Genomic DNA, 54561 nt, shown 5'->3' on the forward strand with positions numbered 1-54561 from the left:
CACCTATCTGTTGTCCGCGGCGTTCGATTTCTGATCGAACGCGCGCAGCGCCCGCAACGAACTTCATGCCCGGCCTTCGTGCCGGGCATCCACGTGTCGGAGGTCGATCGTCCGCCACGCGATCTTCAAACCAACAAGGAGCACGACATGAACAAGCTCTCTCTCTCGATCGTTGCGCTGCTCGGCGCCGTCGTGCCAGCGCAGGCGCATCAGATCTGGATCGAGCAGGCGGATGGCCAGGCTTTGGTGCGGTTCGGCGAGTTCGGCGAAAACCTGCGCGAAGCCTCACCCGGGCTGCTCGACAAATTCGGCAAGGTGACCGGCACGCTGCTGTCGGCCAAGGGTGAGCAGAAGGCGGAGGCGAGCAAGACCGCGAGCGGGTTCAAGCTGCCGTTCACCGCGGCGGCCGGTGACAGCCTCGTGGCCGAGGACGCGAGCTATCCGCTGTACACCTGGAAGCAGCAGGATAAGGACGTGCGGAATTGGTTCTATCCGGCGGCGCGGCTGATCACCGGTTTTGCCGAGCAGCAGCCGAAGCTGGTGCTCGACCTGGTGCCGACCGGGCAGCCCGGCCAGTTCAAGCTGGTGTTCAAGGATCAGCCGAAGCCGAAGACCAAGGTCACGCTGACGACGCAGTCGGGCTGGGCCAAGGAAGCGCACACCGACGCGCAGGGGCTGGTCAGCTTCGACATGCCGTGGAAGGGCGTCTACGTCGCCGAAGTCAGCCTCAACGACAAGACCGCTGGCGAGCGCAGCGGCCCCAAGGGGGCGGAGCCCTATGATGCGGTGAGCTACGCCACCACCGTCACTTACGAGAAGGCCGACGGCCTGCCGCCGCTTCCGCCCGCTCCGCGGGCGACGCCAGCCGCACCGAGCAAATGATCACGCGGGCGCACCGCGCACAGACGATCGGCCCGCTGATCGCGCGCATCGCGGCGGCGGCGGCCGGCGGCTACGGAATCGCGGCGCTGCTCAGCGTTGCGGTGCTGGCGCTGCCGATCAGCAAAGCCCAGGCGGTGCTCACCGGTCAACTGGCCAGCTTCGCTGTGTGTGCGGCCGTGGTGATCTGGGTGTTCGCGGCGCGGAGTGCGCTGAGAGCATGGATCGGCTTGGCCGTCGTCGCCGCGGTGTTGGCGCCGCTGGCATGGTTTGCTTCCTGATGGGGCGCATCGCGTGACCAAGCACGATCGACAATCCGCGAGCCGCGGCATCCGGCAGAGCATGTCGGACCTCCACACCTGGACCGGGCTGCTGCTCGGCTGGGTGCTGTATGCGATGTTCCTCACCGGCACGGTGTCGTTCTTCAAGGAGGAGCTGTCGCAGTGGATGCGGCCCGAGTTGCCGCGCGTGACGCAGGCGCTGGACCCGGCCGTGGTGGCGGAGCGCGTCGCCGATGAGATCGGCCGGATCGCGCCCAACGCGACGCAGTGGAGCATCAAGCTCCCCGAGGGGCGCAGCAACAGCGTCTATGCGTTCTGGCGGCTTCCGATCGCGCAGGATCCGCGCGGCTTCGGAGAAGGGCACTTCGACGCGGTGACCGGCCGTCAGGTCGAGGCTCGGGGAACACTCGGCGGCGATTTCTTCTACCGCTTCCATTTCCAGTTCTACTACATGTCGCCGTTCTGGGGGCGGCTGCTTGCCGGTCTGGCGGCGATGTTCATGCTGATCGCGATCGTCGCCGGCGTGATCACCCACAAGAAGATCTTCACCGACTTCTTCACCTTCCGCTGGAGCAAGGGCCAGCGTTCGTGGCTCGACGCGCACAACGCATTGTCGGTGTTCGGACTGCCGTTCCACGTGATGATCACCTACACCGGGCTGGTGACACTGATGGCGCTGTATGTGCCGTGGGGGGAGCGCGCCGCCATCAAGACGCCCGCCGAGCGCCAGCAACTGATGGCGGAGCTCAGTGCTTTCATTCAGCCCGGCAAGCCCGCCGCCGAAGCGGCGCCGCTCGGGTCGATCGAAACCATGGTGCGGCAGGCTCAGGTTCGGTGGGGTACGCCCGATGTCGGGCGCGTCAACGCGGCCAATCCGGGCAACGCGGCTGCCCGTATCGCGGTGACCCGCGGCGATGCCGGACGCGTATCAATGAGTCCGGACTACCTGGAGTTCGACGGCGTCACCGGAAAATTGCTCACCGTGCATGATCATGTCGGTGCTGCGGCCGAAACCCGCGGCGTGCTCTACGCGCTGCACATCGGGCGGTTCAGCGACCTCGAAACCCGATGGCTTTACTTCATCGTCAGCTTCATGGGCACCGCGATGGTCGGTACCGGTCTGGTGATGTGGACAGTGAAGCGACGGCAGAAGCTGCCTGATCCAGAGCGGCCGTATTTCGGATTCCGTCTGGTCGAGCGGCTCAACATTGCCAGCATCGCCGGGCTGTCGATCGCCATGACGGCGTTCCTGTGGGCCAACCGTCTGTTGCCGACCGCGATGGCGGAGCGGGCGTTCTGGGAAATCCATGTGTTCTTCATCGTCTGGGGGCTGACCTTGCTCCACGCACTGTTGCGGCCGGCGCGAGCGGCCTGGGTCGAGCAGCTATGGACGGCCGCTGCGTTGTTGGCGTTGATCCCGGTGCTCAACGCGATGACGACGCTGCGTCCGCTGTGGCACAGCTTCGCTGTCGGGGATTGGGTGTTCGTCGGCACGGATCTGATGTGCTGGACGCTGGCGCTGCTGCATGCCGTGCTGGCGATCCGCACCGCGCGTCACGGCGCGCGGGTTCGCCCGCCGCGCGGCTCGGCGACACGCCACGCGCTCCCAACGATGTCGAGCGAGGCGGCAACATGAGCCACGCGCTCGCTCAAGCCCTTTGTCTGGTGGGCTTCACTGCGCTCGCATTCGCTATGCGCCGCCCGCAGCACGAGATCCTGCGTCGCTCGCTGCGGCGGCCCGTCGTGCTCGTCCTGCGCGCGATCGGCGCTTGCTTGCTGGCGATCGCGCTTGCCGTGCTGGTTGCCGTATCCGGCTGGGGCTTCGGTCTGGTCAAATTCAGCGGCCATACCACGCTGGCGGCTGCGCTGGTGTACTGCGCGCTGATCGGTTACGGCCGCCGGGCCGGATTGCGTCAATGAGCCTGCCACGCCGCGCCGTCCGCTCAGGGCAACCGCGCTCAGGCCGAACGCACCGAGCCGAGGAAATTGGCGACTTCCCGCCGCAGCACGTTGCTGTCGTTCGCCAGCGACTGCGCCGCAGCGAACACGTCGCGCGAGGCGCTTTCGACATGTTCGGCGCCGCGCTGCACCCGCTCGATGCTGGTCCCGACATGGACCGTCTCGCTCGCGGCCTTCGCCACGTGGTCCGACATGGTCCGCGTCTCGAGGCCCTGCTTCTCGATCGCGGCCGAAATTGTCGCAATTGTTTCGGAGACGCGTTCGATCAGGCCGACGATCTCGTCGATCGAGCTTGCCGACGAACGGGTCGCCTGCTGGATATCCGCGACCTGCCTCTGAATGTCGTGCGTCGCTTTGGCGGTCTGCTCGGCAAGGGCTTTGACTTCGAAGGCGACCACGGCGAAACCGCGCCCCGCGTCGCCGGCCCGTGCGGCTTCGATGGTGGCGTTCAGGGCGAGCAGGTTGGTCTGCCGGGCGATGGTCTGGATCATCCCGACGATGTCGCCGATGCGATCGCCAGCGCGTGCGAGCTGCAGCACGTGCTCGCTGGTCTGCCGGGTCTGCTGCACGGCTGCGGCCGTCATCGTTGTCGACTCCTCGATCCGCCGGCCGATGTCGTCGACCGAAGCGAGTAGTTGCTCGGCCGACGCCGCAACCGTGCCCACACAGGCGCTCACCTCGGACGAGACCGAAGCGGTGGCGATCGTGAGCTGGCGCGACGTCTCGGCGGTGTGGGTCAGCGAGCCCGCCGACGACTCAAGCGAGCTCGACGCCAGAAACACCGTTTCAATCACCTTGCCGATCGCGACCTCGAAGCCGTCGGCCAGCTTGTGCATGTCGGCCCTGCGGTGCTCGGCCTCGATCTGCTGCTGCGCGATCTTGGCTTCGGCCTCTTCGCGCGCCGCGCGCTGCGACGCTGCCTTAAAGGCTTCGACAGCGCGCGCCATCTCGCCAATCTCGTCGGCCGCTCCAGCCCGGGCAGTACCGTCTCGAAATCCCCAGCGGCGAGCCGCTGCATTGCCGCGGTGGTCCGCGTCACCGAGCCGGCGATGCGTTGTCCGACCAGGAGAGCGAGTGCTGCCACGCCCAAGGTGACGCCGCCGATGATCCAGTTGAGCAGATTTCGGACCTGAGCCGCGCTTGCCTGCGAGGCCCGATAGCGCGCCTCGGCACTCGTTATCAGCGCGTCCAGCGTCGGCCGGTTGCGGGCAAACACCGAACCGAAGTCTTCAATCTCTTCGTTCAGACTCTGTTGGCTGACCATGAAGGCAAGGAAGCTCGACTTGTAGCCGCCGATGAGAGCCGTCAGCTCCTTCTCCTGGTCGGCGGCAAGATCGCTCTTGGCCAACGCGCCGGCGAAATCGGAGGCGCGTTCGATCAGATCGTCGCCATCCTTCTCGCGGCCCTTCAGGATGAAATCCTTCTCCAGGCGCCGCATCGTCAGCATCAGCACCGACAGGCGGGGATCTTCGATCTCGGCCAGCTTTGCTTCGAGCCGCCTGGTCGCGTCGCGCAGTTTGCCCTGCAATCCGTCGTGCTCGGTGAGGCCGATCACGCGTTTGGCTGACAGCAGGTTCTGGAAACGTGTGAGATACAGATTTAAGCCGGTCAGCAGTGCGGTCGATTGCTTCGCCGCCTTGTCGCTTTCCGGTTGGCCGAGGCGCAGCTCGATGTCCTGAAGCCGGCGCTTAGCTGCGGTCGCGACGGCCTCGTGCTTTGCGATCAGCTTGTCGTTCGACGTGCGCAGGAATTCGTTGGCGATCAATCCCGCCTGCAGATAGTCGGCCGATAGCTGCACGACATCGAAGCGCAGTGCGACGCTGGCTTCCGATCTTCGGTCGGCATCGGCTGCCTCTCGCAGCCCGAGCAGGCAGGCGGAGCCGACCAGGGCAACGCCGATCAAACCCAGCATTGCGATTTTCAAGCGGAGGCCGATCTTGATGCGGTTGAAGGAAGATCGCAGGGCATGTTTCGAAGCGGAGTACAACTGACGCATCGGGAGACCGAGGTTGGTGACGGTTTTGCGAAGGTTATTTGTTCGCGAGTCGCCACCGATTAGTTGGCGGCGGCGCACCCATGGACCTCAGAGACCAACATTCGGTAAATCTACGAGGTGGAATTGTCGGAAGCAGAGATATCTTTCGTGGAGCGATTACTTGCGCGCGCGTCGCGGCCTTCATGAACGCGATAGTGGTGATGAAAAGTGCGGCATAATAATTACGTCACAAATCGATGTCGGGGCCGACGGCTGTGTGCCCACGCAAAAACGCCGCCCGGAATTGGGCGGCGTTTGAATTCCAATAGCGTAGAGGGTGATGCGAAGAAGATAGCATGACGGAGGCCGATTTCAACCTCCGCCGATCACAGCGTCATTGCGATGAGCGAAGCCGACGAAGCAATCCACTTGGTGTGCTAGTGTCTGCATTGCTTCGCTGCGCTCGCAATGACGGCTTCAGCTCCGATAGCTCGGATCGATGCGGTCGAGTTTGCGCAGCAGCGGCGGCCACACCAGCTTGGTGGAGCGCAGCTCCATCGCGTCGCGATTGGCGATCAGGTCGTGGTTCTTGTCGATCACCATCTGCTCGAGCGCGTACGCCGTCGGGCCGAGCATCTTGGTGCGGACCTGCATCGTGCAGGCGCGCTCGAGATGATACATCCGTTCGAAAGCCGACGCGACGGTGCGGCCGACCGTCAGCGTCCCGTGATTGCGGAGCAGCATGTGGTTCTTGTCGCCGAGATCGCGCTGCAGCCGCGGCCGCTCGTCATGATCGAGCGCGACGCCTTCATAGTCGTGATAGGCGAGGTCGCCGGTGACGAAATGCGCGGTCTGGTTGATCGGCAGCAGGCCGTCCATGCAGCTCGCCACCGCGGTACCGTCCGGCGTGTGTAGATGGATGACGCAGCCGGCGTCCTCACGGACCTCATGGATCGCCGAATGGATGGTGAATCCGGCCGGGTTGATCTTGTACGGGCTCTCGGTGAGCTGGTTGCCGTCGAGATCGACCTTCACCAGGCTCGAGGCGGTGATCTCGTCGAACATCAGCCCGTAGGGATTGATCAGGAAGTGATGCTCGGGGCCGGGCACCCGGGCCGAAATGTGGGTGTCGACCAGATCGTCCCAGCCGTACAGCGCGACCAGGCGATAGCAGGCAGCGAGATTGACCCGCTGCTCCCATTCGGCCTCGGTCATGTCGGAGGGGACTTCTCTCAGGCGTGCGGCTTCGGCTGGGGACATGCGTTTCCTCTTCGTGTGAGCGCCGTTGCCCGGCGCGTTGACTTGGCGGAAGCCTAGTGCTGCGAATGCCTTGCAGCAAGCGGCGACCTGAGCGCAGCAGGCATGTGGCGGGGCGGTGCCCCAATCCCGCCGGGAAGGCGGCGGGCTCCGCAACCGCGGCGCCAACAAGTTGTTCGCAAAGGCCTGAGGTGATTGCCGATCTGGGACGGATGACGCTATCGTAACGAGGGCTACCGAGGCGCTCCGCCCCGGTGTGGAGTACAGCATGATATTGCTTCTGGTCGCCGGCATCGTCTTCCTGCTGGCCGGAGCGGCGTCGATCATCGTCGGCGTCCCGGTCAAGGAATTCAGTTTCGGCAACACGTTGATCCTGTCCGGCGTGATCGGCTTCTGCACCGGTGCGCTGCTGCTCGGCCTGTCGGCGGTGATCCGTGAGCTGCGGTCGATCGGCTCCGGCCTCGGCACCGAGGACATTGAGACGGACGTCACGAGGGCTCCGGGGCGGACCGCGTTTCCCCAGCCGACTGCTGCGGGCGCCGACAGTGATGCCCTGTTCCCCGGCGACCGGTCGGAGCCGTCCGCGCCGCCTCAGCCGCTCTCGCCCGCCGCCGAGCCCGCAGGTGTGATGCCCTGGCAGGACGAAGCTGCAGCGCGCGACCGGCTGCGCCAGCGCGCGGCAGCGCCGCTCGAGATCAAGCCGCCCCCACCGCCGGTGTCTGCGCCGCGCGACACGTTGTCGTCCGAGCCTGAGGACGAGCAGACGCCGCCGAAGCGGCGCAATCTGTTGTTCGCCTCGTCCCGCCGCGAGCGGGAGCGCGCGGCCCTGGCCGGCAGCGAGGCGCCGGCCGGCGATCTGCTGGGGGGAGGAGCAGGACGCGACTTCGAGGACGCTTGGCCGCGCAAGCGGTCCGCAGCCGGGGGCGACGAGACGCCGGCTGCGCCGGAGCGGTCCGGCCTGCTGGAGCCGACGCCGGCACCGCGCAGCGAGGAGATGCAGCAGGTCACCGTGCTGAAATCCGGCGTGGTCGATGGCATGGCGTATTCGCTGTATTCCGACGGCTCGATCGAGGCGCAGATGCCGGAAGGCATGATGCGGTTCGAGTCGATCGACGAACTGCGCGAGCATCTCGAACAGCGCAGCTGAGGCGCGGGTTCGTCTGTTGGTCTACCTTGCTGGACTGCACCACCCTAAATAGACTTCGGTATTGGCAAGGTTAGATTCGTCGCACAGCGGCGATCTGCAAAATACCACCGAGTATCCCGGACAATTTGACGAACGCGCCCGCGGCCTGCCGCGCGGCGCGTTTCGAACCGACGACGAAGGACGGCCGATGAGTGACACCCCAGGCAAGAGCTACATCGAGCTGACCGCATCGATCGTCTCGGCTTATGTCAGCAACAATGCGACCCAGGCCAGCGAGATCCCGGCGCTGATCGGCCAGGTTCACGCCGCGCTACAGCGGCTGTCGGCCGGCCGCCCCGAGGTGGCGCCGCAGGAGCCGGCCAAGCCTGCCGTTCCGGTAAAGAAGTCGGTGACGCCGGAATATCTGATCTGTCTGGAAGACGGCAAACGCTTCAAGTCGCTGAAGCGTCATTTGCGTACGCAGTACAAGATGACGCCGGAGCAGTACCGCGAAAAGTGGGGACTTCCCGCGGACTACCCGATGGTCGCGCCGAACTACGCGGTGGAGCGTTCGCAACTGGCTAAGAAGATGGGGCTCGGCCAGCAGCGTCGCCGGCGGAAATAATCCGGGATCAGGCCGAGAAGCCGGCGTCTGCAGTGATCATCGCGCCTGTGATGAGGCCGGCGGCCGGACTGGCCAGGAACGCGACCACGGCGGCGATCTCCTCGGGTTTGCCGTAGCGCCCGAGCGCGGTCAGGGCGCGGAGCTGGTCGGCCTGCTCGCCACTCGCCGGGTTCATGTCGGTGTCGATCGATCCAGGCTGCACCAGATTGACGGTGACGCCCTGCGGCCCCAGCTCGCGTGAGAGGCCGCGCGTGAAGGCGTGCAGCGCCGACTTGGTCATCGCGTAAACGGTCGAACCTGCGAACGGCACTCGCTCGGCAAGCGTCGAACCAATCGAAATGATCCGTCCGCCCTGTCCGAGGTGAGGGATCGCGGCCTGCGAGGCGAGCACCACTGCGCGCACGTTGATGTTCAGCAGCGCGTCGATATCGGCGAGACTGAGTTCGGTGATCGGGCCGACGCGGCCGATACCGGCATTGTTGACCAGGATGTCGAGGCCGCCGAGCTTGGCCGCAGCCTCGTCCACTGCGGACTTCAAGGCTACTGGATGGGCGCTGTCGGCCTGAATCGCGATGCCGCGTCGGCCCTTTGCCTCGATCGCCCGCACCACCTCGGCGGCTCGATCGGCCGATCGTTCATAGGTGATCGCGACGTCCGCGCCCTTGGCCGCCAGGTCCATCGCGATTGCTGCGCCAATGCCGCGCGAGGCTCCGGTCACCAATGCCCGCTTGCCCGTCAGCTCAACCATGTGATCCTCTTTTTTGTAGTAATCGATATATAATTCGTAGGCGAATTGCCGACGGTGGGCAAGCGATTTATATAGCGAATGATGCAGAAATCAGATCCTACCTTGGACCATCGCGCCGCGCGGCCGCGTGGAAGGCCGCGGGCATTCGATCGGGCGCGCGCGCTGGCGCAGGCGACCCGGCTGTTTTGGATCAAGGGCTATGAGGCGACTTCGATCGCCGATCTGACCGAGGCGATGGGAATCGGCGCCCCGAGTCTCTACGCGGCGTTCGGCTCGAAGGAAGCGCTCTACGGCGAAGCGGTGCGGCATTACGAGGCCAATTACGAGCAGCTGGTCTGGGGCCGGTTCCGCACGGCTACCACCGCGCGCGAGGCACTGGAAGCTTTTCTGCTCGACTCCGCCTCCGCCCTGACCGGGGCGCCTGATGATCATCCGCTCGGCTGCATGGTGACGTTGTCGGCCGTCGGTAGCGAAGGACACGCCGAGCTGGGGGAATTGGTGCGCAGCGCCCGTGCGGTCACGCTGCAGCGCCTGGAGGCGCGCCTGAGCGAGGCCATTGCGGTGAGCGAACTCCCCCCATCGACCGACATTCATGCCGTTGCCCGGTTTTATCAGGCCGTCCAGGCCGGCATGTCGATCCTGGCCCGCGACGGCGCCAGCCGTGCCGAGCTGGAGGCGGTGGCTCGCCTTGCCCTGGCGCGCGGGGACGTATGAAGGCCGCGCGGGTTGCGGGTTGAGGAAAAAAATCCGATCCTGACACTCGGGGCTCTTGCGGTTTCGATTCCGATATGTGAATATTTTCCTAGATCGAAGATCTGGGAAAGGTCGAACCGAAATGCAAGCCAAACGTCGCGGACGGAAGTCCGCTGCAGCACGCGATCAGGGCAGGGCCGAAGTCGACGGCTTTCGTGCCAGTCACCTGGATCTCTCCGAGCGCAACATCATGACGGCCGAGGGGCTGGCGCGCGTTACCATCGACGCCAGTGAAAGTCCGCTGGCGTGGTTGGCCCGCCGCAAGGGCCGCGATGGGCGGGCGCTGATCAGCGCCGAGCAGTTCGTTGCCGGCGAGCGGCTCCGCGCCGACTTCACACGCGGCAACCTGACACCTCGCATCACATCGAACTGGGGGGCGCCCACGGGACGCGCAGGCGGCGGTGGGGCGGGGGAGATGACCGATCTGGTGGTGGCGGCGCGGCAGCGCGTGCAACTCGCGCTGGAAGCCTGCGGGCCGGAGTTCTCCGGTCTCCTGCTCGACGTCTGCTGCTTCCTGCGCGGGCTGGAGGATGTCGAGCGCGAGCGCGGCTGGCCGTTGCGCTCCGCCAAGGTGGTACTGCAGCTCGCACTCGATCGGCTCGCCCGGCACTACGGCCTTGCGCCGCGGGCCGACCAAGCTAGGCCGCGCCTGCGGAGCTGGCTGGCGGACGATGCGGCGTTCGTGGTGCCGTAAAGCGGCGGAGCAGCCGGAGCCGATCGCGATCAGGTCGACGCGGCGAGGGTGTCGCGGGCGTCGGCCTTGATCCGCTCGATCATCGAGCGCAAGCCGTTGGAGCGCTGCGGGGTGAGGTGCTCGCGGAACCCGAGTTCGTCGAACACCGCGATCGGCTCGGCCGACAGGATCTCCTTCGGCGTACGGCCCGACACCAGCGTCAGCAGGATCGCGATCAGGCCGCGGACGATGTGCGCATCGCTGTCGCCGAGATAGCTCAGGATCGGGTCGCCGTTGGCGTTGCGCGTCAGCTTGCGCGACAGCCACACCTGGCTGGCGCAGCCCTGCACTTTGTTCGCAGCGGAGTGTTCTTCCTCGGGCATCGGCTCGAGCGTGCGGCCGAGTTCGATCACGTACCGATAGCGGTCATCCCACTCGTCGAGCAGCGCGAAATTGTCCCTGATCTCGTCAATCGTCATCGTGACCCGTATCTGTCGGTAGCGGTTCGCTCGCGATGGAACCTGTCCCGACAGATATATGGGTTCGCAGGCGGTCGAAAGCGAGAATCGCCTGCTCCGATGGTCGTGGGGTGCTCTAATTGGTGGCAGTGGGCTTCGCGACCGTATCGGTCGATGCGGTTTCGGCGCCGGGCAGCTTCCACTCGATCTTGAGGTCTTCAGCCGTCAGCGTGTCGCGCGGCGCGAGCGACGGATCGGGCGCATCGGCGGCGCCGATCGCACCGGTCGGCTCGCCGCGCTTCTCGGTGATGATCTGATACAGCTTGCGCGCGCCTTCCTGCGCGCGATGACCGATCACCGTCGCGGCCTGTTCGCCGACTTCGCAAGCCGCCGGCTGGCGCTTGCAGAACTGACTGAAGTCCGACACCGCGGCGCTTGCTGCAGAGACCGCCTCCGAGGCGCCGATCTGCGGCAGCTTCTCCGAATCCGGTGTCGACTCGCGCGGCAGAAACACCAGGACCACTCCGATCCAAAATGCCAAGCGAAGCAGAAAGAACATCTCGCGACCCCGTCGTCCAAATCCCCGTTGCGATTGGTCTCGCAATCGAGCTCCGTCGTAGCGAAGGCCGATGAATTCCGAGTGGATCGGTTACTTACAATTCGAGTGAAATCGGCTGAAAAAACCGCCGAGCCGATTCGGCGTAAATATTCGATTGACGTTGCACGCTTTCTCGCGGCGCGCGCTGTTCGCGTCCACCAATTCGAAACCATATCGCGGCGGTCGCTGAAACCATGCGTTCACCATTCGGGTTGAATGCGGTGCGCCGACGCGCGGAGAAGCGGCCGAACGCCGTCGTATGCGGTCGCCTTAGTGTTCGTTTAATGTCGCTCTGACAGGTTCGGCCAACCACACGCGAGGCGCCACAACGCCTCCCGTTACGAGGCGACCAGCGAGCGCGAGAAGCGTGGCAGTATCCAGGATCATCGGTGAATGTCTCGATGCATTGCTGCATCCGTCGGCGCGCTATGACGCGCTGACGACTGCGCGGCATCGTGCGTTCCTTGCGCCCCGTCTGCTCGGAAGTCTCGCCGCTTTCGCGGCATTTCCATTGTATTTGGTTTTGCGTGGCGCTCCGACGGCGCTGGAAGCGGCTGCATTCTCGTGGCTGATCGCGCCTATTCTGGTGGCTTGGTTCCTGTCGCGCACCGGGCGCTACGAACAGGCACACTTCCTGTCGTCGCTGGCGCTGACTGCGCTCGTGGTCGGCGTTGCCGCGCTGACGGGTGGCATTCAATCTTTCGCAGCTGTGTGGCTGGTGGTGATCCCGATCGAAGCAGCGCTGTCGGCCTCGCGGCGCGCCGTTACTTTCGCGGCATCGCTCGCGCTCGGCGGCGCGGCGCTGCTGATCGGGCTCGGCCTGTTCGGTGTTCTGCCGACGCCGACCGCCGGTGCCGCGTCCAGCGCGACGCTCGCAGCATTCGGTATCTCCTCGGCGGCGCTGTACGCCTCCGGCCTCGCTTACGGTGCGGTGTGGCTGGCGCGGACCAATGGCGCGCTGCTCAATGTCGAGGAGGAGCGCTACCGGCTGCTCGCCCGCAACATGAGCGATGTGATCTCGCGCCACAATCGCAACGGTGCGGTGCGCTTCATTTCCTCGGCAGCCGAGAACCTGCTCGGAACGCCGGTGGCCCGGCTCGCCGAGCACGGCCTGTTCGATCGAGTCCACGTCGCCGATCGTCCGGCTTACTTGAAGGCGATGTCGGATGCGGCGCGCGGCCGCGAAACCGGCAGCGTCGAATTTCGCATCCGCCGCGATGTGGCGCGCGACGAGCGCGGCCGGCCGTCGGCCGCTGAATTCGTCTGGGTCGAGATGCGCTGCCGGCCGCTCGAGTCGAACCTTACTACCACCGCTGCCTCCAATGCGGGCGAGACCGAAGTCGTTGCGGTGATGCGCGACATCACCGAGCGCAAGATTCACGAGCAGGCGCTCGACCAAGCGCGTGCCGAAGCCGATCGCGCCGACGCCGCCAAGAGCCGCTTCCTCGCCACCATGAGCCACGAGCTGCGCACGCCGCTGAACGCGATCATCGGTTTCTCCGATATGATCCTGCAGGACGACGTGCTGATGCTCGGCCCGGAGCGGCGCAAGGAATACGCGCAGCTCATCAACGATTCCGGTCAGCATCTGCTGTCGGTGGTCAACGGCATCCTCGACATGTCGAAGATGGAGTCCGGTTCGTTCGAGATCGTGCCGGAGCCGTTCGCACCGCGCCCGGCGCTGCTCAACTGCTGCAATCTGCTGGCGCTGAAGGCGCGCGACAGCGGCATCGACCTCGTCACCCGCGCGCCCGAGAACCTGCCGGAAGTCGTCGGCGATCCGCGTGCGTTCAAGCAGATCCTGCTCAACCTGGTGTCGAATGCGATCAAGTTCACCGAGCGCGGCGGCACGGTCACTGTCTCGGCAGCGGTCGAAGGCGCGCGGCTGGTTCTGCGCGTCACCGACACAGGGGTCGGTATTGCCGAAGAGGATCTGAAGCGCCTCGGCGATCCGTTCTTCCAGGCCGGCAAGACCTATCAGCGCCGCCACGAGGGCACCGGCCTCGGGCTGTCGATCGTTAAGAGCCTGGTGCGGATGCACGGCGGCGAGATCGAGGTGCAGAGCCAGATCGATTGCGGCACCACCGTCACGGTGTCGCTGCCGTTGGCGTTGCCGGCAGGGAGCAACGTCACGACGTTGAACCCGGCGATGCCGGCGGACGCGCCGGCGCCAGACTACCAGGTGAAGAAGAGTGCCTAAGACGCGAAAGGACGATGCACCGCGGCGTCGCGGTGCGGCGGCAGCCGTTGCGGAGAGCGAGGAGCGTGGATTTGCGATGCGGCTGATGATGTCGAGCCCGAAGGATTTTGTCGCGGCGATGTTCGCCTCGGCCGCGGTGGTTGCGATCGTCACCAATGCGATCTTCATGCAGGCCGGCCAGCATCCGTCGCCGATGTTCGGCAAGGCGGTGCCTTCGGCGTCGGTCTCGATCGTTACACTGCCGCGGCCGCGCCCGGTCGATGCCGAGCAACGCGCCGATACCAAGGCGCTCGACCAGAAGCTGCTCGAGCCGACCGTGACCGAGCTGAAGCCGGCCGAAACCAAGGCTGAGCCGAAGTCGGTCGAAGCAGTCAAACCCGTCGAGGTGCGTCCCGCCGAGGCCAAGACCGCAGACACCCGCCGGCCGGATCCGCGTCCGGTGCGCGGCCGGGCCGCCGAGGCCGAAGATCCGCTCGGCAATCTGGTGCGCGCCACCGCGCCGCACAGCGCCGCATCGTCTGTCAACGCTCCGCGGCCGCCGGCGGCGATCCCGAGCGGCGGCAGTGAGGTTGCCCCGTCGTCGCGGCGGATTGCCTCCGTACAGCGCGCGCTGACCCAATACGGCTACGGCCAGCTCAAGCCGACCGGCACCGCCGGCTCCGACACGCAGGCCGCGGTCGCCCGCTTCGAACGCTCCCGCAATCTGCCGGTCACCGGCCAGATCTCCGACCGCGTGGTGCGCGAACTCGGACTGATGATCGGGCATCCGATCGACTAGGCGATGAGATCGACAGCGGTTGCTTGAAGAAAATTGCTGTCGCTTTCCTTCCTTAGGTATTGCAGTTCCGACGAAAAATAGCCCGCGACGACTTTGTCGGGCTGACGCCGCTTCCGATTTGCTCCGCACCGGAAATCCTCTACAAGCTGCCCCATGAGACTGAAGAGTGCAATTTGGGTGTCTGCCTATCTGCGGCGCTGCCAGACTGAGGGCGTGTTTGGGGCCGTGAGCAGGCGTGGGGCCGAGGATGCGGGGGCGGTGTTTGTCAAGGTCGTGACCTTGAACGGTCAGGCGATGTTGTACGTGCCTGCTCCGCAGACCGCTTACGAAGACGAGCGCCCGTTCGATCGGGTGTTCGTGCCGGCGTCGCCGACGCCGCAGCCTGAAACCGACGTCGATGCGCGTCTCGCCAAGGAAATCCGGTTCGATCCCGACGTCTGGATCGTCGAAACCGAAGACCGCGCCGGGCGGCATTTTCTCGATCTGGCGAAGTAATCAGAGCAGTTCTGGTTCTGACAGAGGAGCATCGCGTAGCGATGCGTCTCGAGCCGTGCGATGCGATCCCGTGGCGTCATCCGTAGAGACGCCCGGTTTTGCCGGGCGCGTTACAGGATGAAGAGTTCGTGCATCTATCTGGTCAGAGTGCGGTGCTCTAGGTGATCCAGGAGGCGCTTTAGCCGCGCGTCGTATTGGTGCGCGGCGTCCAGGCGGCACCGGGCTGCACTGCGGGGCGGGCCTGCGGCGTCGCGCTGCGCGCGCGCTGACGCTCATCGTCGTAGAGCGCTGCGCGATATTTGGCGCGGGTGGAAGCAACGGTGGCACCGCGCCACGCCGCCAGCATGATCAACGCGGCGCGTTCGCTCAAGCGATCGTACAGCCGCGACAGTCGGTACACCCAATCGACCGACGAGCCCTTGGCGGGATCGAGGAACATCAGCACCTGTTCGAACACCTGGCTCTTGATGCCGAGGGCCTTCAGCGCACAGGCGAGCGCTTCGCCGCCTTCATCGAAAACGACGCGCTCGGCCGTTGTCGCGGTGAGTAGCAGCGCGTCACCCAGCTCGGCGGTGAAGTTCTCGACGTCCGACACATAGGCTGCCATGTGCAGAACTTCGATCGCGCGCATCGCCCGCGGCGGATGAATCCGTGCCGCCGGGCGCAGCGGCGTCTCGGCGAGATTGTACAGGATCTGCGTCCGCTCCTGTGAGGTTGCGGAGAAGAACATCTCGGACAGCTGCGCAGCGTCTTCCGGCTGCATCGACAGGCTGGCGGCGCGCTGTTCGGCTTCGGTCGGAATACGCGATGCCGGCCGCGCCGGGGTGGTGGTATCAGCCGGCGGAATCGGTGCCGCCAGCGGGACCCGCTGATCAGTCGATGACGACAGTGACAGCCGCAGCGCGATCGCGCGAGGGGTGTGCGGATAGATCGACAGCCGGGCGCGTACCACCGCGCGGGTGGCGTCGTCGACCTCGTCGATCAGCCGCGACGTCAGCTCGACGAACTGCCGCTCTTCCTCGTCGGTATGCGACGGGCTCTGCACATACAGATCGGTCAGCACCCTGAGCAGCGTCGGGCGAATGTCGACGCCTTCGCGGCGCGACAGCGACATCAGCCCGTCGTATCCGGGAAAGGGTGTGAGCGTGGTCATGGCTGCGCAAGATGGTACGAGTTACCGGTAGCTTAGCCCGGTCGCTTTAACAGCACGTTAAGCTCAACGGTTTGTTAAGCAGACCAGAGACGCAAGAACGGGCGCTTGGCGCGCCCGTCCGTCGAAGTCACTATTTTGGTATCAGCCGCTGCTAATCGACGGTGCGGATCACGTTGGCGATCGGCTTTGCGGTCGAGGCGGTGGGCTGCGCCGGCGCGACCTGGGCGTCGTATTCCGGCAGCGTGGTAACCCGATCCTTGGCGGTGATGAAAACGATCTTGTAGCCGCCGGCCTTGAGCTGCGCGAGCAGCTCGGGCAGCGCCTGCGCGGTCGACTTCTGGAAGTCGTGCATCAGCAGGATGCCTTTGCCGGCCTTCTTCAGCTTGGCCATCACGCCGTTGATGAGCTGATCAGGCTTGTGAATCCGGAAGTCTTCGGAGTCGACGTCGATCGAGAACGTCGCGATGTTGCGCTCGCCGAGATACGCCTTCAGCTCAGGCGTTTGGCGCAGCTGCGGGAAGCGGAAGAACGGCGCGGTCGGCTGCCCCGCCGACTGCACCACGCCGCTGATGCCCTTCTCGATTTCGTTCTTGGCCTCGGCGAACGGCTTGCTGGCGAGATTGACGTGCGACCAAGTGTGCGAACCGACAGTGTGGCCGGCTGCGATCACCTGTTTGAGGATCGCCGGGTGCCAGCTCGCGTGCTTGCCGATCGGGAAGAACACCGCCTTGACGCATTGGGCCTCCAGCGCCGCCAGAACCGCCGGAGTATTCACCGGCCAAGGGCCGTCGTCGAAGGTCAGTGCGACTTCGCCGGGCTGCAGGAAGTCGTAGTCGCGATATTGCGACATGCCGAGGCCAGGGCCGCCCGATGTGTCGATCTCGACGGTACGCGAAATGCCGAGCGCGTTCGGATTGCTGCAGGTCTGCCGCACCGGCGCCGGGGCCGGCAGCGCAGCAGGCTTGGCGTTGAGCGCGGGGTCGGCTGTGGCGCGGGCCGGCTGGATGTTCGGAGCGGGGCTCTGCGCGGCGCGCGGAGGCGCACCGCCGGGCGTCGGCCAGCGCGCAGCGATCGTGCCGGTGGTGATTTCTTCCGAAGCGGACGGAGTGCGGGCGGCGTCGATCTTGGAGGGGGTGAGCGTGAACCACGCGCGGCCGGCGCCGAGCCCGACCAGAACAGCCAGCGTGCTACAGCCGGCTGCCAGCACCGCAAATTTACGCATCGTCAACTCCCACACATACTAGCCGCTTGCCCCAGCGAACTTGGTCGCAAATTGGTTAAGCAGCGGTATGCAATTTGAGCTATCCGCGTGGTTTGATGCGTTTGCGTTGCGATTTGGCGGCGCGCGGTTTCTTGGCCTTGGCGCGCGAGGCGTTGGCGATCGGCTTCGATCGTGCCGCGGGCCGCTCAGCGGTGTCCGCCGGCTGCGCCTGGGCGAAGGACTGCCGCAGGCTGTCGAGATTGGTGCCGATCTCGCCGATCTGTTCGGACAGCTTCTTGGTTTCGCTGCGCTGGGCGGCAACCAGCCTCTCGATCTGCGCAAGCTGATCCTGCAGCGCCTGCAACTGGTCGATCGATTGCTGCTGGGTCAGCTCCAGGCCCTTGGTGCGCTCTACCAACTGTTCGGAGGTCTGGGCGACGCGGGCCTGCACCTGGCGGCCGGCGGCGACTCGTTCCTGTTCAGGGCTGGCACCGGTGGCGATGCGCCAAAGAAAAATGGTGCCGATCCCGGCGATGATCAGCAGAAGAGCAGCGGCCGCGATCGCAATCGGCTGGGTGCCGAGGGCGGGGAGGCGGCTGCCGCGCAGATCGGATGGCGGAATCTCGATCATGGAGGTCACAAGCCTCACGTCGACGTCAAGTTCCCGTCCCCAGGAGGCCGAAAGCTACCACCCCACCCGTGGCGGTTGCAACCGCCGGCGGCTCCGCCATTAACAGTGCATTAACCATAACGGCCCCTTAATGCGACGCACGGTGATCGGGTCGCAGGAAAGGACGCGGAGAGACCTCTATGGGCACCATCATTGAATTTCCGGCGGATGCGGCATCGCGGCGGCCGGGCTCGCCCATGGTCGCGTCGTCCGATCGCACCGCCACCGTGACCATCCTCCCGGTGATCCGTATCGAGCGACACGCCGAAGCCGGCAGCGATGGCGGGCCCAAGCAGGGCGATGCGCCCGGCCGGCGTCGCCGCCGCCGCGCCCGCTCCTGAACCGAAGAAGTTCATCGATGTCCGCGGTCGGCCGTCCGGTCCTGATCCGGGGTAGGGCCGCCCGAACGGGTCTGCTCCTGCCCACCCTGGCCGCACTCGTGCTCGGCGGCTGCGCCGGCGGTGATTTCGGCCGCACAAGGCGCGACTTCGTAACCGACGACATGCATCGCTGGATCGGCGCCGAAGCTACCGGCAGCATCGGCCTGAAGGCGTCGGCGTTTCAGCTCACCGACCAAGAGCGCAACATGCGCGACATGGCTTATCCGCTGATCGAGGCGCCGCATGCACGGCCCGCGTGGAAAAGCGTGTTCGGTGATTATCAGCCGATCGCCGCGCCGTGGCGGCAGCAGCCGCCGTTCGATCGCACCGCCTACGGCAAGCTGTTGATCGACGAGCCGCATCGCTCGCACTCATCGCGCTACAACGAGCTGATCCAGGACGTGCGCAACGACCTGACGATGTTCGAGCCGTTTCAGTTCACCGCGGCGCGGGTGCTCGAACTCGACCAGAAGCGCAACGCCAGCCTGAAATACATCGCCGATCTGTCGCCGGGCGAGCGCGACGACGCGGTGGCGCGGATGGAAGAGAACGCTCTGATCGTGCAGTGGGTGCAGCAGTGCCTGCGCCGACGCGCCTCGTCGTATCGCTGGGCGCTGGAGCGGCTGGTGATCATGGCGCCCGACGGCATCGCTGCCGACGCCGATCGCCTGATCGGCGAACTCGAATTGCAGGCCGCCAATCTCGGCCAATCGGCCAAGCCCGCTGCGCCGCAAAGCGGGGCAGTGGTGCGGAAGGGATAAGGCGTCTCAGCTCGATTTCGCTGCGGCGTCACTCTGCGACTTGCAAGTGGCGGCCTTCAGCGCGGCGCGGGCCTGCGGCATTAGGCCGGGCTCCGAAGCGAGCGCCTTCATCAAGATCAGGCCGGTGGCAGTGGGCGAGTCGATGATCAGGCGGTCAGCCGAGGTGACGTCTTCGTCTTCGGGCAGCTCGGCGTGCTGCTCGGCGGTCATCAGATCGAGCTCGATCACCTTGCGGCCGGCGGAGCGATCGTTGATCGCGTAGTAGGCGACTTCGTTGCGGGTGTAGAATGACACCGCGGTGTAGGCTTGGCTCACAGGTACCGCCAGCTTGATCGGGCCCTTCGACAGATCGTAGCGGCATACCGCCATCGCGAACGCCGGATCGAGCAGCGGCAACGGTGCGTTGTCGGGCGTGATCTCAGGCAACTGCGTCACCGCGTTGACCTGGGTCAGCGGCGCTAGCCGGGCGTAGGCGTCCTGGCCGGCGATCCGCGGCAGCACCAGGACGGTGACGAGATGCACGATGCCGCCGAGGACCAGTCCGGCAATGATGGCGATGGCGAAGCGGATCATGGGCAGCCGATGGTGGCGACCGCCGGCATCGGCGCGTCGCGTTGGGTCCGGGTGGCGATCCCGACCGGGGTGTCGTACAGCCGGAGCATCAGCCAATAGCGGTCGACGCCGCCGGTCGGCAGCCAATTGCCACCGCGGGCACGCGCCGCGATCCGAATGCTGAACTTGCCCTCGGCGTCACGAATGATCTCCTGGCTGGTGAAGCCGTAGCGCTCCAGCGTGTTGGCGACCAGGTTGCCGCGCGGATCGTACAGCGTCAGCGTCCAGAACCGCGCCGCCGGGGTGATGCCGCTGACTTCGACGTCGCAGCGGCCGTCGAGCGGACGCTTGCTATCGTCGGTGGTGGCGAGGAACGAGATGCCGTCACCGGCGCCGACCGGCAGCGCGCCGCTGCGCACGATCGCGGCGCGGGCGTAAGGATCGACCTCGGAGGTGCCGACCCGCGGCCGCGCCGTCCAGGCGCCGATCGTCAGTGTGCCGAAATCGGTACCGCGCGTCGCGGTGATCCAGGTGGCACCGATGCCGACGCCGGCGGCGATCAGCAGGGCCAGCAGAGTGAGGACGATCAGGCGCACGTCGCAACTATCCCCGATGTCATCGCAAGTCGCATCGCCGCGCTCAATTCTTCTGGGCCGCCGCAGCCGGGGCGGAGCCGGGCGCCGCCGCGGCCATGCTGTCGGTCAAGCCGACTGTCCCGGTCGACACCTTGCGACCAGTCACCGGTGCAGGGGCGGAATCGAGTGCACGGCTGGTCTCGTCGAGCATCTTCTCCACCCGTACCAGGATCTCGGCGCCGCGCCGCGTCAGCACCGGCGGCGGGGCCGCTTTCATTTCGGCGCTCTCGGCGCCCGCCGCGCGTTCGCCCGGTGTCGCCGGCAGCTTCTCGCCCATGCCGACGCCGGCGAGCTCCTTGACCTCGACGCCCTGATGCGCCGCCACCATGATGTCGTGCCAGGTTTGCGCAGGCAGCGAGCCGCCGGTCATCCGGTTGGTCGGCGAGTAGTCGTCGTTGCCGTACCACACCGCGCAAGCGAAGTTGCCGGTGTAGCCGACGAACCAGGCGTCGCGATACGCGTTGGTGGTACCGGTCTTGCCAGCCGCCGGAATGCCGTCGAGCCGCGCGCGCCGCGCGGTGCCCTCGGTGACGACGTGGCTCATCATCCCGGCCATATCCGAGGCGATGTTGGCTGGGATCGCGCGCCGTGGCTGCGGGCCGTCGCGGTCCCAGCGCCACACCAAGTCGCCGGCGCCGGTGCGGATCTCCAGCACCGCATGCGGCTTCACCGCCATGCCTTTGTTGGGGAAGGTCACATAGGCGACCGCGTGTTCGACGACGGTGACTTCGGTCGAACCGATCGGTAGCGACGGAGTATCGAGCAGCGGTGCGGTGAGGCCGAACCGGCGCGCGACCTCGACGATCTTGGCGCGGCCCTTCTTGGCCGAGTCCCACTGGTTCTTCGGATTGCCGCCGATCGCGATCGACAGCTTGACCGGCACCACGTTGATCGAGCGGGTGATCGCCTGGGTCAGCGTCACCGAGCCGGAATAAGAGTGACCGTAGTTTTGCGGGCACCAATTGCCGAGGCAGACCGGGCCATCGACCACGATCGAGGTCGGCTTGAAGCCGTTCAGCAGCGCCGTGGTGTAGACGTAAGGCTTGAACGACGAACCCGGCTGGCGATAGGCGTCGACCGCGCGGTTAAACTGGCTGGAGCCGTAGTCGCGGCCGCCGACCATGGCGCGGACGCCGCCATCGAGATCGGACACCACGGTGGCGGCCTGGGTCGCGTGATAGTCGCGGCCGAACTGCCGGAGCTGGTTCTCGATCGCGCTCTCGGCGGCGCGCTGCACGTTCATGTCGATCGCGGTGCGCACCACGAACACGCGTTCGGTGTACGACTTCGGGAAGGTGTCGACGATCTTGCGGACTTCGTCGAACGCCCAATCGAGATAGTAGTTCGGCGAGTTCTCGTCGCGGCGGTCGACCACCGAGGCCGGGTTACGACGGGCGCCGAACACCTGGCCCTCGGTCATGAAGCCGGCGTCGACCAGATTGTCGAGCACCTGGTTGGCGCGGGCGCGGGCAGCGGGCAGGTTGATGTGTGGGGCGTATTTGGTCGGGGCCTTGAACAGGCCGGCGAGCATCGCCGCCTCGGCGAGGTTCACGTCGCGCACCGACTTGTTGAAATAGAAGTGGGCTGCGCCGTCGGCGCCGAAGGTGCCGCCGCCCATATAGGCGCGGTCGAGATACAGCTTCAGGATCTCGTTTTTGGTCAGCCGGGTTTCCAGCCAGATCGCCAGGAACGCTTCGTTGATCTTGCGCTCGAGCGTGCGCTCGTTGGACAGGAACAGGTTCTTGGCGAGCTGCTGGCTGATCGAGGAGCCGCCCTGGCGCACGCCGCCCGCCTGAGCGTTGGTGACCAGCGCGCGCAGCGTGCCCGCGACGTCGATGCCGAAATGATCGTAGAACCGACGGTCTTCGGTCGCGAGGGTTGCCTTGATCAGGTTGTCCGGGAAGTCCTCGAGCGGGATCGCGTCGTTGTGCTTGATACCGCGGCTGCCGATCGGATTACCGTAGCGGTCGAGGAAGGTGACGGCGAGGTCGGACTTCTTCAGCCAGTCCTCGTCGGAGGTCTCGCGGAATGCCGGTTGCGCCAACGCCAGCAGCGCGACGAGGCCGAGCAGTCCGATCGAAGCGGCTTCCGACAGCGGCTCGATGAACACCCAGCGCTTCCAGCCGCCGACATAGAAGCGGTCCATATAGGTCGAGAACCGCTCCCACAGCTCTCGGATACCAACCGCCGATGAGAACAGCGTCGAGTCGAGCCGGGCGTCCAGGTCCAGAAACCAATTCCGGATCCGCTGCTTCCAATTGTCTGGCAGAATCTTCGGCACCGGGTTCGACCAATCACATCAGCACGCCGCACAGGCGCTGTTCGTCTTGCGCAATGTTGCGGCGATCGCAAGGCGAGGGCGACGAGCTTTGGGAATCTGATTCCTTCTACCCGAGCATGCCCGATAAACCAATGGTCGTGCAGGATTTTTCGGTGTAGCCGAACTGAAGGCGGGTGTTCCGGACCCTGCCATGCCGGCTAAGCGCTTGCGCCGCCGGGCAAACTCCCCCTAGAACGGCGGCCTCACCACCGCAAAGCAGCATCCAAGGCATGACCGCGCGCCCCAAGAAGCCGTCCGCGCAAGACGGTTTCTTCTGGAAGACCAAGACGTTGGAACAGCTCTCCCCGACCGAATGGGAGAGCCTGTGCGACGGCTGCGCGCGCTGCTGCCTGGAAAAGCTCGAGGACGAAGACACCGGGCGGATCTATTTCACCGAGGTCGGCTGCCGGCTGCTCGATGCGGGCGCCTGCGCCTGCCGGGACTATCCGAACCGGTCGGACCGGGTGCCGGACTGCGTGCGGCTCACCCCGAAAGAGGTTCGCGAACTGACTTGGCTGCCGCCGAGCTGCGCCTACAAGCTCGTGGCCGAGGGGCGCGACCTGTATTGGTGGCATCCGCTGATCTCCGGCGATCCGAACACCGTCCACGAGGCCGGGGTCTCGGTGCGAGGGCGGGTCGAGCGCACCGAGACCGAAATCCCGGTCGAGGAGCTCGAAGATCACATCGTGTCGTGGCCGGCGCTGCTGCCGAAGCGCGCCAAGCTCAAGCAACGGCCGAGGTAGCCCCCTTATCTTGCTGCCGGCGGCGCCCGCCGCCGCTCTATTGAAGGACTTGCATGACCGCGCTGATCATCATCGCCGTCGCCGGCCTGTGGGCCGGCGTTCAGAACACGCTCGCGGGTGGCGGGTCGTTCGTGACGTTGCCGGCGCTGCTGTTCGCCGGGATGACGCCGCTGTCGGCGAACATCACCTCAACGGTCGCGCTGTTTCCCGGCCAGCTCGCTTCCGGCTACGCCGGCCGCGGCATGGTGCGCGGCGTGGGCGAGGTCAGCTTCCGGGCGCTGGTGTTCACCAGCCTTGCCGGCGGTGCGGCCGGTGCACTCCTTCTGCTGATCACGCCGCCGACGGTGTTCGCCAAGATGATCCCGTGGCTGGTGCTGTTCGCCACCGCGATGTTCGCGTGGGGCAGCTTCGGCCGCAAGCCGACCGCGCAAGCTGGGCAGGTCGGCGCGCCGGTGCTGATCGGGATTCAGTTTCTGATCTCGGTCTATGGTGGTTACTTCGGCGGCGGCATCGGATTCCTGATGATGGCGGCACTGTCGATCGCCGGCATGACCGCGCGCAACGCCGGCGCCACCAAGAATGCGCTGGCGGCGGCGATGAACGCCTCGGCGGTGGCGATGTTCGCGTTCTCGCCCGAGGTGAAGTGGCTGGAGGCGCTGGTGCTCGCGGTGTCGTCGACGGTCGGTTACTTGCTCGGCGTCTGGGTGCTGCGCCGGGTCAACGAAACCATGCTCAGAATCGGCGTTGTCGTGCTCGGCATCGCGCTGACGATTGGGCTGTTCTGGCGGCAGATGTAGCCGGCCAATCCCGGTTACTGATCCAGTACCGGCATCACAAACTTCATTGGTAACTCATCGGTGATGCACGGAGCTTGTTCGCGCTTGCGAACGAGCCCGTCGCGCGCGCCGAAACACGCGCCAACTTATTCGTTGCCAAGGCAACTGATCTGTGAGAATTGTTCTGAACAAGAGCGACACAGTCGCCGGTTCGGGGAGGAGCCATGCTCGGCAGCACAGCGGCCGGCTGTCGCGGAGACGTGTCCGCGATTAGGCGCAAGCAGGATGCACGGCGTGTAGCGCCGCGCGGCGGTTCAGGTGGTTTCGCCGGTGACCGCGCCGAGATTGTTGTGCAGCCGGCGCAACAGGTCGATCAACACTTCCTGCTCGTCCGCACTCAGGCACGACATCAGCTTCCGTTCGCGCTCCAGCGCGGCGACGATCACCTTGTCATGGGTGGCGCGGCCTTTGCCGGTGAGCGAGATCGAATGCGTGCGGGCGTCGTTCGGATCGACGCGGATGGTGATCAGACCGCGCGACTGCATGTCGGACAGCGTGCGGCTGACCGGTCCCTTGTTGAAGCCGATCACCTGACAGATCCGTGCCGCCGAAATGCCGGGCTCGATCGCCAGCAGCGACATGATCCGCCATTCCGTGACGTTGACCCCGAAATTGCCCTGGTAGAACGCCGTGGCGCTGTTCGACAGTTTGTTGGCGATGAAGGTGATGAACGCCGGAACGTAGCGCTCCAGATCGAGCGTGAGGCCTTCCGGGCTCGGCGCGGCCGCGGCAGATCGTCGGGATTTTGGCGGGCGGGATGCACCAGTCATGGGGATGTCGGCGGCGAATGCATGCGCCGACATAAGGACATGCCACGGCATTTCACAAGTGGCGATTGAGGAGGACAACATGACCACGGCTCCCTCATCGGTGCCGGTTACCACGCCGTTCCAACACGGCGCCGGTGTTCCGCATCTCGGTATCGATCCGTTCGCGCTGGACTACTTCGCCGATCCCTATCCGGAGCAGGAGACGCTGCGCGAGGCGGGTCCGGTGGTGTATCTCGATAAGTGGAACGTCTATGGCGTCGCGCGTTACGCCGAGGTCTATGCGGTGCTCAACGATCCGCTCACCTTCTGCTCCAGCCGCGGCGTTGGCCTGAGCGATTTCAAGAAGGAGAAGCCGTGGCGGCCGCCGAGCCTGATCCTCGAGGCCGACCCGCCGGCGCATACCCGCACCCGCGCGGTACTCAGCAAGGTGCTGTCGCCGGCGACGATGAAGCGGCTGCGTGACGGCTTCGCGGCGGCGGCGGACGCCAAGATCGATGAACTGCTGGCCCGCGGCGGCAGTATCGATGCGATCGCCGATCTTGCCGAGGCCTATCCCTTGTCGGTGTTCCCCGATGCGATGGGCTTGAAGCAGGAGGGGCGCGAGAATCTGCTGCCCTATGCGGGTCTCGTGTTCAACGCGTTCGGGCCGCCGAACGAACTGCGGCAGAGCGCGATCGAACGCTCGGCGCCGCATCAGGCCTATGTGGCCGAGCAGTGCCAGCGGCCGAACCTTGCCCCCGGCGGGTTCGGTGCCTGTATTCACGCATTCAGCGACACCGGCGAGATCACGCCCGAGGAGGCCCCGCTGCTGGTGCGGTCGCTGCTCTCGGCGGGCCTCGACACCACCGTCAACGGCATTGCTGCGGCGGTGTACTGCCTGGCGCGTTTTCCGGACGAGTTCGCGCGGCTGCGCGCCGATCCGTCGCTGGCCCGCAACGCCTTCGAAGAAGCTGTGCGGTTCGAGAGCCCGGTGCAGACCTTCTTCCGCACCACCACGCGCGACGTCGAACTTGCGGGCGCCACGATCGGCGAGGGCGAGAAGGTGCTGATGTTCCTCGGCTCCGCCAACCGCGATCCGCGGCGCTGGGACGATCCAGACCGCTACGACATCACACGCAAAACCTCGGGCCATGTCGGCTTCGGCTCGGGCGTGCACATGTGCGTCGGTCAGCTCGTTGCCCGGCTGGAGGGGGAGGTGGTGCTCGCCGCGCTGGCTCGGAAGGTGGCGGCGATCGAGATCGCCGGGCCTTTGAAGCGCCGCTTCAACAACACGCTGCGCGGGCTGGAAAACCTGCCGATCCAACTGACGCCTGCCTGAGAGAGCACCATGCCGAGTATCACGTTCATTCTTCCCGATGGCGAACGCCGCACCGCCGAGGCCGCGGTCGGCGACACCGCGATGTATGCCGCGCTGAGCCTGGGGCTCGACGGCATCGTTGCCGAATGCGGCGGCAACGCCGTCTGCGCGACCTGCCACGTCTATGTCGACGAGGGGCTGAGCAAGCTGCCGCCGGTCGACGGCAACGAGGACGATCTGCTCGACGGCACGGCCGCCGAGCGGCTGCCGAACAGCCGGCTGTCATGCCAGATCAAGCTGTCTTCCGATCTCGATGGCCTGATCTTGCGAATTCCGGATCGTCAGGTCTGAGCAGCGCTACCGTAGGGGGCAACGACCCGCTGCGGCCCACTCAACAAACAATCAAAACACCGAGGGAGAAACCAAATGACACCAACCAAGGGCCTGCTGGGCCTTGCGGCCGCGTGCCTGTTGTGCGGCACCGCCAACGCCGAGATCTCCGGAAACGTCGTGCGCGTCGGCGTGCTCAACGATATTTCCGGCATTTTTCAGGATACCAACGGCATGGGCTCGGTCGAGGCGGCTCGCATGGCGGCCGAAGACTTCGCCGGCGGCGGCAAGAACATCAAGGTCGAGATCGTCTACGCCGATCACCAGAACAAGGCCGATGTCGGCAACGCCATCGCGCGCCGCTGGCTCGACAACGAGGGCGTCGACACCATCGTTGACGTGCCGAATTCGGCGGTCGGGCTGTCGATCAACACGCTGCTGCGCGGCACAAAGATGACGTTCCTGGCGTCGTCGACGGCGAGCTCCGATCTCACCGGCAAGGCCTGCTCGCCCAACACCATCCAGTGGGTCAACGACACCTGGGCGACCGGCAACACCACCGCCGCGGCGATGATGCAGCGTGGCGGCAAGGACTGGTACTTCATCACGGTGGACTACGCGCTCGGCAAGGGCATCGAAGCCGAAGCCGCCAAGTACATCGAGGCGCATGGCGGCAAGGTGCTCGGCTCCGCCAAGCATCCGCTCGGCACGTCGGACTTCGCCTCGTTCCTGCTGCAGGCGCAATCTTCGAAGGCCGGCGTGATCGGCCTCGCCAATGCCGGCGGCGACACCATCAACAGCGTCAAGCAGGCGGCGGAATTCGGCATTCAGCAGAGCGGGCAGAAGCTGGTTGCGTTCCTGTTGTTCATCAACGACATCCACGGCATGGGCCTGAAGGTGGCGCAGGGCCTGCAACTGATGGAGGCGTTCTATTGGGACATGAACGACGACACCCGCGCCTTCGCCAAGCGGTTCGCGCAGCGGCCCGGCATGAACGGCAAGATGCCGAGCGGCAACCAGGCCGGCGTCTATGCCTCGACCTTGGCCTATCTCAACGCCGTCGCGGCCACCGGAAGCGACGATGCCAAGGACGTCGTCCCGCAGATGAAAAAGTTCAGCGGCAAGGACAGACTGTTCGGCGACGTCACCATCCGCCAGGACGGACGCGTCGTGCACCCGATGTATCTGTTCGAGGTGAAGAAGCCGGAGGAGTCGAAGTATCCTTACGACTACTATCGCCTGGTTTCGACCATCGCCGCCGACAAGGCGTTCCGCTCGATCGCGGAAGGTGGGTGCGAGTTGGCGAAGTAGTATGCTCCTAGGCTGAATTCGAGGCGCGCGGCATGCCGGCGGCCGTGCCCCACGCAAAACCGTCATCCCCGCGAAGGCGGGGATCCAGTATCGCAGGGCGGCTGCTTTTAGCCCCGCGCTAACTGAGTGCGGATGACAGCAGAGCTCTGGGATACTGGGTCGCCCGGACGAGCCGGGCGATGACGCTTGGGGACGGGGATGAGTTGAGGCTCTAACGAGGTTCGGCTCGCTTCACGCCGATCTGCCAATAAACGACTGCCACCGCAACGGGCAGTGCGAGCGCGATCCAGGAGATCCAGTCCCACAGCCCGTCGCCGAGCAACGCTGTCGTGAGCCCGAGGGCGGTGATGACGCCGATCGCGAGCGGCGCGGCGAAGATTTGCGCGGTGGTGTGCGAGGCTCTGCGGGGCTTGCTCATGCCGGCCTCGCATCGGTCGATTGGACTTCCGCCGGCTGCGTTGCGGTCCGGCTGCGGGCATGGCCGCCGAAGCGCTGCTTTGCGACCCAGAGATAAAGTCCGGTGATCAGCACGACGATGCAGACGAGGTCGAGCAGACCCCAGACGATCTTGAGTGGCAGGCCACCATAGTCGCCGAAATGCAGCGGCCGCGACATCTGCAGCAGCGTCAAGTACCAAGGCATCTGCGGCACCAGCACCGGCACGGTTTGATCGACATCGACCAGCGTCGGGGTGGCGATCAGAGCCGTGAGCGCGGAGTTGCCCTTCATCCAGACCACGAGATGGCGGGGGCTCCCAAAATTCTCCGCGGTCGGCATCGTGATCGAGGAAAGACGCCCCTCCGGCATGGCGGCGCGAACCCGCGCGACCGCCTGATCCAGTGAGGACGGCTGGGCCACCGGCGCACCGCGATACGGTGCCAACAGAGGCGGCAGCACCTGGCCGCGCCAGTAGTCGTACATCGGCATCGCCAGCGTGTTGATCGCGCCTGTGATCCCGACCACGAACAGCCAGACTGTGGTGACGATGCCGAACAGATTGTGCAGGTCGAGCCATTTCAGCCGCCGCGAGCGCTGACGGACGGTGCCGAAGTCGAGCCGGCGCATGAACGGCGCGTAGACGACGACGCCGGAGACGATCGACACAACCAGCAAGAGGCCCATCGCGCCGAGGAACAATTCGCCCGGCAGCTCGAGCAGCATGTTCTTGTGCAGCAGCAGGATGATGTCCATCACGCCCTGCTGCGGCCGCTCTTCGCCGAGCACCGCCTTGGTGCGGCCGTCCATCACCAGGCGATAGAACTTGCCGCGCATCGGCTTTGGCGTCGGCGACATCGAGACCACGACCGTATCCGGTTGCTCGTCCCGCCAGGTGACGAACAGAACGTGGTCGCCGGGGCGGGCCTGCTGAGCAGCGCGCACAACGTCGTCGACCGGCGCGGCCGGCACGTTGCCCGGCAGGTTCGGCGCGGCGAATTGTTGCTGCGTCAGTTCCTCGATCTCCTCATGGAAGATCAACGGCAGGCCGGTGAGGCACAGCATCAGCATGAACAGCATGCTGATCAGCGAGGTCCAGGTGTGGACCTTGCTCCAGATCCTGAGTGCGCGTGTCCCGGTCACCAGCGATAGCTCGCGGTCGCGGTGACCACCCGCGGGGTGATGTACTGGCAGCCGCCGCTCACCGTACACTGCGCGTGGTCGTTATTGGCGATGTTCTTGACGTTGAGGGCCAGATTGATGCCCTTCGGCTGGCGATAATGCAGCCCGGCGTCAAACACCGTATAGGCGTCGTTGGTCAGCGTGTTGAGGATGTCCATGTAGGATTCACCAACGTAGCGCACGCCGGCTCCGAAGCCCCAACCGGCAAGCGGTCCGCTCTGCAGCGTGTAATCGACGAAGCCCGACGCCATGTTGCGCGGGATCTGCACCGGCACCTTGCCGATATCGCCGTTGTTGCTCTGGGTGTTCTTGACGTTCTGCAGCGTGTAAGTCGCCAGCAGATTCAGCCCCGGCATCGGTTTGGCGAGCAATTCGAGCTCGAGGCCGCGCGAATTCACCTGGCCGGTTTGGATGCTGTAGTTCAGATGCAGCGGGTCGGCCGTCAGCACGTTGTCCTGGGTCAGGTCGAAGACAGCCGCCGTGAACAAGAGATCTCGGTTCGGCTGGAACTTGATGCCGCCTTCGTACTGCTTGCCCTTGGTTGGCTTGAAGGCATTCGAGCTGAAATCGATGCCCGCCGTGGGCAGGAACGATTCGGAATAGCTGACATAGGGAGCAACGCCGCTGTCGAAGACGTAGGTGAGGCCGGCGCGCTTGGTGAAGGCGGTGTCGTCGTTCGGCTGCGGCACGCCGTTCAGGCGGTTGAGGGTGGTCTGCTGGGCGGCATCGTAGCGGCCGCCGAGCGTCAGGATCCAGTTCTGCAGCTTGATCTGGTCTTGCAGATAGATGCCGGCCTGGTTCAGGTTCTGCTTGTAGCTCTGCAGCAGCGTCGTCGGGATCACGATCTGCTGGCCGTAAACCGGGTTGATTCGGCTGAGCGATGGCGCGGTGCCACCGAACTGATCGCCGCTGAGTTGGAACGTCTGATAATCGGTGCCGATCAGCACGGTGTGCTGCAGCGGACCGGTCCAGGTCTTGGCGATGACGTGGTTGTCGATGTTGAAGGTGTCGCTGGTCTCCAGCACCTTGCGCGAGACCCGCGGAAATACGGTCTGGGTGTCGAGCGGGGTGCCGGCGAAAGTGATGTAGCGATATTCCAGGTCGACATGGCCGTAACGGGCGCGCGAGCGCACGATCAGATCGTCGCTGAAGCGGTGCTCGAACTGATAGCCGATCCGATATTGGCTCTGGTCGAAAGTGTTGTACGACGGATCGCCAAGAAACAGCGGCAGCGCCTTGACGTCGACAATCTTGCCGCCTCGCACGACACCGACCGATACCGGAAACGCGTTGCCGAATACATCGTGCTGATAATCGCTGAGAATCGTCAGCGAAGTGTCGTTGGTGGGGCGCCAGGTCACCGCCGGCGCGATATAGGCCCGGTCGTCCTTCACCTTGTCGGAGAATTTGGCGATCTGCGCGTCGGAATCCCGCAGCACGCCGGTCAGGCGATAGAGCAGGGTCTTGTCCTTGTCGATCGGGCCGCCGACGTCGAACGCGCCCTGCACCCGGTCGGCGGTGCCGACGAGGCCGACCACTTCGCCGAACGCCTGATCGGTCGGGCGCTTGCTGATCAGATCGATCAGGCCGCCGGGCGGGCTCTGGCCGTACATCACCGAGCTCGGTCCCTTGACGACGTCGACGCGCTGGACGCCGTAGGGCTCATTGCGGAACACCGAGAAATAGGCCGAGCCGTTGGCGGTGTCGCGCAATCCATCGCGGAAATTGGAGAAGCCGTTGGTTTCGAAGCCGCGGATGCGGGCCTGATCGTAGCGCGGATCGGCGCCGCCGGTCTGCACCGCGACACCGGCGGTGTATTGCAGCGCCTGCGCGACGGTGTCGACGCCGCGCGCGTCGAGATTGTCGCGGCTGATCACCGAAATCGATTGCGGCGTTTCGATCAGCTTGGTGTCGGTCTTGGTGCCGCTGGCACTGACGCTGGGGACGAAGCCCGGCACCGGATCTGTGCCGCGTTCGAACACCGCGCGCTGCGTGGGCTGCACTGGCTGCGGCGCTTGCGTGGCACGCTGCGCGGAGCGGCGCGACGGGCCCGCGGCGGCGCGATTCCGGTCGCGCGCAGGCTGCGCCTGGCGCCGGCTCGCCTCCGGGGCGGCGACTTCGACGGCGGGCAGCTGGGTCGCCTGCGGTTTGGCATCCTGCGCGGCGGCTTGCGCCGAGGGCCACACCACCGGTGAGATCAGCGCGCTGGTCAGCAGCAGCGCGTTGACCACAGAACTGCGACCGGCATTCACGCCGGCATGACCCAATTTCATCGCTTACCCCCAAATCGAGGCAGCGAAGTAATCGGATACGGCAACGTGTATCAACGCTGCTGCGAAGCTTTTGCGCGAAGCCAGTTTGGAATCTATCAAACGATATCAGGCGCTCGCGTGCGAACGATCCTGATGGGGCGAGTATCGCCTTGATTCAGTTGAACTGTGCGCGGCGGGACAGAGATGCGCGTTGCCGCACCATTCTTTTTGAATCGTTCAAATCACATGAGGTGAGTGGGGATGACTCGGCGATCGGTCCGAGCGGGACAGGTCGCCTCGATGACTTGCCGGCCTTTGCTGCCGCGCAAACCGGTTTTGCCGGGTGGTGAAATTCGGATAGTCTGTGGTCCGACGCGAGGGTGGGCGGGCGGATCTGGCATGGTACGGATTGCCATCGACACCGCCGATCTGCTGCCGGTCGACGTGGTGCTGGTCAGTCACATCGATGACGACCACCTCCATGGCATCCTTGATCTGACCGGCGAGCAGGGCAGTCCGGCGCCTGGGATCAGGCTGGCGGTCACGAGCCTATGGCACAACGGCTTCGACGACCTTCTGTCAACCAAGCCGGATGAACTGGCGAGCGGCTTCGGCACCGCCTCGATCCTCGCCGGGGCTGACATCAACATGTTCGCGGGCGGCGCATTGGCGAGACAGAGGAGGAGCTGCGGCGCACGCCGTGCTCGCCAACGTGCCGCAGGGCCGCACCCTGCGCGACGACGCTGCCGATCTCGGCTGGAAGCCGAACCACAAGTTCAAGGGCAAGCTGATCCTGACCGCTGCCGACGCCGCGCCGGTCGACCTCAACGGTGTGACTATCACCGTCGCGGGCCCGCTGCAGGACGAACTGCAGGCGCTGCAGGACATGCACGATCAGTGGCTGCGGCAACGCAAGGCCGACGGCACCCGTCCCACCGCGTCGGCGATGCTCGCAGCTTTCGTCGACAAATCAGTGCCGAACCTGTCGAGCATCGTGCTGCTCGCCGAATGCGGCGGCAAGACCATGCTGCTGACCGGCGATGCGAGGGGCGACAAGATCATCGAGGGGTTGGAGACGACCGGCAAGCTGGCCAAGGACGAGACGCTGCACGTCGATGTTCTCAAGGTGCCGCATCATGGCAGCGACAATAATATGGAGACCTCGTTCTTCGAACGCGTCACGGCCGGTCACTGCGTGTTTTCGGGGAATGGGGACCACGGCAATCCAGAGCGGGCTACGCTGCAGATGCTTCTGGATGCGAGGGGCGTGGCCGAGGACTACACGACCCATCAGACCTATCCGATCGAAGAGATCGATGCCGGCAGCGAGGCCGATTGGGTCAAGCAGCAGGCAAAGGAAGCCAATCGGGCGAAGCCGCCGAAGGGGGGGGCGTGCGGCCGGATTGGTCGGCCGACGAGCAGGGGCTGGTGGCATTTTTCGCCGACAACCCGCAGTTGGCCGCTAAAGTGAAGATCGTCGCCGACGGCAAACCGCACCTGATCGACCTGCTCGACAAGGCTGTCGTCTGACAGGACGGTCGGCGCGGCCAATGCCAGATCGTCGCCGTGCTGGCGTGCTTAGTCGCCTCCGTAAAACTACGATAGGGACATTCCCGGACTCGGGATTTGCCTAAATAGAACGCACACTAGAAGTGTGTCACATACTGAACATCCGCGATGCGGTTCGTCGCGGTCCCCTTCCTTGGGGCGTTTCCTCCCTAGACTTGGGCCCGGGCGCCGAATGGCGACCGGGCCTCTTTATTTGTTCTTCAATTATATCAGTCGCACCTGTTCGGGTGTCACGAATCCCACGCGCGCCTGGTAATGTCACGAGGCGAGGCAGCGGCAAAACTCCGGCAGTGCGCGATGCGTCACCGCCCAGGCCGCATTGTCGACCGCTGCGCCCTGCGACGATAGTTTGGCGATCACCAGCCGGTTCTTCGGATCGATGAACAGATTCTGTCCGTGAATTCCCATAGCGAACATCGTCTTCGGCTCATCGTGAATCACATACCAGCCGCCGCGATAGCTGAAATTCCGGTACGGGAACAATTTCTGCCACTCGCCCTGTCGCCACGCATCCTGGTCACCGCCGGTCCACAGATCGTCGATCCATGACGGCGGAACGATGATGCGGCCGTCACGGCAGCCGTCGTCGAGCATCATCTGGCCGATACGCGCGAAATCGCGTGCTACCATGCTGAAGCCGCCAGTGGCGCGAGCCTGGCCCTTCCGATCGGTGGTGATCGAGGCGGGCTGCTCGGCGCCGAGTGGCCGCCACAACAGGTCGGACACCAGCGTCGTAAAGCGGGTGCCGGTGGCGCGTTCGATCGCCCAGCCGAGCAGATCGGTGTTGGCAGAGACATAGCGGAATGCCCCGCCATGCGGCTGCGGCTTGATCGTGAAACTGCGATAGAACGTCTTCAGATCGGTCGGCGGTAAGTTCTCAGGGACTGGATCCCAGCCAGCGGCGGCCGCATAAGCGCGCTGGGCGTCGAGGTCGATCTGGATGCCGGTCCGCATGTCGAGCATCTGCCGCAGTGTCGCGCCTTGATAGGCGGTGTCTGCCACTTCCGGGATCAGCTTCGTCACCTCGGCGTCGAGCTGCAGATGGCCCCGCTCGCTGAGAATGCCGGCGATCAGCCCGGTGATCGACTTCGATGCCGACATGATAATATGCGGCGTCGCTGCAGTGGTGCCATTGGCGTAGGCCTCGATCGCGATCCTGCCGTCCTTGAGCACGACCAGCGCGTCGGTGTCGGTGGCAGCGAGAAAGCCTTCCAGGTCGAGTATTCCGCCGCCCTGGGCACGGACGCGAAACTCATTAAGCGCGCGCGGTGCAGCCGGCAGTGACCAAATATCGTCGGGCGCGTTGGCGATCGCCTCGGTGGGAATCAGGGCATCGATGTTGCGGAACGACCAGCGGCTGAACGGCAGCTCGCGCCAGTTCGCGAGCGTGGCGCCGGATGCGTCCTCCGGCGCGGCGAGATCGGAAGGGGACATGCGAACTCCAGGTGGGTACCCGGACGATGTAGGCGCTAGGCCGCCGATGGTCGATGTTGGTGGCCCATTCTCGGAAAGCGCAACTTGATTGTGTTGCTGCGCTTTCAGCGCAGCCTCACAGTCCCTGAAACTTGAACGGCTCCGCCGGCTTGAAGCGATCGTGCACCTCGCCCGAGAAGACGTTGCTTTGGCCGGGGCCGAGATCGAGCTTTTTCACCACGCCCTTGTCGGCCGCGAACTCGATCTTGGTGAGATCGACCCAGAACACGTTGGGCGTCAACGCGGATTCGAAGAAGTACAGTTTGCGTTTGTGGTCGGCGACGCTGCGCCAGCGGGTCGAGGAGATGTTCGGCTGGTCGGGCGTCGAGATGCCGAACGGCACCGACGCATTGCGGATCACGCTGAAAGCGGCGGCGATCGATTCCACCGGGTCGGGCGTCTTCGGAATGGCGCTGACATAGAACGAGGCCCGCGCGAAGCGATCGGCCGCGCGGTTGGTGCCTGGGAGCATCACCGTGCCACCGATCTGCTGCCAATACGAATTCAGCGCGAGCTGCTGATCGAAGGTCGGCGAATTGGTCATCACTTGGTATTGCCGGCCGTGATGGATCACCTGCTTGCCGTCGATGTATTCGATGATGGCGCTGTCGCCGGACGCATCCGACAACGACAGGTGCACGGTGGCGAGGCGTTGCTCGCCGGGCATCTTGTCGGTGACGACCGTGAACGGTTCCTTGGCCAGCGCTTCGACGGCTTCGGCCACAGTCGCAAAATTATCGAGTGCGTATTGAGGCCACAGCGACAGCGCCAGTCCCGGCTTGGAGCCATCGAACGGCGGATATTGCGATTCCGCCAGCCACAGCACGTCGGCGACGAGCCCCGCCTCGTTGATGCCGTCCGATGTCGCGACGTCGTAGGCCGACGCGATGACGCTGCCATAGCGTGCGGTCCATTGTGCCGAATTGGGGCCGGCCTCGCCGGAGCGCTTGATGCCGCGGGGGAAGATCCAGAGATTGGTGCCGATGTCGCGGGCCCAATCCATCGACCGCGCCGTGATCACCTGATTGTCAGCGCCGAGATAAACTAGACGGGTGCAGGCGTCGGCGACCGGCGGCAGTAACGATCCCGCGATGGCAGCTGCGCCGGCGCAGGTGGCGAGGAGACGTCGCTTGAAACCGATCATGCCTGACTCCAATCCCCACTAAGCGGGGGCGTATTTTGCCATGCGGAACATTCCGCCGATCGCTGATTATATCCCGAGTCCACGGACCAGCAGCGGTACGCGGTGCACCCATGCGCTGACGTTGCTGTCGTTCCAGCAGTGGATGCATTAGTAGGATACATCAGCGATTTCCCCCGCATCGTGTCAGCCTGACGAGATTCCGCGCCCGCATGAGCATGTCCGAACGCCAGAGCCGTAAACCTGCGGGCCCGCCCCACCATCTGCTGTCCGACGAAGCCGCCGCCGAACTCTCCAGCATTCCGACCGAAGTGATCAATCTCGGCGACGCCCCGCCGCCGGCGCCGGCCGGTGCGCTGACCCAGGGGGAAGTGCGCGCGATCTTGTTGAGCCTGCTGCTGGCGATGTTTCTCGCGGCGCTCGACCAGACGATCGTCGCCACTGCGCTGCCGACGATCGGGCGTCAGTTCGGCGATGTCGAAAACCTGTCCTGGGTGATCACAGCCTATCTGCTGTCGTCGACGGCGGTGGCGCCGGTGTTCGGCAGCCTCGCCGACATCTATGGCCGTCGCGTGATGATCATCGTCTCGCTCAGCCTGTTCGTCGCCGGCTCGGTGATGTGCGCGCTGGCGCCGAGTCTGCTCGTCCTGATCCTCGGCCGTGCTCTGCAAGGCCTGGGGGGCGGCGGCATTATGCCGATCGTGCAGACAGTGATCTCCGATGTCGTCAGTCCGCGCGAGCGCGGCCAGTATCAGGCTTATTTCTCGGGCGTGTGGGTGTCGGCCGGGATCGGCGGCCCGATCCTCGGTGGCTTCTTCGCCGAGCATCTGCACTGGTCGATGATCTTCTGGATCAACCTACCGCTCGCGATCGGCGCGCTGGCGCTGCTGCTGCCGAAGATGGCGAAGATCCCGGTGTATCACCGCCGCCGCAAAGTCGATTGGCTGGGCGGCGCCCTGCTGATGGCGTCGGCGATGGCGGTGATGCTGGTGCTGACCTGGGGAGGCAATCGCTTCGCCTGGCTGTCGCCGACGATCCTGGCGCTGTCGGGCGCGGCGGTGCTGCTGGCGGCGAGCTTCATCTGGCACGCGCTACGGGCGCGCGAGCCGTTCCTGCCGCTGCAATTGATGAGCGGAACGGTGGTGCCATGGGCGATGGCGGGGGGCGCGTTCACCATGGGAGCGATGATCGCGCTGACCGTTCACATGCCGCTGTACTACGAAGCGGTGTACCACCTGACGGCGAGCCAGTCCGGCCTCGCGTTGATCCCGATCGCGGCGATCTCGGTGTTCGGCGCAGCGTTCACAGGCCGGGCGATGGTGCATGTCGAGCGCTACAAGCGGATCGCGATTCTTGGTACCGGCTTTGCGGCGCTGATGGCATTGGCCATCGCGCTTTTGACGCCGCTGCCGCTGTGGCTATTTCTGACGCTGCTGTCGCTGTGTTCGCTCGGCCTCGGGACGGTGTTTCCGGTCAGCGTGGTGTCGATCCAGAACGCGGTGCCGCGGCCGCAGATCGGCACCGCGACCGGCGCGATGAACTTCTTCCGGGCCCTGATGGCCTCGTTCACGGTGGCGGCGTTCACAGCGATCCTGCTGGTCGCGCTCGGCGGCGACGTGCAGCTCGGCGGCGCCGAGCATCGCCACGTCGTCGGCAGTGTGGCGGCCGTCGAAATGGTGGCGGGGTTCCGCTGGGTGTTCGGCGCGGCTGCCCTGATGCTGGCAGCTTCGGCGCTCTGCATCATGGTGATGGAAGAGCGCAAGCTGGCCGGCCCCGAACCGACGCTCGCGCTTTCGGAATAGACTCCGACGCTCGGATTTACCGATACTCCACAATAGAAATATTGAGTAGTCTGCCGCACAACGGCCGTAAGCTCGGCGCAGGGCGTGAGCCGGCGCCGCGCCGGCGCGAGAGGCGGGTGACGGGATGGCATCCCCGGACGGTAGTGGCAGCGAGAGTTTCCGCACGCGGCGGCGCCGTAATCGCGCCCGTTTCGCACTGGCGGCGGTGCTGACCTTCATTCTGGTTGCGGTCGGCGTGCTCGCCTTGGTGTTCTACGAGTTACGACCCGTCAGCCTGAAGATCGCTGTCGGGCCGGGAGGCGGCGACGATCTGAAGCTGGTGCAAGCATTGGCCCAGAGTTTTGCGCGGGATCGCGCAGCTGTGCGGCTGGTGCCGTTGGTCACCGGTGGGGCGACGCCGAGCATCGAGGCGTTTCGCGACCACAAGGCGGACCTCGCGGTCACCCGGGCCGACCTTGATCTGCCTGCCGACGCGCAGGCGGTGGCGGTGCTGCGCAAGAACGTGGTGGTGCTGTGGGCGCCGTCGTCGGCCGGCAAGGGCAAGAAGTCGATCAAGACCATCACCGATCTGGCAGGCCGCCGGGTCGGCGTGATCGGGCGGACGCCGGCCAACGTCAAACTGTTCGACATCATTCTGGCCGAGTCCGGCGTCGCGCCCGACAAGGTCCAGAAGGAGCAGTTCGCTACCGGCCAGCTCGCCGAGATGGCGCGCGATCCTTCGCTCGACGCGTTCCTGGCGGTCGGGCCGCTCGACAGCAAGATCACCGGCGAAGCGATCGCCGCCACCGCGAAGGCGCGGGGCGAGCCGCGGTTCCTGCCGGTCGATGTTGGTGATGCCATCGCCAAGAAGTATCCGATCTACGATTCCGAGGAGATTCCGGGCAGCATCTTCTCCACCCAGCCGGCGCGGCCCGAGGACAAGGTCGATACCGTCAGCGTCAACCATCTGATCATTGCTCGGCAGTCGCTGTCCTCCGTGACGGTGACCAAGCTGACGCGGCAGATCTTCGCCGCCCGGCAGCAGATCGCCCGCGAGATGCCGCTCGCCGGCAAGATCGAAGCGCCGGACACTGAGAAGGACGCGGCGCTGCCGGCGCATCGCGGCGCCGCCGCGTTCATCGACGGCACCGACCGCACCTTCATGGAGCGTAACAGCGATTACATCTGGGGCTTGGTGCTGCTGCTGTCCGGCCTCGGCTCGGCCGGCGCCTGGTTTCGCAGCTATTTGACCCGCGACGAGCGGGAAGCCGGCGCCAAGATGCGCGACCGCGCGCTCGCCATGGTGGCCAAGGCGCGGAAAGCGGAGACGCTGGAGGCGCTGGACGCTTTACAGCACGAGATCGACAAGATCCTCCGTGACACGCTGGATTGCTACGACGACGGCGCGATCGAGGACCTTGAGCCGTTCAGCCTGGTGCTGGAGCAGTTCCACCACGCGGTGGTGGACCGTCGTGCCGCGTTGAGCGCTTCCGGCCCCGGGCTGGTTCCGGCTGATCCGGCGACACTGCCGGCCGCCCGCGCCTGATCGCTCGCAGTAACGGGATGCCGTCAAGATTCCTGTAACTTGTCACATCTACGGTTCCAGCCTGCTCTGGAAGAACCCGGGGCGATGTGGTCGCGAACCCAGGAGAGTGCCGTGCGACGCCTGATTTCCCGCTTCTGGGCTGACACACGCGGCGCCACTGCGATCGAGTATGCCATGATCGCCGCCGGCCTCAGCATCGTGATTCTCGGCGTCGTGACGACGCTCGGCAACAGTTTGGCGGGCAAGTACACCTCAGTCAGCGACGCACTGAAGTAACTTTCACTCTCCGTACCGCAGGCCATCCGACTTTCGAGTGTCGGTCCGCGTCGGCCTGGTCAGGCTCCGCTGAAGCCGGATCGGCGCGTGAGGTGCCAGCAAGCTTCGTCACACTTGCTGAAGGCCGTCTTATCCTTACCGAATGCTTAACCTCACGAGACGGAGGCTCCGTTGCCTCGTCGGACGTCGCGATGGTTAACCGCTTCTTCGGCGTTCACGGCTAACCGTTTGGGTTCGTCGTCCGACAGCCAACCGAAGGTCTGAAGCATGCGGCTCGCCGGCACATCGCCCTTAGGCGATGCACGATCGGGAACGGGATCTTGGTCCGCCGCCGATCCGTCGGGCGAACCGCTGGCCCGAATTCTCCTGACCTTTGCTGTCGCGCTCGGGGCGACCGCATTCTCGCCGCTGCTGCATATCGCCAGTCCTGTTCTTGCAATTTCCGTCGAGACGCTGATCGCGGTCGCGATTGCACTGCTCATGCCGGCGCAGGGGCCTGTGATCGCGATCTTCGTGCTGATGTTTCAGAACGTCTTCGTCTCGCTCTATTCGTCGCTGCTGACGGATCCGTCCGAGCTTGAGATTCTGAAAGGCTATAACTTTCTGATCTGCGCGGTAATGTGGCTGGTCGCCTTCGTGCTGTCGATCCTGTCACGGCGATCGCCTGGTCTGAACCGCATGCTGCTGGCGAGCAGCGCTGTGCTGGCGGTGATGGGGATCTACTTCGTGATCGGCCTTGGCCGTGAGCCGAAGGCATCGGCCATCTATCTCCGCAACATAGGGCTGCCGCTGCTGCTGTTTCAGCTCGCGCTGCTGGCGGCTGCGAACGATCGGATTCGGGTGACGCCCTATATCGTCATTATCGCGGTGATGGTCCTGATCTGCGGTGCCGTCGAATTCCTGTTCCGCGATACCTGGCTCGCTCTCACCAATGGTCATGCCTACTGGCGGCTCGAAGAGATCAAGGCGGCGAAATCCGGCGTGTGGGAACGCGAGATGCGCACAACCGGAAAGGTCATCGTCGGCATCAAGGATCTGTTCGTCATCGACTTCTTCAACACCTCGCTGCTCAGCGGTTTTGGCCTCGGCCAGATGCTGCGGCTGTACGGACCGAACATCAGCCCGGTCAGCTTCGCCTACGGAGTCGGCTTCTTCTCGCTGTTTCTGTTCGCCATTGGTCGTGCCGGTCTCGGTGCGTTGGCATTCGTGTTGATGCTGTTATGCGGCGTCAAAGGCGCGGCGATCATGGTGCTGTTTGTCGGTGCCGCATGGATCGGTACGATCCTGATCGGCCCGGTGTTGGTTTTGCTTGGAGCTATCGTGGTGCTGGCTGTCTATGCCGTTCTGGTGATCCACAGCGGCCTGAAGATCGGCGACTACCACGTCATCGGCCTGATGGGCGGGTGGAACGGGTTTCTCGCGGCGCCGCTCGGCCGCGGGCTGGGATCCGGCGGCAATCTCACCGAAGGATTCTCCGGCATCAATTGGCAGGCTGCCCAACAGGCAGGTGCGGTCGAAGGGGCAGCCGAAAGCTCGGTCGGTGTCCTGCTGTATCAGATGGGTGTGGCGGCTCTGGTTCCGCTGGGCTTCTACGCGGTTGTCGCGTGGTGGTGCTGGCGGCTCTACGCCCGGTCCGGCATCCTGCTGCTGGGCATGGCGGCATTTGGCATCCTGGTGGTGCTGACCAACGGCCTGTTCCAGGAAGAGGCGCTGTTCGCGCCGCCGGCGATGGGCTTCATGATGCTGCTCGCCGGTCTGTTGCTCGGCAGCCAGATCCGTCACGACCAGCATCTGCCGGGCTCGGGCGTTCTAAGAAAATAATCCTTGACAACGTGACGCTCTCCGGGTAGCTTCCGGCCATGCTCCACAATTGGGTTCTGACGCAGCCGTTGCTGATCGCTTGATCAGCGGGTGATGAGCGACGCTGCATCGCGGCCTGGTGTCGCTGGTTGTGATCCTCGTACCAGTTGATTGCGCCAAACCCTGGTCGCGTCCGGTGTTCCACGTTCCTTGCCGCCCACGACGACAGAATCGTCACGGAACGGGCGTCGGGATCATGCGTTGGCCGATCGACAGCGCTCAACACTGAGGAGGGATCATGGCGACACGTGAAGAAGGTCGAATCGTCGAAAATCCGGTCGAGGCACGGCAAGGCGAGCGTGGTCCCTCGGTGCTTGCGCTGCTGACAGTCAGCACGGGCTTGGCCGTACTAATTCTGGGCGTGATCTGGTTCGCTTGGTTGTAATAGCCCGGAGTTGTAATAGCCTTCCGCGAAGCAATCTCGGCCATGTTCCGTTCGAGTTCGTATCGGTAGTCTTACCTGGCCCGATATTAATCGGTTATTTCGGAGTTCCCGCTCAAAACGGTACCCATTTTCATCTTCCACCCTGAGGTGCCGCGAGCCGGGAGAAACCATGTTCGGTCGTAAGTCCAAGAGCGATGCCGCAGCCTTGACGCTGCTGGCGACGAAAGCAGTCCGCGCGAACATCATGGTGTCGGACCCAGAACTTGATATCGTTTACATGAACGACTCGGTGACTTCGCTGCTACGCGACGCCGAGAGCGATCTGCGCAAGGAGCTGCCGAAGTTCAATGTCGACACGCTGATCGGCACAAATATCGACAACTTCCACAAAAATCCCGGCCATCAGCGCCAGATGCTCAAGAGCCTCGCCTCAGTGCATCGGGCAACGATCCAGATTGGGCCGCGGATTTTCGATTTGATCGCGACGCCGATCAACAATGCCGATGGCAGCCGAGCGGGGGTCGTGGTCGAGTGGGCCGATGCATCGATCCGGCTGCAGAATCTCGATTTCGCAGGGCAGGTGGCGGCGGCCAACCGCTCGCAGGCGGTGATCGAGTTCAACATGGACGGCACGATCCGGACCGCGAACGAGAATTTCCTGAAGACGATCGGCTACACGCTCGACGAGATCAAGGGCGAGCACCACAGCATGTTCGTCGAGCCGGCCGATCGCGACAGCGCGGCGTATCGCGAGTTCTGGGCTGCGCTCAATCGCGGTGAATACCAGGCGGCCGAATATAAGCGGATCGGCAAGGGAGGCCGCGAGATCTGGCTGCAGGCATCCTACAATCCGATCTTCGATGATAAGGGGCGGCCTGCCAAGGTGGTGAAATTCGCTACCGACGTCACCGAACAGAAACTGCGCAACGCCGATATGGCCGGCCAGATCGCCGCGATCGGCAAGTCGCAGGCAGTAATCGAATTCGACATGGACGGCACGGTGCTCACCGCCAATGACAACTTCCTGCGAGCGTTGGGCTACTCACTCGCCGAGATTAAGGGCCAGCCCCACAGTATGTTCGTCGACCCGTCGGAGCGCGCCGGCGCGGCGTATCGCGAGTTCTGGGCCTCGCTCAATCGCGGCGAATACCAGGCGGCGGAATACAAACGGATCGGTAAGGGCGGCCGCGAAGTTTACATCCAGGCATCCTACAATCCGATCCTCGACCTCAACGGGCGACCGTTCAAGGTGGTGAAATTCGCCACCGACGTCACCAAGCAGGTGCTGGCCCGCATCGGTAACGAACGGGTGCGCGGCATGATGGAGACGGTGGCCGCTGGCGCGGAGGAGCTCAACACTTCGGTACGTGAGATTTCCTCGACAATGGCCAAGTCGCGCGAGACCGCGGCCGGCGCCGTCGACCGCGTGTCGAATGCCGATGCGCAGGCGCAGCGCCTCACCAGCGCCGCGCAATCGATGAGCGGCATCGTGGAGCTGATCAATAACATCACCGGCCAGATCAACTTGCTGGCGCTCAACGCGACGATCGAGTCGGCGCGCGCCGGCGAGGCTGGTCGCGGTTTTGCTGTGGTTGCCGCCGAGGTCAAGAACCTCGCCAATCAGGCCAAGCAGGCGACCGACAAGATCGGCGAGGAAATCAGCAGCCTCAATTCGATCTCCGGCGATGTCGCGATGGCGCTGAATGCCATCAAGCAGGCGATCAACGAGGTCAGCGAGTATGTGACTTCGACCGCCGCAGCGGTCGAAGAGCAGAGCACCGTGACCAGCGAGATGTCGAGCAGCATGCAACGCGCGGCCGTCGAGGCGGCGCGGATCGCCGCCGGCTGAACCATCGTCTGAGCTTTTGGAGCGGAGGCCCTGCGCCGCGCGGACATCGCGCGACCGGGGCCTTCGTGTTTTCGGCCGCGTCGAGCCCTGGGTGCGGCGCTGTGTACGTTTGATTATTTCCAGTCGAATGGATTTTCCGATGTTCGATCGTCTCAAGGCCTTTCTCACCGTCCCGGAAGCCAAGACGTCGCGAACCGCGCAGTTACTTGCGGTGGGATTCGGCGGAGTGGCGCGATTTACCCCGCGGGACTACGCCGGGCTGGCGCGTGAAGGCTACGTACGAAACGCGATCGTGTATCGCTGCGTGAGGCTGGTGGCGGAGAATGCCGCAGCCTGCGTGTTCGGCGTATTCGACGGCGCGCAGGAGAAGGAGGCACATCCGCTCGCTGCTTTGTTGGCGCGCCCCAATCCTCGCCAGGATGGCGCCGCGCTGCTGGAGACGCTGTATGCGCATCTTCTGCTCGCGGGCAATGCCTATATCGAGGCGGTGACGCTCGGTGAGGCCGTGCACGAGCTCTACGCGCTGCGGCCCGATCGCATCAAACTGATCCCGGGCGCCGATGGCTGGGCGGAGGCGTATGATTACAGCGTCGCCGGCCGCACCGTGCGGTTCGATCAGCATGCCGCTTCGGTTCCGCCGATTCTGCATCTGACGTTTTTCCACCCGCTCGACGACCATTACGGCCTGGCGCCGCTTGAAGCTGCCGCGGTCGCGGTCGACACCCACAACGCGGCGGCGCGCTGGAACAAGGCGCTGCTCGACAATTCCGCACGGCCTTCGGGCGCGCTGGTCTACGCCGGCCCGGAAGGCGCCGTGCTCAGCGAGAATCAGTTCGAACGGCTGAAACGCGAATTGGAGCTCACATACGAAGGTGCCGCCAATGCCGGTCGGCCGCTGCTGCTTGAAGGCGGGCTCGAATGGAAGGCGATGGCGCTGTCGCCGAAGGACATGGATTTTCTCGAGGCCAAGCACGCCGCCGCGCGCGAGATCGCGCTGGCGTTCGGCGTGCCGCCGATGCTGCTCGGCATTCCAGGCGACAACACGTTCTCGAACTATCAGGAAGCCAACCGCAGCTTCGTGCGCCAGACCGTGCTGCCGCTGGCGACGCGCGTCGGCAATGCTCTGGCGCAGTGGCTGTCGCCGCAATTCGGAGACGGTGTGCGCCTGGTGATCGATACCGACCGGATCGACGCGCTGTCACCCGACCGCACCGCGCTGTGGGACCGAGTCACCCGCGCGCCGTTCCTCACCCTGAACGAAAAGCGCGAAGCGGTCGGCTACGCGCCGATCGAAGGCGGGGACGGGTTGGGGTGAGGGGGCGCCGAAGCGCGATAGGCCCGGGTGCTAGTCACGATCGCCCTCACTAGCTACGACTTAAGCGGATAACGACGATGAATGATAACGAGTCAGCGTGGCTCTCGCATCAGCGCGCGCGCGCTGGATGCGGCCTGATGCGCATCGCTTCGTGCGGCCTGATGCAGACCGCTGGATCAGGCCGGATGTAGTACGCTTCCTGAAGCCCGGCGTGAGTTCATCGGAAATGTTCACAGCGCTGGACCGCAAGTTCAATCCGAACCAACCCCGGATACCTGCTGGCCACACGGGCGGTGGACGATGGACAGATGGAAGTGGGCCAGTGGAGGCGCCGCCGGAAGCCGAGCTCGCAGACAGTGATATCTCGGCCGACGCAAACTCCGCGCTCGCATTTGGGGCTCAAAGCCCAGCCGACCTGAAATCCTGGCTGAAGCACCTTGATGATCTGGCCTGGAAGGATCCACGGCCGATCCCCAACTCCGAAGCAACCGACGTCGGCGACAACCTCGAAGAGGTTCAAGGCCGTCGACCGCCGCTGTCCACCTGGTTTCCGGGGGCGTCGACAGAGCAGTTGGTCCGTTTGGATCTGGCGACATCCCGCGGCGAAGCGGCTCTGGCCGCAATCCGCCGCTACGATGAGGACTGGAGACCGCGAGAGCTCAGCTTCGAGTCCTTCGGGAGTATCAATGGCGCGATCGCTAAAGCCGAGGCGCGCGCAAGGGAATCGGAGATCTATCTCGAGCGACTTCGAACCGGGATCGGCGGTAATCTGGGGCCGCCACTCGATCCGTCGCCCAGCAATCGGATCCCGGAGCTCGGCCCCTGTGATGGGACGTCATGGATCAATAGTTATCGAATATATAATAATAGGGCAGATCTATTTGGTCGACCTATCTGGCCGATGGATAAAGGGACCGTTGCGGTCGCAAGGATTGAAGGCGACGTATACTTCGGCGTCAACTCGCATGCGCCAGGTTACAGCAATGCCGATTGGAATCTGGCTGCAGGACTGCGCGATCAGATGGCTGTCGAGCACCCTGAATTGATCAGGGGAGAAAATACGGGATCTCGACCACTTGATGCTGTGTTTCATGCAGAAGCCAATCTTCTCATCCGAGCGAGTCGATATATTGGTAGTCTGGTGGATCGGCCCATCGAGGTGCAAGTCGATCAGCCCGTTTGCTGGAGCTGTGAACAGGTGTTGCCGAAACTCGGACTGCAATTGGTCAATCCGTATGTCACGATCCGCGAGCCCAAATCAAGCCGGGCGAGCGTGATGTGGAAGGGCGAATGGCAAGTCTGGAGAAGGAAGTGAGGAAGCGGATCTACTTTCGAGATCTGGATCCGAACGGGTGGCCGAACCCCGGTGAGCTCGCGCCTTACTTCCTGGTGCCGGCCGAGAATCCGTGGGCTCCCGATCCGCACGGAAACGACGAGTTTGGGCTGGAGATTTCGGGATTGTACGGCACCGACGGCCACCCCGGGATCGATCAGGTCACCGCGCGCCTCACGATGGTGGGCACGCCGGATTTCGGCATTTTCCTTTACTACCGCAAGTGGGATGGCCGGATCAGGCAGCCGCTTGATTGCTACTCCAAGGGTGACATGAGCCGGATCAAGGAGTGGTTGCGGACGCTGCAAGGCGATTTGCGGCCGATCGGTCTGTTTATTCCCTACCCGCAAGCGTGGCCCGCTGTGAAGGAGTTCATGGAGCGGGACGGCGAACTACCGACCAGCATCGAATGGGTCGACGGCAAGGATCTTCCACCGAAAACCTTTCGTTTCCCGGGTTTCTTCAAACCGGGGCCGGAGCCACGCGTATTGCGGGATGAAGATATTAACGAGCAGCCACCCGGCGATGGCTTCAAGTTCTTGCACCGCTGAGCTGCGAGCGCAGAACGTTTCTCTGCTGATGCCGAATAACTGACGGCGGGTGGACGACTCCCCACTACGCGGGTGTCTGCGGGCGAGATGCCGATGTCCGATCTGATCAAGATGTTTTCCGAGCGCGGGGACCTCGCTCACGTGGCTTTGCTGCTGTGGGCAGTCGGGGCCAGTTTGGGACTTTGGTTCGTGCTGCGGGAGTGGGCGGCGGCGGTGCGGCGGTTTGATGATTTCGTCCACGCGCTCGACCTGTTCAACCGCCGCGCGCGGCGCCGGACGCACGATGAGGAGTAGGGCGATGCAGCGGCTGTCGACTGTGCTGAACCGGGGCCACGCCGAGACCAAGTCGGCGCGCGATCCACAGGCGATCTTCCGCGAATTCCTGGCGCACCTGTCGGGCGCGCAGCATAAGCCGGTGCCACGGCGCGCTGCGCCCAAGCCGCCGCGCAAGCGGTCGGCCAAGCGGGCGAAGTAACCGCTCGGTAAAACCCGCGAAGTAACCGCCGCGAACCAGCGGCACCCGCCGCGACCGACATCGTTCACCACCACGCTCTCCACCATCGCCATCCGCACTCACTCGTATCTTGCGAGGCCGCTCATGCTTGCCCCGTCGCCTGCGCTCGCCCCGTTGCTTTCGCCTGCGCCGCTGCCGGCGCGGCTGTCGCTCGCCGAGGACGGCAGCATCGACGGCTATGCCAGCCTGTTCGGCGAGATCGACCAGGCCCGCGACATGGTGATGCCGGGCGCCTTCACCCAGACGCTGAAGCAGCGCGGTTTGCGTAAGATCCCGATGCTGTTCCAGCACGATCCCGCCGAGCCGGTCGGCGTCTGGCTGGAGCTGGCGGAAGATCTGCGCGGCTTACGCGCCCGCGGCCGGCTGATCCCGGATGTGGCGCGCGGCCGCGAGCTGCTGGCGCTGCTGCGCGCCGGCGCGATCGACGGGCTGTCGATCGGCTATCGCACCGTGCGCGGCCAGATCGACCCGCGGACGCGGGTGCGGCGGCTGTACCAGGTCGATCTCTGGGAGATCTCGATCGTCACCTTTCCGCTGCTGAACGGCGCGCGCATCGCCACCGTCAAGCAGACGCCGCGGCCTTCGCCGCAGCGCGTCGCGGCGGAGGCGGCGTGGCGCCGCGTCCACGACGCGGCAGCGATCCGTTCCGGCGATGCCGCGGAGGCACCGGCATCGCCGATCCGGCGCGGGAGGATCGCGGCGACGCTGTCCACCCGCGCCGGCCGCAAACAGGCGCTGGCGAGTATCAGCCGGCGCAGCTGAGCCGTGCGCAGGCCCGACCGCCGATCCGGGGGCCAAGTAACACCCGCCGTGCCTTGCCCCTCACCCCAGCCCTCTCCCCGCAAGAGGGCGGGGAGAGGGGGCCGGCTGCGGCGCGGGGCGACGCGCCCGATCGCAACAAACACTCCATCCCCCACGAAGGACCAGCCGATGACCACGTTCGACCATGCTCCCGAGACCAAGGCCGGCTTTGCCGGCGACGATGCGCAGCAGGTGTTCGATGCCTTGATGCGCGCGTTCGAGGACTACAAGGCCGAGAACGACGCGCGGCTGAAGGCGATCGAGACCGGCAAGGGCGACGTGCTGGCCGAGGAGAAGCTGGCGCGGATCGACGCCGCGTTGGATCATCAGCAGCGCCGGCTCGACGAGCTCGCGCTCAAGGCGGCGCGGCCGCAGCTTGCGGCGGAGCGGCCGCAGCCGGCCGCCGATCAGCGCGAGCACAAGAGCGCGTTCGAGGCCTATGTGCGCACCGGCGAGGCCGCCAGCCTGCGCCGGCTGGAGACCAAGGCGCTGTCGGCGGGCTCGGCGCCCGACGGCGGCTATCTGGTGCCGACCGAGCTCGAGCAGTCGATCAGTTCGCGGCTCGCCGCGATCTCGCCGATCCGTTCGCTGTCGACCGTGCGCGAGATCTCCGGCGGCGTGTACAAGAAGCCGTTCGTCACCGCCGGGCCGGCGACCGGCTGGGTCGGCGAGGGCGACGCCCGGCCGCAGACCAATGCGCCGTCGCTGGATGCGCTGTCGTTTCCGGCGATGGAGCTGTACGCGATGCCGGCCGCGACCGCGACGCTGCTCGACGACTCTGCAGTGAACATCGACGACTGGCTGGCCGGCGAGATCGACCAGGCGTTCGCCGAGCAGGAGGGCATCGCCTTCGTGTCCGGCGACGGCGTCAGTAAGCCGAAGGGCTTCCTCGCCGTGCCGACCGCGGCCAACAGCGCCTGGAGCTGGGGCAAGCTCGGCACCATCTCGACCGGCGCCGCCGGCGCGTTCGCCGCCACCGCGCCCGGCGACGTGCTGATCGACGTGATCTACGCGCTGCGGCCGGGCTATCGCCAGAACGCCAGCTTCGTGATGAACCGGCGGACGCAGGCGGCGATCCGCAAGTTCAAGGATTCCTCCGGCGCCTATCTGTGGCAGCCGCCGGTCACCGCCGGCGGCCGCGCCAGCCTCGCCGGCTTCCCGCTCGCCGATGCCGAGGACATGCCGGACATCGCGGCGAATTCGCTGTCGATCGCGTTCGGCGACTTCCGCCGCGGCTATCTGATCGTCGATCGCCAGGGCGTGCGCGTACTGCGCGATCCGTATTCGTCGAAGCCCTACGTGCTGTTCTACACCACCAAGCGCGTCGGCGGCGGCGTCCAGGACTTCGACGCCATCAAGCTGGTGAAGTTCGCGGCGAGCTGAGGCGCCGCGCCGGTTCTCCCTCTTCCGCCTGCGGGAGAGGGCCGGGGTGAGGGCGACCCACGCACGGCGCTGCGATCGGATGCTCGGGGCAGGCGCGTAGCGCCGTAACCCACCGAGTACCAGGAGCACTGTGCGTCACCAGATGCTTCAGTCACGTCCCGATCTCAATTGGGCTTGATGGGCGGGCAGCAATGTCTGGCGCTCGTCGCTCTACGAGACTCGTCTTGTGGCCCCAGCGTCGTTCTTTTCAGCGTTGATAGCCGACAATGGACGACCTCGCATGTCTCGACAAGACGATGCTTGGCTACGCCATCAGCAGAAGCGGTGGCTGCACCCGAACGGTGATCGCTGGGTGCGCCATGATGTGTTGCGTTTCCTGGCTCGGGAGATGGATCCTGTGCAGGCATTTCCTGCACTTGCCTTCAAGTACAGTCCGAACCAGCCCCGTGTGCCTGCAGGCAACCCGGATGGCGGTCAATGGACTAGAGATGGTGGCGGCTGGCGGTCTCCGAGCGAGTTAGACAATGTCCGTAACGCGGCACGAGTGGGAGGTGTCGCGGGATCGGAAGCCAGTAGAGAGTATCCCGGTCTATTCGGTATTGCTGCCCAGCGACGGATCCGAACTGGCGTTCTCCTTGCCGGTGATCTTCCAGTCGGAAGCGATCCCGATCCGGGTACGCCCACAGAACAGCCGCCGGAGATCCCACAGACGAAGCCCGGCAGGAGTGCAGAACGGACGACGTATTTCCGAGCTGCAGCCGATTGGCTTGCTCGAAACTCAGGTCTTGCCGGAGCGCTCTACGAAGGTTCGATGCGAAGTGTGGAATGGCTGCGCGATTGGAACGATGTTATCCTAGCTGCGCGCGACGCCCCCAAGCCGCTCCAGGAGCTCATGAATGGTGTGGGTCAAGTGCGCCCAGGCTATGATGTGCACCACATCAACGAGGTAATGGCGGCGAAGCTGGATGGGTATAGCTGGGCGCAGATCAACGATCCTTCAAATCTGGTCAGCGTCCCACGACTGAAGCACTATCAAATCACTGGATGGTATTCTGCGCGAAGCACAGAATTTGACGGCTTGTCTCCGAGGAACTTCCTCCGTGGCAAGGATTGGGAAACGCGTCGCAAAGTGGGCTTAAGAGCGCTGCGGATGTTTGGAGTCTTGGAACCATGAGGAAGCAGGATCTCCACGAGATGGCGACGCCTGAGCTTGTGGCTCTGTTTGCGAAGATCGTGGTCGGACAGGACGAAGCTTTGCTCGGCAACCAGATCGCAAGGTTTAACCGACTGTTCGGCGCGATGACCGAGATTGCGGACGAGCTGAAGTCGCGCGACGGCGACCAGCGCACCGCGCTTCTGAGCCTTTTCGAATACCCCAATATGCAGGTGCGGCTTCAGGCCGCAAAGCTCACGCTCGCCGTCGCGCCAATGGAAGCGCGCCAGCAACTCGAAGCGATCGCATCCTCGAAATGGTTTCCGCAAGCCGGCGACGCCGGCATGTGCCTGTCCTTTCTGGATGATGGGACGTTCAAGCCGAAATGAGGGGCACGTTGGAGCCTGAGCAAAATCGGCTCCATGTCACGTGCAAGCTACGAGATACGTGGTACCTGGCTAGAACGTAGGTCTCATCGAAGAACGAAGTCGAATATCAGCGATCGCTGAATGACGAACCTCCAACTCTCGGCGAATCAATATGATCGAATTGTCCGCACAACTAGCGGCGGCCCGGATCTTACGAACTGGCCGTCCAGTCCGAGCTTTGCCAAAATCGATCATTGCATCAATCGTGTTTCCGTCAGTTCGTATGCGCCGCTAATATCTCTAGAATTGCTTTGTGATTCTTTGGTATTTTGGTCGGTTGGTGGACGGCCGCGGACGTCGTAGCCTATCGGCGCTACTGATGTGGGGTCCACCGTTGCTGAGACGCATCTCGCCTATCCAGTATGATCGTCCAGCAACGCGCGGGAAGACTGGCCCGCTTTTTATTACCTGCGAGGCGCCAGATGGCTCCATCGTGGAAGTCGTTGCAAAGTTCTCGCGTGGTTGCGAACAAGGCAATGTCAATCTGGCGCGTGAGGTGATAGGGGCATGTCTTGCAGGCGACCTTGGATTGCCTGTGCCTGAACCATTCTTGATCGATATTCTCCCTCAGTGGGCGGCATGTCTTCCCGCGGATCAGCGAGCAAGAGTGGTCGGGAGCTCCCCGGTTGCGTTCGGGTCCCGCGTGGTGACTGGCCAGTTCGGCGTTTGGTCGCCTGGCAACTCCATTTCAGATGCGATGTTGCCCATAGCGGCCGCCATCTTCGTTTTCGACGGTATTGTCCAGAACCCCGACCGCAAGGTGGACAATCCGAATTGTCTCGTCCGCGGCGAGGAGCTGCGGATTTTTGATCACGAGTTTGCGTTCGCGCACGACCTGATGGTCGGCTGGCGGCCTCCGTGGGTGCTGGGCGGGCTTAAATGGATGGAAACCAATGGAAATCATATCTTTCGTGCTGGCCTGAAAGGGCGAGCCATTGACTTCGATCCTATCCGCGATGCGTGGGCGGGCTTGTCGGATGACAAGATCAAGGACTATCAAGAGGTCCTTCCGGTCGAATGGGTGGATGTGGCCGGTGCCGCTGCGCGTGCAGCAGATCTCATTCGTGAGGCGCGTGACCATATCGACGCCGTGTTGGAAGAAGTGAAGCGGGTGCTCTCATGACCGATAAGACAGCATACAGCTACACGTTGCTCCGATACGTGCACGACGTGCTGACCGGCGAATTCGTCAACGTCGGCGTGGTGCTGTTTATTCCCTCGACCGGGCTCGTCAGCTTCAAATTGCGAGGAACGATTGGGCGTCTGAAAGGCGTATTTCCCGATATCGACCGCAAGGCGTTTGTATCGTCGATGGCTGCTGTTCGGAATGGGCTCAAACTCGTCGCAAAGAGCGAGAGGGAATCTGGTCTGCTGAAGAGCGACGGCGATGCATCGGTGCTGGCGCGTCGCGCGCTGCCTCCCGACGATAGCTCCTTGCAATGGTCGCCGCCGGGAACCGGGATCACCGCCAGCCCAGACGAGACGCTGACTAGGCTTTTTGAGAGATTCGTCGCGCGATACGATACTCATCACCGTGTTCGTCGGTCAGACGATGAAGTATGGCGTCCGGTGCGGCAGAAGCTCGAGGAGCGCAATCTCGCACAGCACCTTCAGGAGAAGTCGATCACCGGCGGAGTGGATGACATTGTCTTTCGACACGCTTGGAAGAACGGCCAGTGGCATGTTTACGAGCCGTTGTCGTTCGACCTCGCCGACGCTGAGGGCATCAAGACCAAGGCTCGCGAGTGGCTCGGTCATCTGTCCGCCGTGGTCGCCGGCGGCAAGACCGAGCCCTTCAAACCGCACTTCATCGTTGGAGCTCCGTCGAATCCGACACTTCAAGACGCGTTTCGGAGCGCGATCTCCATCCTCGAACAGGCTCCCAATCATCCAGAGATTTTCGAAGAGAGCGAGCTTGATCAACTTGTCGAGCAAATAGAAAACGAAGTGCGGGATCACAGAGCTGAAGCGTGAGCGCAACTCGACCATTGGGGCGAGAACGCCGGGCTCTCCAAGAATCTTGTTGTGGGACAGTGGTATGAGTTTAGCCGCCAACGCGGCGCTGTTCCGTCCGACGGGGAGGCGGATGCGGTCTTGGCGGCTACGAGTTTACATTCGTAGGACACGACACCTCTAGCCGACTAGGTGCTGACAGTCCGAGTAGTGCCATCTCCTGCCATTTACGACGTGGCTCTCGGCGCACTCATCTTCCCGATCTCCCCTCCCGGAGCCATCGCCATGCCCGATGATCCTCCGCCGCGCCGCTACCTGCCGCGCGGGTTTCCGCCTGAGGGGCTGGCGGAGGCGAGGCGGCTTTATGAAGAGACCGACGTGCCTCTGGCCGACGTGGCGGCGCGGTTCGGCACCAACCGGCGCTGCCTGGGCAAGCTGGCGGAGAGCGAGGGCTGGGCCTTGCGGTGGAGCCGGCCGCGGCTGACGCCGGTGCCGCGGGCCTTCCGGTTTTCCGACGAGATGATTGCGTATATCCGGCAGCGCTACGAGGATAGCGACGACACCGTCGAGAGCATCGCCGCGGATGTCCGCACCGATCGCAGCACGATTGAGCGGCTCGCCGAACAGCAGGGCTGGTGCTTGCGCAAGAACCGGCCGCCGCGCGACCTGCCGGAGACATTGCAGATGCAGCTCAAGGCCGCCGCGACCCTGCTGCAGGCGCGCGCCGCGGAGGCCGGCGAGGCGGTCGCGGCGTTGCCGCCGCCGGCGCAGGCCGTGGAGTGCGAAGCGGAGGCGAGCGCCGTGACAGACAACGCATCGACCGAGATGGTGGCGCCGGAGCCGGCCGCGCCTGCAGCGCCCGAAGCCGCGCTGTCGCTGGCGCTGCGGCTGGAGCGCGCGGTCGAGACTCAGCTCCGCAAGGTCGAAAACCTGCGCGAGGACACCACGCTCGGCGGCCACCGCGCGGTCGAGGCCGAGCGGATCGCCCGCACGCTGGCGGCGCTGACGCAGACTCTGTTCAAGGTCCGCCAGCTTCGCGATCCCGAACGCGCGCTCAGCGCCGCCGATGACGAGATGCCCGCCGATGCCGATGGATTCCGTCTGGAGCTTGCGCGCCGCATTGAAACGTTTGTCGGCGGCGGGACTGACCGAGCGCTTCCTGCGCCAGGCCAGCCTGCGCAACCTGGTCCGGCTGCAGGCTGATTTCGCCACCTTCGCGCATCCGCATCAGGAGTTTGCGGACGCCGGCAATGACGGCGCGCCGTGGACCACCTGGCTGATGCTCGGCGGCCGCGGCGCCGGCAAGACCCGCGCCGGCGCCGAATGGGTGCGGGCGATGGTGGCCGGCACGCCGCCTTATGCGTCGCGGCCGCACGGCCGGATCGCGCTGGTCGGCGAAAGCTGGCACGACGCCCGCGAAGTGATGGTGGAAGGCGAATCCGGCCTGCTGCGGATCACGCCGCGCCGCGAGCGCCCCGAATGGATCGCCACCCGCAAGCGGCTGCAATGGCCGAACGGTGCGGTCGGCGAGGTGTTCTCCGCCGACGATCCGGATAGCTTGCGCGGCCCGCAATTCGAGGTGGCGTGGTGCGACGAGCTGGCGAAATGGCGCTACGC

Annotated in this window: 58 protein-coding genes (2 of these 58 cut by a window edge); 39 read left to right on the forward strand and 19 right to left on the reverse strand. The window is 64.8% G+C overall.

The window, feature by feature from the left end:
• The 5 genes from HZF03_RS09100 to HZF03_RS09120 all read left to right on the forward strand — a co-directional run.
• On the forward strand, window positions 1-34 hold the final stretch of the coding sequence (locus HZF03_RS09100; protein ID WP_119018408.1) for a TonB-dependent receptor. It extends 2267 nt beyond the left edge of the window; only the last 34 of its 2301 coding nucleotides appear in the window; its start codon lies off the left edge, out of view; the stop codon is at window positions 32-34.
• 113 nt (window positions 35-147) lie between these two features.
• Window positions 148-882, forward strand: coding sequence for a cobalt ABC transporter substrate-binding protein (locus HZF03_RS09105; protein WP_119018442.1), 735 nt, complete (start codon window positions 148-150; stop codon window positions 880-882).
• The gene (locus HZF03_RS09110) at window positions 879-1160 is read left to right on the forward strand and encodes a DUF3649 domain-containing protein (protein ID WP_119018409.1); all 282 of its coding nucleotides are present in this window, start codon (window positions 879-881) and stop codon (window positions 1158-1160) included. The genes HZF03_RS09105 and HZF03_RS09110 overlap by 4 nt, the downstream gene beginning before the upstream one ends.
• Window positions 1161-1221: 61 nt before the next feature.
• Window positions 1222-2796, forward strand: a complete 1575-nt coding sequence (locus HZF03_RS09115; RefSeq protein ID WP_119018443.1) for a PepSY-associated TM helix domain-containing protein — start codon at window positions 1222-1224, stop codon at window positions 2794-2796.
• The gene (locus HZF03_RS09120; protein WP_119018410.1) at window positions 2793-3080 is read left to right on the forward strand and encodes a DUF3325 domain-containing protein; all 288 of its coding nucleotides are present in this window, start codon (window positions 2793-2795) and stop codon (window positions 3078-3080) included. Before HZF03_RS09115 ends, HZF03_RS09120 begins: the two co-directional genes overlap by 4 nt.
• A 38-nt stretch (window positions 3081-3118) precedes the next feature.
• On the opposite strand, the gene HZF03_RS24445 is transcribed toward HZF03_RS09120, so the two are convergent.
• The 3 genes from HZF03_RS24445 to HZF03_RS09130 all read right to left on the reverse strand — a co-directional run bounded on the left by HZF03_RS24445 (window position 3119) and on the right by HZF03_RS09130 (window position 6354).
• Window positions 3119-3955 carry a methyl-accepting chemotaxis protein gene (locus tag HZF03_RS24445; RefSeq protein ID WP_234832229.1) on the reverse strand — a complete coding sequence of 279 codons (837 nt, stop codon included), beginning with the start codon at window positions 3953-3955 and terminating at the stop codon, window positions 3119-3121.
• On the reverse strand, window positions 3910-5031 hold the full coding sequence (locus HZF03_RS24450) for a hypothetical protein (RefSeq protein ID WP_234832230.1): 1122 nt from the start codon (window positions 5029-5031) through the stop codon (window positions 3910-3912). The genes HZF03_RS24445 and HZF03_RS24450 overlap by 46 nt, the downstream gene beginning before the upstream one ends.
• 540 nt (window positions 5032-5571) lie before the next feature.
• Window positions 5572-6354 carry a class II aldolase/adducin family protein gene (locus HZF03_RS09130; protein WP_119018411.1) on the reverse strand — a complete coding sequence of 261 codons (783 nt, stop codon included), beginning with the start codon at window positions 6352-6354 and terminating at the stop codon, window positions 5572-5574.
• A 265-nt stretch (window positions 6355-6619) separates the two neighbouring features.
• Between HZF03_RS09130 and HZF03_RS09135 the strand changes: the two genes are divergently transcribed.
• Both HZF03_RS09135 and HZF03_RS09140 read left to right on the forward strand, forming a co-directional pair.
• The gene (locus HZF03_RS09135) at window positions 6620-7498 is read left to right on the forward strand and encodes a DUF2892 domain-containing protein (protein ID WP_119018444.1); all 879 of its coding nucleotides are present in this window, start codon (window positions 6620-6622) and stop codon (window positions 7496-7498) included.
• 187 nt (window positions 7499-7685) lie between these two features.
• Complete coding sequence (locus tag HZF03_RS09140; protein WP_011157358.1) at window positions 7686-8102, forward strand: Ros/MucR family transcriptional regulator; 417 nt, start codon at window positions 7686-7688, stop codon at window positions 8100-8102.
• Window positions 8103-8109: 7 nt separating this feature from the next.
• On the opposite strand, the gene HZF03_RS09145 is transcribed toward HZF03_RS09140, so the two are convergent.
• Entirely contained in the window at window positions 8110-8850 is a 741-nt protein-coding gene (locus HZF03_RS09145) for a 3-oxoacyl-ACP reductase family protein (RefSeq protein WP_119018412.1), read from the reverse strand.
• A 78-nt stretch (window positions 8851-8928) separates the two neighbouring features.
• Here HZF03_RS09145 and HZF03_RS09150 point away from each other — a divergent pair, with 78 nt between their 5' ends.
• Window positions 8929-9564, forward strand: a complete 636-nt coding sequence (locus HZF03_RS09150; RefSeq protein ID WP_119018413.1) for a TetR/AcrR family transcriptional regulator — start codon at window positions 8929-8931, stop codon at window positions 9562-9564.
• 121 nt (window positions 9565-9685) lie between these two features.
• Window positions 9686-10297, forward strand: coding sequence for a DUF6456 domain-containing protein (locus HZF03_RS09155; protein ID WP_119018414.1), 612 nt, complete (start codon window positions 9686-9688; stop codon window positions 10295-10297).
• 29 nt (window positions 10298-10326) lie between these two features.
• On the opposite strand, the gene HZF03_RS09160 is transcribed toward HZF03_RS09155, so the two are convergent.
• Window positions 10327-10755, reverse strand: a complete 429-nt coding sequence (locus tag HZF03_RS09160) for a SufE family protein (protein WP_012495395.1) — start codon at window positions 10753-10755, stop codon at window positions 10327-10329.
• Between the two features lie 115 nt (window positions 10756-10870).
• On the reverse strand, window positions 10871-11293 hold the full coding sequence (locus HZF03_RS09165) for a DUF5330 domain-containing protein (protein WP_011157363.1): 423 nt from the start codon (window positions 11291-11293) through the stop codon (window positions 10871-10873).
• 406 nt (window positions 11294-11699) lie between these two features.
• On the opposite strand from HZF03_RS09165, the gene HZF03_RS09170 reads away from it, so the two are divergent.
• The 3 genes from HZF03_RS09170 to HZF03_RS09180 all read left to right on the forward strand — a co-directional run bounded on the left by HZF03_RS09170 (window position 11700) and on the right by HZF03_RS09180 (window position 14805).
• The gene (locus tag HZF03_RS09170) at window positions 11700-13532 is read left to right on the forward strand and encodes an ATP-binding protein (protein WP_119018415.1); all 1833 of its coding nucleotides are present in this window, start codon (window positions 11700-11702) and stop codon (window positions 13530-13532) included.
• Window positions 13525-14310: a peptidoglycan-binding domain-containing protein gene (locus tag HZF03_RS09175; protein WP_165858122.1), complete on the forward strand. Its 786-nt coding sequence runs from the start codon at window positions 13525-13527 to the stop codon at window positions 14308-14310. The genes HZF03_RS09170 and HZF03_RS09175 overlap by 8 nt, the downstream gene beginning before the upstream one ends.
• 153 nt (window positions 14311-14463) lie before the next feature.
• Window positions 14464-14805, forward strand: a complete 342-nt coding sequence (locus HZF03_RS09180; RefSeq protein WP_119018417.1) for a DUF1491 family protein — start codon at window positions 14464-14466, stop codon at window positions 14803-14805.
• 178 nt (window positions 14806-14983) lie between these two features.
• Here the strand turns inward: HZF03_RS09180 and HZF03_RS09185 are convergent, their stop codons facing one another.
• The 3 genes from HZF03_RS09185 to HZF03_RS09195 form a co-directional block, all read right to left on the reverse strand.
• Window positions 14984-15958, reverse strand: a complete 975-nt coding sequence (locus HZF03_RS09185) for a DUF2336 domain-containing protein (RefSeq protein WP_119018418.1) — start codon at window positions 15956-15958, stop codon at window positions 14984-14986.
• A 151-nt stretch (window positions 15959-16109) separates the two neighbouring features.
• Window positions 16110-17180 carry a polysaccharide deacetylase family protein gene (locus HZF03_RS09190; RefSeq protein ID WP_119018445.1) on the reverse strand — a complete coding sequence of 357 codons (1071 nt, stop codon included), beginning with the start codon at window positions 17178-17180 and terminating at the stop codon, window positions 16110-16112.
• 79 nt (window positions 17181-17259) lie between these two features.
• Window positions 17260-17790 (reverse strand): hypothetical protein, encoded by a 531-nt coding sequence (locus HZF03_RS09195; RefSeq protein ID WP_119018419.1) that lies wholly within the window; start codon window positions 17788-17790, stop codon window positions 17260-17262.
• A 179-nt stretch (window positions 17791-17969) separates the two neighbouring features.
• Here HZF03_RS09195 and HZF03_RS09200 point away from each other — a divergent pair, with 179 nt between their 5' ends.
• Window positions 17970-18170 (forward strand): hypothetical protein, encoded by a 201-nt coding sequence (locus tag HZF03_RS09200; RefSeq protein WP_119018420.1) that lies wholly within the window; start codon window positions 17970-17972, stop codon window positions 18168-18170.
• Window positions 18171-18187: 17 nt separating this feature from the next.
• Window positions 18188-18970, forward strand: a complete 783-nt coding sequence (locus tag HZF03_RS09205) for a hypothetical protein (protein ID WP_012495402.1) — start codon at window positions 18188-18190, stop codon at window positions 18968-18970.
• 6 nt (window positions 18971-18976) lie between these two features.
• Here HZF03_RS09205 and HZF03_RS09210 read toward each other — a convergent pair whose 3' ends face one another.
• From HZF03_RS09210 to HZF03_RS09220, 3 genes are read right to left on the reverse strand one after another with little or no spacing between them, the layout of a single operon-like run.
• Window positions 18977-19543, reverse strand: coding sequence for a DUF1254 domain-containing protein (locus tag HZF03_RS09210; protein WP_011157371.1), 567 nt, complete (start codon window positions 19541-19543; stop codon window positions 18977-18979).
• Entirely contained in the window at window positions 19540-20118 is a 579-nt protein-coding gene (locus HZF03_RS09215) for a DUF1214 domain-containing protein (protein ID WP_012495403.1), read from the reverse strand. Before HZF03_RS09215 ends, HZF03_RS09210 begins: the two co-directional genes overlap by 4 nt.
• A gap of 43 nt (window positions 20119-20161) precedes the next feature.
• A complete protein-coding gene (locus HZF03_RS09220; RefSeq protein WP_119018421.1) occupies window positions 20162-22438 on the reverse strand; it encodes a transglycosylase domain-containing protein in 2277 nt (758 codons plus the stop codon).
• 269 nt (window positions 22439-22707) lie between these two features.
• Between HZF03_RS09220 and HZF03_RS09225 the strand changes: the two genes are divergently transcribed.
• On the forward strand, window positions 22708-23220 hold the full coding sequence (locus HZF03_RS09225; protein ID WP_119018422.1) for a YcgN family cysteine cluster protein: 513 nt from the start codon (window positions 22708-22710) through the stop codon (window positions 23218-23220).
• Window positions 23221-23273: 53 nt separating this feature from the next.
• Window positions 23274-24017: a sulfite exporter TauE/SafE family protein gene (locus tag HZF03_RS09230; RefSeq protein ID WP_119018423.1), complete on the forward strand. Its 744-nt coding sequence runs from the start codon at window positions 23274-23276 to the stop codon at window positions 24015-24017.
• Window positions 24018-24310: 293 nt separating this feature from the next.
• Here HZF03_RS09230 and HZF03_RS09235 read toward each other — a convergent pair whose 3' ends face one another.
• Entirely contained in the window at window positions 24311-24826 is a 516-nt protein-coding gene (locus HZF03_RS09235) for a MarR family winged helix-turn-helix transcriptional regulator (RefSeq protein WP_011157376.1), read from the reverse strand.
• A gap of 79 nt (window positions 24827-24905) precedes the next feature.
• Here HZF03_RS09235 and HZF03_RS09240 point away from each other — a divergent pair, with 79 nt between their 5' ends.
• The 3 genes from HZF03_RS09240 (at window position 24906) to HZF03_RS09250 (ending at window position 27764) form a co-directional block, all read left to right on the forward strand.
• A complete protein-coding gene (locus tag HZF03_RS09240; RefSeq protein ID WP_119018424.1) occupies window positions 24906-26144 on the forward strand; it encodes a cytochrome P450 in 1239 nt (412 codons plus the stop codon).
• Between the two features lie 9 nt (window positions 26145-26153).
• Window positions 26154-26474, forward strand: a complete 321-nt coding sequence (locus HZF03_RS09245) for a 2Fe-2S iron-sulfur cluster-binding protein (RefSeq protein WP_119018425.1) — start codon at window positions 26154-26156, stop codon at window positions 26472-26474.
• A gap of 75 nt (window positions 26475-26549) precedes the next feature.
• Window positions 26550-27764 carry an ABC transporter substrate-binding protein gene (locus HZF03_RS09250; RefSeq protein WP_119018426.1) on the forward strand — a complete coding sequence of 405 codons (1215 nt, stop codon included), beginning with the start codon at window positions 26550-26552 and terminating at the stop codon, window positions 27762-27764.
• 211 nt (window positions 27765-27975) lie between these two features.
• Here the strand turns inward: HZF03_RS09250 and HZF03_RS09255 are convergent, their stop codons facing one another.
• Genes HZF03_RS09255 through HZF03_RS09265 form a run of 3 tightly spaced genes read right to left on the reverse strand, consistent with a single transcriptional unit; the run spans window position 27976 to window position 31654 of the window.
• On the reverse strand, window positions 27976-28182 hold the full coding sequence (locus HZF03_RS09255; RefSeq protein WP_119018427.1) for a hypothetical protein: 207 nt from the start codon (window positions 28180-28182) through the stop codon (window positions 27976-27978).
• A complete protein-coding gene (locus HZF03_RS09260; RefSeq protein ID WP_119018428.1) occupies window positions 28179-29342 on the reverse strand; it encodes a PepSY-associated TM helix domain-containing protein in 1164 nt (387 codons plus the stop codon). The genes HZF03_RS09255 and HZF03_RS09260 overlap by 4 nt, the downstream gene beginning before the upstream one ends.
• Complete coding sequence (locus HZF03_RS09265; RefSeq protein WP_119018429.1) at window positions 29339-31654, reverse strand: TonB-dependent siderophore receptor; 2316 nt, start codon at window positions 31652-31654, stop codon at window positions 29339-29341. The genes HZF03_RS09260 and HZF03_RS09265 overlap by 4 nt, the downstream gene beginning before the upstream one ends.
• A gap of 679 nt (window positions 31655-32333) precedes the next feature.
• On the opposite strand from HZF03_RS09265, the gene HZF03_RS09270 reads away from it, so the two are divergent.
• Complete coding sequence (locus HZF03_RS09270) at window positions 32334-33104, forward strand: ComEC/Rec2 family competence protein (protein ID WP_119018430.1); 771 nt, start codon at window positions 32334-32336, stop codon at window positions 33102-33104.
• A gap of 356 nt (window positions 33105-33460) precedes the next feature.
• Here the strand turns inward: HZF03_RS09270 and HZF03_RS09275 are convergent, their stop codons facing one another.
• Together HZF03_RS09275 and HZF03_RS09280 are read right to left on the reverse strand one after the other, a co-directional pair.
• On the reverse strand, window positions 33461-34636 hold the full coding sequence (locus tag HZF03_RS09275; RefSeq protein ID WP_119018431.1) for a serine hydrolase domain-containing protein: 1176 nt from the start codon (window positions 34634-34636) through the stop codon (window positions 33461-33463).
• A gap of 115 nt (window positions 34637-34751) precedes the next feature.
• Window positions 34752-35819, reverse strand: coding sequence for a linear amide C-N hydrolase (locus HZF03_RS09280; protein ID WP_119018432.1), 1068 nt, complete (start codon window positions 35817-35819; stop codon window positions 34752-34754).
• Between the two features lie 209 nt (window positions 35820-36028).
• Between HZF03_RS09280 and HZF03_RS09285 the strand changes: the two genes are divergently transcribed.
• From HZF03_RS09285 to HZF03_RS09295, 3 genes are all read left to right on the forward strand, one after another.
• Window positions 36029-37618, forward strand: a complete 1590-nt coding sequence (locus tag HZF03_RS09285) for an MDR family MFS transporter (RefSeq protein WP_179906287.1) — start codon at window positions 36029-36031, stop codon at window positions 37616-37618.
• 124 nt (window positions 37619-37742) lie between these two features.
• The gene (locus HZF03_RS09290; RefSeq protein WP_119018649.1) at window positions 37743-39143 is read left to right on the forward strand and encodes a TAXI family TRAP transporter solute-binding subunit; all 1401 of its coding nucleotides are present in this window, start codon (window positions 37743-37745) and stop codon (window positions 39141-39143) included.
• Between the two features lie 111 nt (window positions 39144-39254).
• Complete coding sequence (locus tag HZF03_RS09295) at window positions 39255-39419, forward strand: Flp family type IVb pilin (protein ID WP_042441495.1); 165 nt, start codon at window positions 39255-39257, stop codon at window positions 39417-39419.
• A 152-nt stretch (window positions 39420-39571) separates the two neighbouring features.
• Here the strand turns inward: HZF03_RS09295 and HZF03_RS24455 are convergent, their stop codons facing one another.
• On the reverse strand, window positions 39572-39901 hold the full coding sequence (locus HZF03_RS24455) for a hypothetical protein (RefSeq protein WP_234906871.1): 330 nt from the start codon (window positions 39899-39901) through the stop codon (window positions 39572-39574).
• Between HZF03_RS24455 and HZF03_RS09300 the strand changes: the two genes are divergently transcribed.
• From HZF03_RS09300 to HZF03_RS09375, 16 genes are all read left to right on the forward strand, one after another.
• Window positions 39900-41240, forward strand: a complete 1341-nt coding sequence (locus tag HZF03_RS09300) for a hypothetical protein (protein WP_234906872.1) — start codon at window positions 39900-39902, stop codon at window positions 41238-41240. The two genes, HZF03_RS24455 and HZF03_RS09300, sit on opposite strands and share 2 nt — an antisense overlap.
• A 277-nt stretch (window positions 41241-41517) precedes the next feature.
• Window positions 41518-41664, forward strand: a complete 147-nt coding sequence (locus HZF03_RS09305; RefSeq protein WP_012495419.1) for a hypothetical protein — start codon at window positions 41518-41520, stop codon at window positions 41662-41664.
• 169 nt (window positions 41665-41833) lie between these two features.
• Complete coding sequence (locus HZF03_RS09310) at window positions 41834-43513, forward strand: methyl-accepting chemotaxis protein (protein WP_119018647.1); 1680 nt, start codon at window positions 41834-41836, stop codon at window positions 43511-43513.
• A gap of 139 nt (window positions 43514-43652) precedes the next feature.
• Window positions 43653-44828, forward strand: coding sequence for a phage portal protein (locus tag HZF03_RS09315; RefSeq protein WP_119018653.1), 1176 nt, complete (start codon window positions 43653-43655; stop codon window positions 44826-44828).
• A 97-nt stretch (window positions 44829-44925) separates the two neighbouring features.
• A complete protein-coding gene (locus HZF03_RS09320) occupies window positions 44926-46143 on the forward strand; it encodes a hypothetical protein (RefSeq protein ID WP_133303238.1) in 1218 nt (405 codons plus the stop codon).
• Complete coding sequence (locus HZF03_RS09325; protein WP_119018645.1) at window positions 46119-46712, forward strand: hypothetical protein; 594 nt, start codon at window positions 46119-46121, stop codon at window positions 46710-46712. The genes HZF03_RS09320 and HZF03_RS09325 overlap by 25 nt, the downstream gene beginning before the upstream one ends.
• A 93-nt stretch (window positions 46713-46805) precedes the next feature.
• Complete coding sequence (locus HZF03_RS09330) at window positions 46806-47006, forward strand: hypothetical protein (RefSeq protein WP_119018652.1); 201 nt, start codon at window positions 46806-46808, stop codon at window positions 47004-47006.
• A 4-nt stretch (window positions 47007-47010) separates the two neighbouring features.
• Window positions 47011-47187 carry a hypothetical protein gene (locus HZF03_RS09335; RefSeq protein WP_165858128.1) on the forward strand — a complete coding sequence of 59 codons (177 nt, stop codon included), beginning with the start codon at window positions 47011-47013 and terminating at the stop codon, window positions 47185-47187.
• Window positions 47188-47310: 123 nt separating this feature from the next.
• Window positions 47311-47988 (forward strand): HK97 family phage prohead protease, encoded by a 678-nt coding sequence (locus tag HZF03_RS09340; RefSeq protein WP_119018644.1) that lies wholly within the window; start codon window positions 47311-47313, stop codon window positions 47986-47988.
• 168 nt (window positions 47989-48156) lie between these two features.
• Entirely contained in the window at window positions 48157-49410 is a 1254-nt protein-coding gene (locus tag HZF03_RS09345) for a phage major capsid protein (RefSeq protein WP_107346530.1), read from the forward strand.
• A 280-nt stretch (window positions 49411-49690) separates the two neighbouring features.
• Window positions 49691-50584, forward strand: coding sequence for a M14 family metallopeptidase (locus HZF03_RS09350; protein ID WP_119018643.1), 894 nt, complete (start codon window positions 49691-49693; stop codon window positions 50582-50584).
• A complete protein-coding gene (locus tag HZF03_RS09355) occupies window positions 50581-50952 on the forward strand; it encodes a DUF2019 domain-containing protein (protein ID WP_119018642.1) in 372 nt (123 codons plus the stop codon). Before HZF03_RS09350 ends, HZF03_RS09355 begins: the two co-directional genes overlap by 4 nt.
• A gap of 358 nt (window positions 50953-51310) precedes the next feature.
• On the forward strand, window positions 51311-52114 hold the full coding sequence (locus HZF03_RS09360) for a HipA family kinase (RefSeq protein WP_338111544.1): 804 nt from the start codon (window positions 51311-51313) through the stop codon (window positions 52112-52114).
• Window positions 52111-52965: a DUF3037 domain-containing protein gene (locus tag HZF03_RS09365; protein ID WP_119018640.1), complete on the forward strand. Its 855-nt coding sequence runs from the start codon at window positions 52111-52113 to the stop codon at window positions 52963-52965. Before HZF03_RS09360 ends, HZF03_RS09365 begins: the two co-directional genes overlap by 4 nt.
• Before the next feature lie 264 nt (window positions 52966-53229).
• Window positions 53230-54147 (forward strand): hypothetical protein, encoded by a 918-nt coding sequence (locus tag HZF03_RS09370; protein WP_119018639.1) that lies wholly within the window; start codon window positions 53230-53232, stop codon window positions 54145-54147.
• Window positions 54029-54561 carry the beginning of a DNA-packaging protein gene (locus HZF03_RS09375; protein ID WP_420853852.1) on the forward strand. 823 nt of this gene lie beyond the right edge of the window, so 533 of the gene's 1356 nt are visible here — the first part of the coding sequence; it begins with the start codon at window positions 54029-54031; the stop codon falls past the right edge of the window. Before HZF03_RS09370 ends, HZF03_RS09375 begins: the two co-directional genes overlap by 119 nt.

It is taken from the genome of Rhodopseudomonas palustris (assembly GCF_013415845.1).
GTDB classification, from domain to species: Bacteria; Pseudomonadota; Alphaproteobacteria; order Rhizobiales; family Xanthobacteraceae; genus Rhodopseudomonas; species Rhodopseudomonas palustris_F.

Bases quoted from the DNA above. Each gene is read 5' to 3' on its own strand.
- HZF03_RS09225 (WP_119018422.1), top strand. From the start codon at position 22,708: ATGACCGCGCGCCCCAAGAAGCCGTCCGCGCAAGACGGTTTCTTCTGG.
- HZF03_RS09200 (WP_119018420.1), top strand. From the start codon at position 17,970: ATGGGCACCATCATTGAATTTCCGGCGGATGCGGCATCGCGGCGGCCG.
- HZF03_RS09350 (WP_119018643.1), top strand. From the start codon at position 49,691: ATGTCTCGACAAGACGATGCTTGGCTACGCCATCAGCAGAAGCGGTGG.
- HZF03_RS09115 (WP_119018443.1), top strand. From the start codon at position 1,222: ATGTCGGACCTCCACACCTGGACCGGGCTGCTGCTCGGCTGGGTGCTG.
- HZF03_RS09315 (WP_119018653.1), top strand. From the start codon at position 43,653: ATGTTCGATCGTCTCAAGGCCTTTCTCACCGTCCCGGAAGCCAAGACG.
- HZF03_RS09190 (WP_119018445.1), bottom strand. From the start codon at position 17,180: ATGCGTAAATTTGCGGTGCTGGCAGCCGGCTGTAGCACGCTGGCTGTT.
- HZF03_RS09235 (WP_011157376.1), bottom strand. From the start codon at position 24,826: ATGACTGGTGCATCCCGCCCGCCAAAATCCCGACGATCTGCCGCGGCC.
- HZF03_RS09140 (WP_011157358.1), top strand. From the start codon at position 7,686: ATGAGTGACACCCCAGGCAAGAGCTACATCGAGCTGACCGCATCGATC.
- HZF03_RS09330 (WP_119018652.1), top strand. From the start codon at position 46,806: ATGTCCGATCTGATCAAGATGTTTTCCGAGCGCGGGGACCTCGCTCAC.
- HZF03_RS24445 (WP_234832229.1), bottom strand. From the start codon at position 3,955: ATGCACAAGCTGGCCGACGGCTTCGAGGTCGCGATCGGCAAGGTGATT.
- HZF03_RS09240 (WP_119018424.1), top strand. From the start codon at position 24,906: ATGACCACGGCTCCCTCATCGGTGCCGGTTACCACGCCGTTCCAACAC.
- HZF03_RS09160 (WP_012495395.1), bottom strand. From the start codon at position 10,755: ATGACGATTGACGAGATCAGGGACAATTTCGCGCTGCTCGACGAGTGG.
- HZF03_RS09290 (WP_119018649.1), top strand. From the start codon at position 37,743: ATGGCATCCCCGGACGGTAGTGGCAGCGAGAGTTTCCGCACGCGGCGG.
- HZF03_RS09365 (WP_119018640.1), top strand. From the start codon at position 52,111: ATGACCGATAAGACAGCATACAGCTACACGTTGCTCCGATACGTGCAC.
- HZF03_RS09185 (WP_119018418.1), bottom strand. From the start codon at position 15,958: ATGACCACGCTCACACCCTTTCCCGGATACGACGGGCTGATGTCGCTG.
- HZF03_RS09335 (WP_165858128.1), top strand. From the start codon at position 47,011: ATGCAGCGGCTGTCGACTGTGCTGAACCGGGGCCACGCCGAGACCAAG.
- HZF03_RS09250 (WP_119018426.1), top strand. From the start codon at position 26,550: ATGACACCAACCAAGGGCCTGCTGGGCCTTGCGGCCGCGTGCCTGTTG.
- HZF03_RS24455 (WP_234906871.1), bottom strand. From the start codon at position 39,901: ATGAGCAGTGCAATCGCGACCGCGATCAGCGTCTCGACGGAAATTGCA.
- HZF03_RS09325 (WP_119018645.1), top strand. From the start codon at position 46,119: ATGGCAAGTCTGGAGAAGGAAGTGAGGAAGCGGATCTACTTTCGAGAT.
- HZF03_RS09155 (WP_119018414.1), top strand. From the start codon at position 9,686: ATGCAAGCCAAACGTCGCGGACGGAAGTCCGCTGCAGCACGCGATCAG.
- HZF03_RS09150 (WP_119018413.1), top strand. From the start codon at position 8,929: ATGATGCAGAAATCAGATCCTACCTTGGACCATCGCGCCGCGCGGCCG.
- HZF03_RS24450 (WP_234832230.1), bottom strand. From the start codon at position 5,031: ATGCTGGGTTTGATCGGCGTTGCCCTGGTCGGCTCCGCCTGCCTGCTC.
- HZF03_RS09205 (WP_012495402.1), top strand. From the start codon at position 18,188: ATGTCCGCGGTCGGCCGTCCGGTCCTGATCCGGGGTAGGGCCGCCCGA.
- HZF03_RS09265 (WP_119018429.1), bottom strand. From the start codon at position 31,654: ATGAAATTGGGTCATGCCGGCGTGAATGCCGGTCGCAGTTCTGTGGTC.
- HZF03_RS09195 (WP_119018419.1), bottom strand. From the start codon at position 17,790: ATGATCGAGATTCCGCCATCCGATCTGCGCGGCAGCCGCCTCCCCGCC.
- HZF03_RS09130 (WP_119018411.1), bottom strand. From the start codon at position 6,354: ATGTCCCCAGCCGAAGCCGCACGCCTGAGAGAAGTCCCCTCCGACATG.
- HZF03_RS09210 (WP_011157371.1), bottom strand. From the start codon at position 19,543: ATGATCCGCTTCGCCATCGCCATCATTGCCGGACTGGTCCTCGGCGGC.
- HZF03_RS09305 (WP_012495419.1), top strand. From the start codon at position 41,518: ATGGCGACACGTGAAGAAGGTCGAATCGTCGAAAATCCGGTCGAGGCA.
- HZF03_RS09165 (WP_011157363.1), bottom strand. From the start codon at position 11,293: ATGTTCTTTCTGCTTCGCTTGGCATTTTGGATCGGAGTGGTCCTGGTG.
- HZF03_RS09230 (WP_119018423.1), top strand. From the start codon at position 23,274: ATGACCGCGCTGATCATCATCGCCGTCGCCGGCCTGTGGGCCGGCGTT.
- HZF03_RS09300 (WP_234906872.1), top strand. From the start codon at position 39,900: ATGCCGGCGCAGGGGCCTGTGATCGCGATCTTCGTGCTGATGTTTCAG.
- HZF03_RS09355 (WP_119018642.1), top strand. From the start codon at position 50,581: ATGAGGAAGCAGGATCTCCACGAGATGGCGACGCCTGAGCTTGTGGCT.
- HZF03_RS09255 (WP_119018427.1), bottom strand. From the start codon at position 28,182: ATGAGCAAGCCCCGCAGAGCCTCGCACACCACCGCGCAAATCTTCGCC.
- HZF03_RS09120 (WP_119018410.1), top strand. From the start codon at position 2,793: ATGAGCCACGCGCTCGCTCAAGCCCTTTGTCTGGTGGGCTTCACTGCG.
- HZF03_RS09285 (WP_179906287.1), top strand. From the start codon at position 36,029: ATGAGCATGTCCGAACGCCAGAGCCGTAAACCTGCGGGCCCGCCCCAC.
- HZF03_RS09105 (WP_119018442.1), top strand. From the start codon at position 148: ATGAACAAGCTCTCTCTCTCGATCGTTGCGCTGCTCGGCGCCGTCGTG.
- HZF03_RS09275 (WP_119018431.1), bottom strand. From the start codon at position 34,636: ATGTCCCCTTCCGATCTCGCCGCGCCGGAGGACGCATCCGGCGCCACG.
- HZF03_RS09135 (WP_119018444.1), top strand. From the start codon at position 6,620: ATGATATTGCTTCTGGTCGCCGGCATCGTCTTCCTGCTGGCCGGAGCG.
- HZF03_RS09110 (WP_119018409.1), top strand. From the start codon at position 879: ATGATCACGCGGGCGCACCGCGCACAGACGATCGGCCCGCTGATCGCG.
- HZF03_RS09345 (WP_107346530.1), top strand. From the start codon at position 48,157: ATGACCACGTTCGACCATGCTCCCGAGACCAAGGCCGGCTTTGCCGGC.
- HZF03_RS09145 (WP_119018412.1), bottom strand. From the start codon at position 8,850: ATGGTTGAGCTGACGGGCAAGCGGGCATTGGTGACCGGAGCCTCGCGC.
- HZF03_RS09310 (WP_119018647.1), top strand. From the start codon at position 41,834: ATGTTCGGTCGTAAGTCCAAGAGCGATGCCGCAGCCTTGACGCTGCTG.
- HZF03_RS09180 (WP_119018417.1), top strand. From the start codon at position 14,464: ATGAGACTGAAGAGTGCAATTTGGGTGTCTGCCTATCTGCGGCGCTGC.
- HZF03_RS09360 (WP_338111544.1), top strand. From the start codon at position 51,311: ATGTGGGGTCCACCGTTGCTGAGACGCATCTCGCCTATCCAGTATGAT.
- HZF03_RS09370 (WP_119018639.1), top strand. From the start codon at position 53,230: ATGCCCGATGATCCTCCGCCGCGCCGCTACCTGCCGCGCGGGTTTCCG.
- HZF03_RS09245 (WP_119018425.1), top strand. From the start codon at position 26,154: ATGCCGAGTATCACGTTCATTCTTCCCGATGGCGAACGCCGCACCGCC.
- HZF03_RS09340 (WP_119018644.1), top strand. From the start codon at position 47,311: ATGCTTGCCCCGTCGCCTGCGCTCGCCCCGTTGCTTTCGCCTGCGCCG.
- HZF03_RS09280 (WP_119018432.1), bottom strand. From the start codon at position 35,819: ATGATCGGTTTCAAGCGACGTCTCCTCGCCACCTGCGCCGGCGCAGCT.